We start from the raw sequence: 43253 nt of genomic DNA on the forward strand, positions 1-43253 counted from the left end.
CTGAGCCAAGGCACCAGCACCGACCCGATCAAGGCCGGCGACGTCATCCGGATCCTCCCCGGGTTCAAGGGCAACGCCCAACCCCTCACCGCCTGCGGGAAGGACGGCCCCTGCGAAGCCGGGAACACCAACTTCGTCCCGCTGCACACCAAACCGTCCACCAGCTCCGAACTCGTCCGCGACCCCGGGCTCCGCCCCAAAGGCGACCCCACCACCACCCAGGTCTCCGACATCGGCGCACGCGCCATCGCCGGAACCGAATTCGTCGTCGCCAAGGTCGAGAAGGACTGGACCGCCATCTGGTACCTGGGCACCCTCGGCTGGTTCCACAACCCGCCGTCCGCCCCCAAGGCCCGCAAGGTCACCGAGAAACGCACCATCGCGACCACCACCGCCAAGACCAAGATCTACGGACGAGCCGTCCCCGAGAAAGCCGCCTACAAGGACGCCTCCCGGTACCAGGAGATCAACTCCCTGGTCTACAAGGTCGAAGCCGGTCAGAAATATGTCGTCGGCGACCTGAACCCGCCCACCGCGTACTACTGGTCGAAGTCCTTCTCGATGGACACCCCGAACGACCACGTCCTGATCACCGGGAAGGACCGCTACGCCCTGGTCTCCTTCGGGCACCGGCTGGCCTTCATGAAACACACCGAGGTCACCCTGGGCTGACCACTCCCCCTTGACGTCCGGGCCGGCTCCTCCCGGGCGTCAAGGGCCTGGGCCGTCAGGCACCCCAGAACCCGACGGCCCAGGCATCCGACGATCAACCGTGACCCAGCACGCTGCGCGTCGTCCTGTGCTGTTCACCGAGCACCCCGCCGATGCTGCGCTGGACGTCGTTGATCCGCGCCACCGTCTCCGAAACCCGGTGCAAGGCCTGGACCACGCTGCTCGCATCCGCCTGGATCGCCTGCACCTTCTCCTCGACCTCCTCGGTCGCCTTCGCGGTCTCCTGGGCCAGGTCCTTCACCTCCCCGGCGACCACGGCGAACCCCTTGCCCGTATCCCCCGCCCGCGCGGCCTCGATCGTCGCGTTCAACGCCAACAGATTCGTCTGCTCGGCGATCCCCGTGATCACCTTCACGACGTCACCGATCTCCCGGCTGGAGGACGCCAGCCGCTCCACGACCGCCGACGCCTCGTGCGTGATCCGCGCCGCCTCCGCGGCCACCCGAGCCGCCTCCGCGACATGCCGCTCCACCTCGGTGATCGACGCCAACAGATCCTCGCCCGCCTTCCGGATCCGCATCGACGAACGCTGCCTGCCCAACGAATCCGACACCAGGAAAGCCGTATTGCGCAGCGCCTCCACCCGGTCCTCGCTGAGCGTCATCGCTTTCGTGCTGAAGAAGTCCATGGTGCCGACGATCTGGCCGTCGATCCGCAAGGGCAGACAGACCCCGGCCCGCACCCCCGCCCGGCCGGCAGCCGGCGCCCGCACACAGTCGGTGACCTGAGCCATGTCCGGCTCGAACACCAGGTCGCCGGTACTCCACGTCCGTCCGGCCAGCCCCACCCCCTTCGCGAAGGTCGACGTCCGCGTCACCTCACGGAACTCCGCACCCGCATCCCCCGACTCCACGTCGAAAGCCAGCACGCCCCGCTCGTCGACCCGCCACACCGACCCGTACGCCCACCCGAACTCCGTCCGGATGGTGTCCAACGCGGCCCGCATCGCAGCACGTTCGTCCTCAGCGGTGTTCACGTTGTGCAGCACCGCACTCGTCGCCTTCAGGTCGACCCTCGACGCCTCGATCCGCTCCACCGCGTGCAACCGGGTCAACGTCTGGCCCAAGGTGCACCCCACGATGCTCATCACCGGGACGATGCTCGGATCCTGCGGGCTGTCCCCGACGAACTCCAACACCCCGACCACCCGGTCGTCCTCCACCAACGGCAGAGCCAAGGCACAGACGACCCCCGCCGCCACCGCAGCCCGCGCCGCCACCCCCTCCGCCCGGGACGCATCAGGGACGAAGACGACATCCTTCGTCGCCCACGCCCGACCGGCCGCCCCCTCACCGAAGCGGTACTCGAAATCCGCGCTCCGCCCCCGCAACAACGCAGGCACCGAACCCACCGAGCGATACCAGGTCAGCTGCTTCTCACCCGGTGCGATATGCCAGACCAACCCGAAGGTCCACCCCGTGTCACGGACCACCGCCCCGAAACCACGATCGACGACATCGTCATAGGTATCCGCCCGGGTACAGGTCCGGACCAGCTCGGCCAGGATCTGCAGATCCGGCAGATCGACCGTCGACGCATCGACGATCGGCGCCCGTCGGCGGGGAAAAAGTGGCATCTGTGAGACTCCCGGGTCCATCCACCTGCTCATCGCAGTCGGTTCAGCCACCAGATCGGCGCTGCGACAGGGTTACCAAGGCGAAGAGAGACGGCAATCACCGGACGCCCCGGAGAACACCCAACCGGAGGCACCACCCTTCGCCCGCGCACTCACGAAAAAGACCCCACCCCGGGCCGAACACCTGACCGAATAATGAGTTCTCCTCTTTACCTAGCGAGTTCATGGACCTAATGTCACGCCATGACCGCCCGGAAGACCGTACGACGTCGCACCGCGACCACCCTCAGCAGCACCGTGATCCTCGCGCTGGCCCTACCCGCCACCGCCACCGCGTCCGTCCCCATCAACACGACACCGCACGCCGACCCCCGCACCGCCGCGCACACCCGCCCCGGCCCCGTCGTCGAACGCACCCCCAAGGTCGCCACCATGACCGGCAGCGGCGGCGCCGTGACCAGCGTCGACCCCGTCGCCAGCCAGGTCGGCATCGACGTCCTCGCCCGTGGCGGCAATGCCGCCGACGCCGCCGTGGCCACCGCAGCCGCACTGGGCGTCGTCGAACCGTACGCCAACGGGATCGGCGGCGGCGGATACTTCGTCTACTACGACGCCGCCCGCAAACAGGTCTCCACCGTCGACGGCCGGGAAAGCGCACCCCGCAGCATCACCGCCACCTCCTTCCTGGAGAAGGGCGCCCCGATGAACTTCGCCAAGGCCGTGAACTCCGGCCTGTCCGTCGGCGTACCAGGCACCCCCGCCACCTGGAAACGCGTCCTCGACACCTGGGGAACCCGCAGCTTCGCAGACATGCTCGCCCCCGCCGAGGAGATCGCCCACCGAGGATTCCTCGTCGACGCGGACTTCGCGAAAGCCACCGCGGAGAACGCCCCCCGCTTCGCCCGATTCCCCGACACCGCGAAGATCTTCCTGCCCGGCGGGAAACCCCTCCACGTCGGCGCCGTGCTGCGCCAACCCGACCTGGCCAAGGCCTACGGCGAGCTGCGCCGCCACGGACCGGCCGCCATGTACCACGGCCAGATCGGCAAAGCCATCGTCGACACCGTCAACCGCCCCCGCACCGCACCGGGAGTGCAGGTACCCGCCGGGGGCATGACCATGGCCGACCTGGCCGCCTATCGCACGAAGACCCCCACCCCCGTGAAGAGCACGTACAAGGGGCACGACTACTACGGGATGGGCGGATCCTCCTCCGGCGGAGTGGCCGTCGCCGAGACCCTGAACCTGCTGGAGGCCTACGAGAAGAAGACCGGGACACCGCTCTCCGCCGTCGACGAGGCCCAGTACTACCACCGGTTCGCCGAAGCCACCGCCACCGCCTTCGCCGACCGCAACCGATGGGTCGGCGACCTCCCCGGCGTGCCCCGCGGCGAACTCGTCTCCCCAGGCTTCGCCGCCGAACGCGCCTGCGGATTCACCCCCGGCAAAGCCCAGGCCCGGCCGATCGCCTTCGGCAACCCCGACGGGAAATACGGCGACTGCACACCCCCCGCCAAAGGCAAACCCGGCAAGGTCAACGACGGACAGGCCACCACCCACCTGACCGTCGCCGACAAATGGGGCAATGTCGCCTCCTACACCCTGACCATCGAACAGTTCGGCGGCAACGGCATGGTCGTCCCCGGCTACGGCTTCCTGCTGAACAACGAACTCACCGACTTCAACTTCGCCCCGATGACCCCGGGCGTCCCCGACCCGAACCTGCCCGCACCGGGCAAACGTCCGCGATCCTCCATCAGCCCGTCGATCCTGTTCAAGGACGGACGACCCGTGATCGCCGCAGGCGCCGCCGGTGGCGCGACCATCATCACCACGACCGCACAGACCATCACCGGGATCATCGACCGGAACAAGAATGCGGCCAACGCCCTGGGCGCCCCCCGGATCTCCTCACGCAACACCGGGGCCACCGCCGAACCCTCCCTCATCAACAGCCCGGTCGGCCGCGCGCTCGCCGCAGCGGGCCAGCCGATGAAACCGGTCACCCACATCGGCCGGGGCACCGCGATCCGCATCCTGGGCAACGGCCGCTTCGACGCCGGAGCCGAACCGGCGCGGGGCGGCGGCGGGTCGGCGATGGTCGTCCGCCCGGACGGGGTGAAGGGCACCCGCTGACCCGACGACGACCGATCAAGGCCGGGGTCTGACGTCGCGAACCCACCGGTGCGCACACGTCAGGATCTCGACCAGTCGGGCGTCGGCGGCGACCCGGCCGTTCCCGCTGTGACCGGCCGGGGTCGCCCGCAGGGTGGCCTCGACGCCACGCCGGGCCGACTCGCGGACCCACCGGACGGCGTCACCAGGATCGACCCGGGCGTCCGCCTGCGGGGAGAAGACCAGACAAGGCGGCGGGGCCACATCGTCCGGAGCGGCCTCGAGGACCCGCACCGGCGACAGGGCAACCAGGTCGACACCGGGCTCGCCCACCCCGAACTCCGCCTCCCAATGCCGCCCGTACGGGTGCCTGTCCCGCAGATCGACGACATCCAACAGGGGCGCGGTCAGGACCAGCCCGGCCAGACCGGGACGGCGTAAGGCCGCCGAAGCGGCCAGCCAACCACCGTGCGACGCCCCGACCAGCACGATCGGAGCGCCTCCTGCGCCGAGGGCGTCGATGACGTCGACCAGGTCGTCGACGGCGCGCCCCTTGGCCGTTCCCGATCCGGCGCGATGCCAGGCCGGGCCACGTTCGCCGCCGCCGCGCACCTGAGCGGCCGCGGTCGTCCCGCCGAGGGCGGCCCAGGCGAGCGCGGTCGGGGCCGTCTCCAGCTGGTGGGTGACCCCGAAGCCGCCGTAGCAGGTGAGCAGGATCGGAGAGATCGCGGTGCTCCCGGTCGTGGCGGTGTCGGACGTCGTGGGCTGTTCGGCGGCTGCGGTGTGCTGTCCGGGCGTCGGGGTGGGTGGTCCGCTTGTCGGGGTGGGTGGTCCGCTTGTCGGGGTGGGTGGTCCGCTGGTCGGGGTGGGCGGACCGCTTGTCGGGGGAGCCGGCCTGGCGCGGGGGACGGTGATCGCGACCCCGTCGCCGGCGACGACCCGGAACATGTCGAGCACCAGAGAATCCCCTGAATTTTGTTGCCCAAGAACGGTTTCCGAACCGTCGAGGAGTGCCGTCCGCGCCCTGCAGGGCGACAGCGGAGAACCGACCGACCACCACAGCCGGTCGTCGACGAGCGCCCATTCGGCCAGCCGCTCCCCGGGTGCGAGGCGGACGATCTCCTGCCATCGGTCGGCTCGGGCGGGCGGGTCCGGGTCCGAGTAGTCAGGGCCGGGTCGTTCCGCGACGTAGAGGACGGTCGCCGGGTCGAGGTTGCCGGTGCCACCGGTGGTGTCGACCGCGCCGGTGGTGTCGGTGACGGGACGGTCGACGGCCAGGGCCCAGTGGGTGTCGCTCCCGGTGATCGCGCGGACGTCGGCGCCGATGCTCCCGGCGGGCAGCCGCAGACGGCGGGCGGGGGCGCCGCCGGTCTCGGGGAGCAGGGTCACCTCCTGGCCGAGGAGGAGATATCCGGCCGGGCAGTTGAGGAGACGTCCGGTGCCGGGAGGCAGGTCGAGGGGGCGGGACGCCCAATGGGCGTCCGCTGTCGAGCTGCCGGGGTGGAGCCGCCACAGGGTGGGGCGTCCGCCGGTGGCGTTGACCAGGGTGACGCCGGACGGCCCGCTGGTCACGCGGGTTCCTGTGCCGGTGGTTCCGTCGGGCAGGGGCAGTTCGGTGTGGCTGCCGTCGGGCCGGTGGAGGAGTGCGCTGCGCGCGGTGAGGGTGACGGCGGTTCCGGTGGTGGGGTCGAGGGCCAGTTGGGCCGGGCGGATCGGGGGCCCGTCGAGGACGGTGACGGCGGGTTCGCCGACGCGGATGCGGGCGAGACGTCCGTGGTCGGCGCCGGGCCCGGCGAGGGTGACATAGCCGGTTCCGTCGTGGTGCAGGGCGATCCGCAGCGGGCGTTGTCCGTCGGGGAGTCGAAGGGCGTGGTCGGGCAGGCTCGCCCGCCAGGCGGTGCAGGGCAGGTCGGGTTTCCTCCCGTACAGGAGGAGGAATCGGTCGGCGCCGGGGGGACGGACGCATTGGACGATCCGGCCGCCTGCGCCGACGGGGGCGCCGAAGGCCGGGGTGGCGGCCCATCGGGTGATGATCTCCGCGCAGGCGGTGGGGAGGGGGTCGGGGGTCGTCGACGGCGCGGGGGTCGTCCTCCGCGTCGGGGGCCGGGTCGGCATGTCAGCGTCCGACGCCGTCGACCTGCGGGTGGGGTCGGTTGTCGCACCAGGCGAGGAGTCCGCCGAGGTCGAGTGGGGTGGGCCAGCCCACCTGACGGTGTCCGCCCTGAGGTGCTGCGGTGTCGACGAGGTGGAGGATCCCGTCGCCGCCGGAGGTGACGGCGACCAGGGTGCCGTGCGGGTCGGCGGTGACGGAACGTCGTTGGGCGTTCTCCCAGGGGGAGTGCCCGGGGCGGGGTGGGGTGTTCATGGCGGGCAGGGGGATGCGCCGTCCGAGGCGGGGCGGGGTGTCGTCGTCCGGGACGGTGACCACGATGATCTCGTCGCCGTCGGGGTGGACGCGGGTGAGGGCGACGCCGCCGGCGAGGGGTGCGCAGCGGAAGATCAGGCCGGGGCCGAGGTCGACGGCGTGGGTGTTTTCGCGTCGGGGGTCGTGGATCCACAGGGCATTGCCCCAGGTCTGCCAGGAAAGGGGGTCGCCGCCGCCGGAGCGGACCACGCTGAGGGCTCGCTGCAGGGTGTGTGACCAGCGGAGGAACCATCCGCGTCCGGGTGCCTGCCAGGGCAGGGTGCCCTCGGGTCCAGGGGTGTCGCCGGTGAGTGTCCAGCGGCGGACGCCGGTGGTCTCGGCGACGAGGAGGTGGTCGGTCCCGGGGAGGAGGAGGTCGCCGTGGGCGCTGTCGTCGGAGCCGGGGTGGTCGGTGCCGCGGAGTCGGGGGTTGCCTTTGGGCGCGGCCAGGACGTCGGTCAGTCGGATGATCTCGAGGGATCCGGGTTCGCGGTGGCGCAGGACGATCCGGGCGTTGTCACCGGTTCCGTGGATGACGACGCCGGGTTCGCCGGTGCGGCAGCGGATGCGGCGGGCGTCGGGTTGGTGGGGGTCGGTGAGGTCGATGACGGTGAGCAGGTCGCTCCAGGGTTCGGGGTTGGCGCCGAGGCCGGTGGTGACGACGAGGTGGCGGCCGGTGGGGTCGGCGGCGAAATGTTCTGCGGGGGTGGCGACGGGGATGGCGGCGGTGATCGCCCGGGGTGCGGGTCGTCGGGGGTCGATCAGGATCGTCCGACCGATGAGATCGTCGACGAAGGCGAGGGTGCCATCGGGGAGTTGGAGGACGCCGGCATGCTCGGAGAGACCGAATTTTCCTGATAGGCGTGTACTTTCGTCTGCGGCCGGATGAGCTGGGTCGATGAGGTGGATGGTGCCCGCGCAGTGGTCGGCGACGAGGAGCCGGGGGCCGGGCAGGTCGGCATTCCGCATGAAATCACCTTATTGCATACGAGATTCATTCTCATTAGAGTGGCGGCCTCGGCTCCCGGGACCGCAGGCCCTCAACCCTGAGGCCGACCGGGAATCGGGCAACCAGAAGGAGTACGTCATGCAGAACGAAGTCATTCAGGTCATGACCGAGATCGAGGAGACCGAGCAGCTGGCCCACGAATCCGCCAGCCACTCGAACGCCCTCGTGGAGAACCCCTTCGACTGATCGGGGCACGAGCCGGCCACCGGCCGGAACCGATCGGACCCCCGGGAAACGTCCTGTGTCTCCCGGGGGTCCACCCCTCAGCCCACCCCACGAGAGGCCAGAGCATGCAGGCGACCCCGGCACCCGACCTCGTCCGCACCCCCGAGGGCACCGCCGTCCGCACCGGCGACGGCCGCTGGTTCAGACTCAACGGCGAACCCGCCCCCGAACAGATCACCGCCCAGATCCACCACCTCCACGACCGCCGCGCAACCTGGGCCGACTGCGGACCCCGCCACCTCCACCTGCACACCCCGGGACACGCCACCCACCCCCTGCTCGACCGCATCGCCGACACCCTCCGCCGACACCAGATCGACATCACCCTCGGCGAACCACCCACCCGACCCGCCGACGCCCTCGTTGTCCTCGACCACGACCACACCCGCCGCGCCACCCGCCCCCTGACCGCCGCCCACGCCAACACCCACATCTACCGCGAAGGCGACCTCTGGTTCGTCGACCCCCTGCACGTCGCCCCCGACGACCCCACCGCAAGCCAAGTCACTCGACGCAGACTCGCCGCCAGCCAAGCCCCCCGCGAACAACTCACCTGGTGGCAACAACACGACCCCGGCGACGACCTCGACCACCTCGACGAATCCACCACCTGGCGCATCGTCCACCGCATCGTCGACATCCTCCACGCCGAATGGACCGGCCCCGGCACCCGCCCGGCCCACCGACGCACCCTGTGGCGACACGACCACATCACCGGCACCACCAGTACCCACCCCGTACTGGGATTCCCCGAACCCGCGCCCCTGCCCCCACGCGCCCCCTCCACGTGACCCCCGCGAGCGCCACCGGACACGCCACGGCCGCCGCCCGGCCGCCCGTCGCCGACGGACCTGCCAGGAACACCCGGTTCGCCGAGATCGCCGGGCTCGCCACCGACCGGCACCGCGTACCGCACGCCCCCGCGCACATCCTGCTGCGCACCCCCTACGGTCGGCGATCCCCCGCCGCCCGCTCCTGGGCCGGCCACGGACTCGACCTGACCGCCCAGGACGTCCGCGGACGGTACGACTCCCCCGGCCGATGGGAACCCTACGGCGGCCACGAAGCCCGCGACGGACTGGCCACCCTCGACCGACTCGACCAGCTCGACGACTCCCCCGGACAGAACCGCGCGCGCCACCGGCGCCCCGTCGTCCTCGCCGGCGCCTCATACGAAGCCTTCACCGCCCTGGAATGCGAACGCGCCGCCCTCGACGCCGACCGCGCCGACCGCGCCGACCGCGCCGACCGCGCCGACCGCGCCGACCGCATCGTCGCCGTCGTGCTCATGGTGCCCGCCCTCGGCCTGTGGGAGACCGCCCACGACGCCGACGGCACCCCCCGCTGGCGTGAACGCATCGGCTGGTGGCACGAACACGGCCTCTCCCGCACCCCCCGGACCCCCCTGCCCGCCGACGAACTCGACCGACGGACCGCCGTCGCCCACACCGACGGCCCCGACGCCCTCTTCCCCGACGAGGACTACGGCCCGGGAGCACATCAGGCATGGATGCGGCTGTGGTCGGCACCCCGCACCGACCTGACCCGGTGGGCCCTCCCCGGCAGCGCCCCCGTCCTCGTCGTCACCGGTGCACACTGCCCCCTCCGCGAGGACGCCCACCGGCTCGTCCAGGAATTCCACACCGCCGGAAGACCGGTCAGCGTCCTCGACGGCCCCTGGGGGCACCGTCTGCTCGCCGACCTGCCCGCCGAGCACCCCGTCGGAGCAGCGATCCGCACCCGAGGAGGACTCCGGGCCCCGCTGCGCGCCTGGCTGAACCACAGACTCGCCGCCGGCGGACACCCGCAGCTGCCCGCCCCCGTCCACCACCCCGAGCACGTGTCCGTCGGGGGTGAGGACGGCAGGGCCACCGTCGTCACCCCCGACGGGCACGCCCACACCCTGCCCCTGAACGACTACCTGGACGTCGCCGCTCGCGCCGCCGTCCGGCCCCGGGAAGAAAGGTCCCAGCGATGAGCGCCCTCCCGATCGAGACCCTCGTCGACCCACTGACCGGTGTGATCCGCTCGGTGAAAGACGTCCTGACCCCCGAACACGCCCCGGCGGCCTACACCTCCATGACGGCCTCGGTGGCCGACGCCCGCCACCTGGGCGACTGGCCGGCCGACCGGGTCTCCCTGGGCACGACCTTCGGCGACCCCGCCGGGGCCCGGATCGCCGCGATCGGGGAGGCCGTCGAACGGTACTGCGGGAACTACCTGCCCGAAACCCTCGACCCCGATCTGCTGCGGGTCGCCACCCGGCGGGAACTGCGCGCCGACGGCCTGGACGTCATCGCACTGTCCGACCTGCCGTCCTGGGCGGACTGGCAGACCGCCCGTCCCGGGTTCGAATACACGCCGTTGACCGAGGGCACCCCGACCCTGTGGGCCCGGTGCCGACGGGAGGACGCGACCGCGTGCTGGTGGCCCAGCGCGATGGTGCACCTGAACTGGCGGCAGCGGCGCTTCCGCCACCTGCCCAGAGTCCTGCACCTGAACTACGCCGGGATCGCCACCGGGCAGGGCGTCCAGGACGCCACCGACCGCGCCGTCCTGGAGATCCTCGAACGTGACGCCCTGGAGGTGTGGTGGCATCTGGGCGGGCCGACCGTCGGGGTCGACCCGGACAGTGTGCCCGGGCTGGCCGAGGCGATGGCCGGCTGCCCGCTCACCTACTGGATCGTGGACATGCCCTCCGAGTACGCGCCGTGCATGGGCGCCCTCGTGCACGACCGGCGGACGGGGATCTACGCGGCCGGTTTCTCCTGCAAGCTCGACCCGGCCGAGGCGGCCCGCAAGGCCGTGCTGGAGGCGGTGCACACCTGGATCTACACGCAGGGCACCACCGCGGGCGACGGGTGGGTCTTCCGCGCGATCGACCAGGGGTTGATGGCGCGGGGCCTGCACCTGGAGCATCGGGCGGACGGCCTCTACCTGGATGCGGCCGGGCCGACGATGCAGCATGTCCGCGACCTGGGCGCCCATGTCCAGGTGTGGCAGGATCCGCGCACCCATCACCTGGCCCGCCGATTCACCGACCCTGCCCGCGGAGTGCTGCCCATCGAGGAGTTCGCGCCGGTCACCACAGCTGAGGTGTACGAGCGGCTGCGGGCGGACGGGCGGGAGGTGCACACCTGCGATCTGACGACCTCCGACGTGGCCCAGACCTCTCTTCGGGTGGTGCGGGCGTTGATCCCCGGGCTGGTGCCCAATGCTCCGGCAGCCTTCACCTACCTGGGATGTCCCCGGTTCGCCGAGGCGGCCCGCGCCCGCGGGTGGGGCGACGGGGACACCTCCTCCCCGGAGAAGGTCACCCGGATCCCGGCGCCGCACATGTGAGGACGGCCCGTCGTCCGTCCTGTTCCTCCGTCGAGCCCTGAGAGGTCCGTGTCATGACTGGCGTTCCTGCGTCCCGTGCCCTGTCCGTGGACGGGGTGGTCGGCGGCCTGTTGGCCGGGGCCTTCGACGCCCGCGACCCGGGAGGACCGCGGCCGCCTGGTCCTCGGGCGACGCGCTGGTCCGGGCCGGGGCTGTCGCCGTCGGGGCAGGCGCGCATCCCGGTGGGACGCTGGCTTCGGGAACTGTTGTACAGCTCGGAGTTCCACCGGGATGCGCAGGGTCGGCCGATGTCGACGCCGCTGCGGGCCGTCCCGTCGGCGGGCGGCTGCCAGCCGGTGACGGCGCACGTGATCTGCGGGGCCGGGTGTGATCTTCCCCCGGGGGTGTACGCCTTCCAGTGCGACACCGGTGATTTCGTGGCCCGTTACGGGGGGCGGCCGCCGGTCGGCGTGCAGGGTGCGGGTCCGCCGGTGGGTGCCGAGGTGGTCTTCTCGGTGCTGCCGCAGCGGCCGTGGGGACGTTATGTGCATCGGTATCCGCCCTTGCTCGTCGCGGACACGGCCTTCGCGGTGTGCTGGTTGGGGGTGCTCGCCGAGCAGGCGGGGGTGTCGGCCCGCTGGTTGCCCGATGCGTCCGGCGCGGCGGCGGCCCTGGGTTTGCCCGGGTATCGGCGGTGGGTGGAGCGGTGGCCGGGCAGCGCCCCCGAGTTGATGACCGCCCGGGTGGTCCTGGGGGGTGGGGTCGACGGTGTCCGGCCGGATCCGCTGTGTGCTTCGGTGGTTCCGGTGCCGGACGAGGAGCGTCGTCCTCATCTGCTGCCGGGGTTGTCCGAGGAGGTGCTGTTGCCGTCGTGGCGGGAGCCGGTGTGCGTGGCCGGTGACGGGTGGCTCCCGGCGTTGGCGGCGGCCCGGTTGGTTTCTCGGCGCAGCGCCGATCCGTGGGGGTCTTCCGGTGGCGTCGACGGTGGGGGCCGCGCCGGTGTGCCGTCGTGGGTGGGCGGGCTCGTCGACCGGGTCGCCGGGGTCTTCGCTTCGTCGCCCTGTCGTCCTCGGGTGACGGCGGCCGGTGATCCGTTCCGGGCGGGTCTGTCGGCGCGGTGTTCGGGGCAGCGGTGGGTCGAGGACGCCCCGGTCCTGGTGGATTGGACGGTGTCCGGGTCGTCGGATGTCCCGGCGGAGGTTCTGCTGGGTCGGGCGGAGGTGCATTGGGTGGCGGCCATGGAGGCTGCGGCGTTGACCGTGCACGTCCACGCCGGCCGGGCGGAAGGTGCCGGGTCGTCGGGAAGCGAGGGCCGGGCGGAAGGTGCCGGGCCGTCGGCGAGGGCGTCGTCCAGGGTCGTCGCCGGGTGGACGTCCGACGGGTCGGTGCCGCCGGTGCTGGCCTTGGCGATCTGGCCGTGACCACACAGAGCGGAGCACTTCGATGATCGACCGGCGTCTCTGGCTCGCCGTCCGCCCTCACCGGGCGCGCCTCGCCCTGACCACCGGGCTGTTGTGCCTGATCACCGTGTCGTGGTGGATACAGGCGGTGGCCCTGTCGGTGGCTCTGGCCGCCGTGGTCGCCGGTGACCACGACCGGGTCGTGGTCGGCGCGATCGGGGTGGTCACCTGTCTGTCGGTTCGGGCGGTGCTGCGGGAGTGGCAGGTCCGCTCGGCCTTACGGCTGGGCGAGGCCGTCCGCACGGACCTGAGGCGAGGAGTGCTGCGGGCCTGTCTGGTGCCCGAGCGTCTGCACGACGCACAGGACCGGATGGGTGCGCGGGTGCTGGCGGCCACCGACGGGGTCGACGGGGTCGACAAGTACGTCTCCTTGTACATCCCGCACGTGGTGCAGGTGTGGGTGATGCCGCCGCTGTTGATCCTGGCGGTCGGCGCGGCCTATCCGGTGGTCGGGCTGGTCGCGGCGGCGGGGGTGCTCATCGCGGTGGCCGGTCCACGCTGGTGGGACAGGTTGATGACCCGGCGCGGCGGTGAGCACAGCGACACCTACGAGAGTCTGTCCGCGGACCTGTTGGAGAGTCTGCGCAGTATGCGGCTCCTGCGGGCGGTGGGCGCGGTGGAGCGGCGTCGGGCGTTGTTGGAGGGGCGTTCGGAGGCTCTGCACCGGGCGACGGTCCGGGCGATGCGGGTGTCCTTGGCCAGTACGGCGGTCATCGACGGCGGGGTGCAGGTCGGGGTGGTGGTGTCGGGGCTGTGCGCGGCGGTGGTCGCGGCCGGGGGCGTCCTGCCCGGCGGGGTGGGGTGGTGGTCGCAGATGACGCCGTTCATGGTGTTGATGTTGGCCTCGGAGATCTTCCGTCCGGTGCGTGACCTGGCTCGTCAGTGGCATGCAGGATATGTGGGTCTGTCGTTCATGAGTCAGGTGGGCAAGGCGCTGCCGGACGGGGTGTCGGGGGTGCTCGCCCGCACCGGGGAACCGGGGGGCGCGCCGCGGCCGGTCCGTGCCGAGGACGTCCGGGCGGTCCGGATCGAGGAGGTCTCCTTCTCCTGGCCGGACGGGACTCCGGTGTTGACCGGGGTGTCGGCCCACTGGCCGTTGCAGGGGCAGGTGGTGGGGGTGGCCGGTCCGTCGGGGGTGGGCAAGTCGACCCTGTTGGACATCGTGAGCGGGTTGTTGTCGCCGACGGGAGGCCGTGTCGTGCTGGAGTGTTCCCGCGGGGAGCGGGCTCCTCGTCCGGAGGATGTGGCGGTGGTCTCGCAGCATCCGGTCTTCCTGGCCGGGTCAATCCGGGAGAACCTGCTGGTGGCTGCGCCGCCGGAGACTTCCGACGAGGTGCTGGTGGCGGCATTGCGGGCGGCGGCGGCGCCGGAGCTGGCCGAGCGCGGCCTGGATCATGTGCTGGCCGAGGGCGGTCGTTCGCTGTCCGGGGGGCAGCGGCAGCGGTTGGCGATCGCTCGGGCCCTGGTCTCGGACCGTCCGGTGATGGTCCTGGACGAGCCGACGAGCGCCTTGGACGGCGACCGGTCGGCGACGGTGATGCAGACCCTCGTCCGGGAGTCGGCGCGACGGGTGGTGGTGGTGACGGCGCACCGGGCTGAGGCCCTGGCGGCCTGCGATGTGGTGCTCGATCTGGAGGGTGTGCGGCGATGACCTCTTCGTCCCCGGTGTCGCCGGTGGTGTCCGAGGCGGTCGGTGTCCGCCGTGATCCGTTGTGGGCTCTGTTGCCGTGGTTGCATCCGGAGCGTCGCGCCCTGGGGTGGACCTTGGCGGTGGATGTGCTGGCCAGGCTGCTGCTGGTGGGTCAGTCGGTGGTGTTGACCTGGGCGGTGGCCGAGGCGGTGGTGCACCGGGTGTTGCCGCCGTGGTGGCTGTGGCTGGTCGGTGCCGCGTTGATCGTCTCGCGGATGGTGTTGACCTGGCACGAGATGGACATTTCCCATGACGTGGCCTACCGGGTGTTGGCGCATCTGCGGGCGGCGCTCTTCGGGGGTTTCTCCCGGGGGGTGCCGCGGCGGGCGCCGGGTCAGCACACGGGCCGGTTGGCGTCGACGGCGATGGGCGATGTGGAGACCTTGGAGTTCTTCTACGCCCATACGGTGCCGCAGTTGGCGTCGGCGGGTCTGTTGTTGGTGGGTGGGACGGTGGTCGCGGCGGTGGTGTCGCCGTCGTTGTCCGTGGTGTTGCCGTCGGCGGCGGTGGCCCTGGTGGTGGCGGGGTTGGTCGGTGCCCGTCGGGCTCGGGTGTTGGGTGAGCGTGCCTTGGTGGCGAAGGAGTCCTTGGCTGCGGTGACGGTGGATGTCTTCGGTGCGGCTCGGGAGGTGATCGCCCATCAGGTGGTGGGTCGGTGTGTCGAGGACGTGGTGGCGGCCGGTCGTCGGGCCGATCGGGCCCGGGCCAGGGTGGAGGTGCATCAGCAGCGGCAGGATCAGGTGCGTGAGGTGGTGGTCCTGGCCGCGGTGTTGGTGGTCCTGGTGGTGTCGAGTCGGTCTGCTCTGTCGGGGCCGGTGGCGTCGGCGGTGACGGTGGGGGCGTTGGCCTTGTTGGGGCCGGTCGCGGAGGCGGCGACGACGGTGACCCGTCTGCAGCCGCTGCGGGCGGCTGCGGGCCGGGTGGTGGAGGGGATCTCCTTGCCGGTGGAGGGTTTGTCGGAGCCGGTGTCGCCGGTGGCGGTCGGGGAGGGTCCGTGGGGGTTGTCGGTGGAGGGGGTGCGGGTGGACTTCCCGCAGGAGACGGTGAGTGTGCCGACGGTGGTGGTGCGGCCGGGTGAGCGGGTGGCCTTGGTGGGGCCGTCGGGTTGTGGGAAGAGCACGGTGGTGAATGTGTTGTCGGGGGTGTGGGTGCCGGACGCGGGGTCGGTGTCCTTGTGGACGGTCGGGGGTGGCCGGGTGGCTCTGGGGGAGCTTCCTTCCGAGGTGCGTTGTCGGCGGATCGCGGTGGTCGATCAGGAGTCGACGGTGGTGCACGGCACGGTTCGGGACAATGTGCGTCTGGGGCGGCCGGGGGCGTCGGAGGAGTTGGTCCTGGCGTCCTTGGAGCGGGCCGGTCTGGTGTTGGAGGGTCCGCGGTGGGTTGCGGGTCTGGACACGGTGGTCGGTGAGGGGGGTCTGTCGTTGTCGGGTGGTCAGCGGGCCCGGTTGGCTTTGGCGCGGGCGTGGGCGCAGGAGCCGTCGGTGTTGGTGTTGGACGAGACGACGTCGGGTCTGGATGCGCGGACGGAGGCCGATGTGTTGTCCCGGTTGTGTTCGTCGGGGCGGGGGACGACGGTGGTGGTGGTGTCGCATCGGGAGTCGACGGTGGCGGCGATGGATCGGGTGATCCGGCTGGGGTGAGTCGGGGTGGCTTCGGCCTGGTGCGTTGTGCGGGGGGTGGGGCCGTCCGGGGTGGGTCGGTGCCCTGTTCTGTGCCGATATGTACTGGCCAGCGGCTCGACGGCGGTCTCTGGCCTCCAGCGGGGACGCAGCTGGGAAGCAGTGTTATATCAGCTCATCCACGCAGCATATATGACATGACCATGCCTGTCGGGGGCCATCCTGCTGCCGAGCCCTCACCATTACCCGTCCGCAAACTCGTCGCGATCACCGTCGGCCTCAGCTTGATCTGGCCCGCGGTCTCCCTGATGTTCAGCCCGATCACACCCGGCTCCTACTCCGACTTCTTCCACGACCCGCTCCGCTTGTTCCTCCGGGCCGGCGTCCCGATGATGTGCACCGCTGTGGTGATCACCCTTTTCCTGAAGCGACACGGCACCTTCGACCGGCTCTGGCGCGAACCGCCCTCGATGCCGCAGCCGACCTGGTGGATGTTCGCGATCGCTTTCATTCCGGCGGCAGCCGGCGCTCACGGGGTCGTCCTGCAGACGATCAACCTCTTCCAGGACAAGGCCGCCTTCGTCCTGGCGACGGTGCCGACCATGTTGGCGGTCGGTTACGCCGAGGAGATCTTCTTCCGCGGATTCCTCATCGACGAGATGCGCCGCGCCAATGTCGACGAGGTGAAGGTCGCCGTCATCAGCTCAGCGCTCTTCGGGTTGTGGCATGCCCCCAACTTCCTCGTCGGGACCGAGCTGGTCCAGCTCATCACCCAGCTGATCACGACGTCCATCGCGGGCTTGGCTTTCTACTTCATCCGCCGCGCAACCGGTCTGCTCTGGCCGGGCATGCTCGTCCACGCCTGCTTCGACATGCAGGCAGCGGCCAGATTCCTCGCCATGGGCAACGGTTGATCCTCGCCTTCGGCCTGATCGCGCCGGCGACCTACGCCGAGGCGTCCGGCGAGGATGCCCGGCTCCGTGGTCCACGCCTGCCGGGACATGACGGCGGCGTCCCGGCACCACTGATTCTCGTGGGTGACGGCGGTGGGGGAGGAGCGTTCCGGTCCTCCCCCACCGCCGTGTCCTCCTGGGGTCACAGGGCGTCCGGGTAGAGCCCTTTCGCGACGGCTTTGACGGCGTCGACATTGCCCAGCACGCCGGGCATCACGTCGGTGGACTTCAGGTTGATCAGCCGGTTCTCCTTGACCGCGGTCACCTGGGGGAAGGTGGCGGTCAGGTAGGCGCGGGCCTTCTCGCCGAGTTCGGGGGTCTGTGTCGCGAAGACGATCGCGTCGGGGTTCTTCGCCAGCAGGGTCTCCGGGGAGATCGCGGCGGCGAAGAATTTCTTGAACTCCTCGTCGGTCGGTTTGAACAGGTTGTCCCCACCGGCCCGTTTGATGATGTCGTACTCGACTCCGGCACCGATCGCGCTGATCTTGCCTTCGTCGACGAAGAGTTGCACGACGGTGGGTTTCTTCTTGCCGGCGACGGCTTTGTCGACGGCGTCCAGGTCGGCGGTCGTCCGGTCGGCCAGTTCCTGGGCTTCCTTCTGTCTGCCGAGCAGGGTGCCCAGGTTCTTGATGTCCTCGACGGTGTCGGTGACCGTCGCCGAGGCGCGCCGGGTCGTGCATCCGCCGGTGGAGATGTACGAGCTGGCGCCGGCCTGGGAGAGCTGGTCCTGGGAGGCGAAGCCCTGTTCGGCGTTGAACTCGTACGAGGTGGGGGCGAGGACCAGCTCGGGGTTGACCGTCATCAGTTTCTCCCGGGCGGGGGGTTTGGTGTCGCTGAGCAGTTGGGCCTTGTCGTGGGTGATGCTCTCGCTGATCTTGCCGGTGCGGTTCTGTGCCTCGCCGACGATCTTGTCGGCTGCGCCCAGTTTCACAACGAGGTCGGTCAGGCCTGGGGTCATGGTGACGATCCGGGCGGGCGTCTTCCCCGGGTTCACCGTCTTGCCGCAGTTCTGCACGGAGGCTGCGGAATTCGCGGATGATTTTGCGCCGGCGTTGTCGACGCCCTGCCCGCAGCCGGCGAGGAGGAGGACGAGGACGGCCGGTGCGGCCAGCAGGCCGGGACGGGGTCGGGCGAGGGCCATGACGGTCCTTTCGGAGGTGGTGGAAGGGGTGCTCAGCGTGGGCCGACGCAGGATGCGGCGGCCGTGGCGGTCCGCTCGGGCCGATCGACGGCGATGACCGTCCGGCCGGTCCGAGGGTGGACGACGTGGTGGGTGGTGACCCGGAAGACCGGGTCGAGGGTGTCCGGGGTGAGGACGTCCTCGGGGTGGCCCTGCGCGACGACCGAGCCGTCGACCAGGAGGGCGAGTTCGTCGCAGTACTGCGCGGCGAGGTTCATGTCGTGCAGGGCGGCGAGCACGGTCACCCCGCGGGCGGCGACCCGTTCGAGCAGGTCGATCTGGTAGCCGACGTCGAGGTGGTTGGTGGGTTCGTCGAGGATCAGCAGGGGGGTCTGTTGGGCGAAGGCGCGGGCGAGGAGGACGCGTTGTTTCTCACCGCCGGAGAGCGAGCTGAAGATCCGGTCGGTCAGGTGGGTCGCTTCCACGTCGGCCAGGGCTTGGGCGACGATCTCCCGGTCCTGGTCGGAGTCGGCGCCGAAGCCCGACTGGTGGGGGGTCCGGCCGAGCATGACGACTTCTTCGACGTGCATGGAGAAGTCGCTGGTGTGTTCCTGGATCATGACGGCGACGAGCCGGGCGAGTTGGCGGGGGCGCAGGGTGGCGATGTCGGTGCCGTCGATGGTGATGTGGCCGGCGGCGGGTCTGGTCATCCCGCTGGCGGCGCGGATGAGGGTGGATTTGCCTGATCCGTTCGGGCCGAGCAGGCCCAGGCAGCGTCCGGCGGGGAGGTCCAGGGTGACGCCGTGGACGATGCGGCGGCCGCCGAGGTCGACGCTGACGTCGTGGAGGTGCATGGCGGCCGGGGCCGTCGGCGGTGTCAGGGGGGTCTTCATCGGTGCATTCCTCCTCGGACGGCTCCGGCGGTGCGCATGATCCACAGGAAGAAGGGCGCACCGAGGACGGCGGTGACGATCCCGATGGGGACCTCGACGGGGTCGGCGATGGTGCGGGCGAGCAGGTCGCAGACCATCAGGAGGACAGCTCCGGCCAGCACGGTGACCGGCAGGGTGCGTCGGTGGTCGGAGCCGACGAGGATCCGGGTGACGTGGGGGACGACCAGTCCGACGAAGCCGATGCCGCCGGCGACGGCGACGGAGGTGCCGGTGAGCAGTGCGGCTGCGGCGAGGGTGAGTCGTCGGGTGCGTTGGACGTCGACGCCCAGGGAGGTGGCGGATTCGTCGCCGACGAGCATGGCGTTGAGGACGCGGCTGCGGCTGATGGCGACGAGGGCGACGACGACGAGGGCGAGCAGGGGCCAGACGATCTTCCCGAAGTCCGCTCCGGAGACCGATCCGAGGGTGAAGTAGAGGACGCTGTAGACGTTCTGGGCTTCGGTGCTGATGGTGAGGTAGTTCGTCAGGGCGGCGAGCAGGGTGCCCAGGGCGACGCCGGCGAGGATGAGCCGTTGGGGGCTGATGATGCCGTCCTGGCTGGCCAGGAGGTGCACGAGGACGGTGGCGAGGAGTGCTCCGGCGAAGGCGGCGGCGCTGAGGGAGAGTCCGGCGACGGCGGTGCTGCCGAGGACGATGACGAGGACGGCACCGAGTCCGGCACCGGAGGAGACGCCCAGCACGTAGGGCTCGGCGAGGGGGTTGCGGACGACGGCCTGGAGGAGTGCTCCGGCGAGGGCGAGGCAGGATCCGACGACTCCGGCGAGCAGGGTGCGGGGCAGTCGGAAGTTCCAGACGGCTTGGTCCTGGGCGGGGCTGAGGGTGCCGTCGGTCATCCAGCTCATGCCGGGGACGAGGTGTCCGACGACGAGTTGGGCGGCTTCGGTGAAGGTGGTCCTCAGTGGTCCGGTGGCGCCGGAGACGACGATCAGGACGGGGATGGTGAGGGCGAAGGCCAGGGACAGCAGGTGGGCTCGGCGGGTGAGGTGGCGGGTCGAGGACACCGCCTCATCATAGAGTGAGAATCATTATTAATATCAGGTGACGATCAGCCGCTCCCCGACGACACCCCCTCACCCCCGCAACCGGGCCAAGGCCGCAGCGAAACGCTCATGCACCGCCGCATCACGCACCGCCACCCGGATCCACGACGCCCCCAGACCAGGAAAAGTCTCCCCCCGACGCACCGCGAAACCCTCCCCCGCCAGAGCCTCCCGCAACGAACCCGCACCCCACGCCGACGTATCCACCAGGACGAACGGCCCCCGCGCCGGCAGGACCACCCCGGCCCCGACCGCCTGCAACCGCGCCACCAGATCGTCCCGCTCCCCCGGAAGGCGCCCCGCATCCTCGACCGCCACCCGCTGCGCAGCCCCCGTCAACGCCGCCAAGGACGCCCGGACCGCCGGCGTCGACACCGACCACGGCGGCTGCTGCGCGGCCAGATCCGCCACCAACCCCGGATCACCCACCACGTACCCGGCCCGCAACCCCGCGATCCCCCACGTCTTCGTCAACGAGCGCAACACCAGCACCCCCGACAGATCACCCGGCCGGATCAACGACTCCGACTCCCCCGGAACCGCATCCATGAACGCCTCGTCCACCACCAACACCCGCCCCGGACGACGCAACTCGTCCAACACCGCCGCCGGATGCAACACCGACGTCGGATTCGTCGGATTACCCACCACCACCAGATCGGCATCCTCCGCCAGCGCCGAGGGCACCAACCGGAAGCCGTTGTCCGCCGTCAACAGATGACGCCGCACCCGACGACCCGCCGCCACCAGAGCCGCCTCCGGTTCGGTGAACTGCGGATGCACGACCACCGGCGTCGACGCCGTCGTCGCCCGCGCCAACAAGGTGAAAGCCTCCGCCCCACCCGCCGTGGGCAGCACCGACTCCACCGGCACCCCGTGATGTGCCGCCAAGGCCTCCCGCAGCGGACGCGCATCCGGATAGGCCGCCCAATCGGCCTGCTCGGTCACCGCCCGCACCAACAACTCCGGAGTCCGCGCCGGACGGACATTCACCGCCAGGTCGACCAGACCCGGCGCCAGATCGGCATCCCCGTGATGGTGCAGATCCACCGGCCCGGAGGACACCGCCGACGCAACCCCCGCCGTACGCACCCCGCCACCCGTGGACGCGCCCACCGCCACCGGCCCCGACACCGCGGCACCCCCACCCGACCGACCGCCCACACCCCGGGCACCGTCCACCCCCGGGACACCGTCCACACCCGGGACGAAAGCCCGCACCGCCGCCACGAAATTCCGCACCGAACGCGGACACCCCGCCCAATGAGTGTGCAGATACCCGGCATGGACCGTCGGACGCCCCGTCCCCGCCGGATCGGCCGACACCCCGTCCGCCCGCCCGTCCAACACCCACGCCGCCGACGACACCCCGGCACCACCGTCGACACCGCCCTCGGGCAGACACACCTGCGTGCGATGGAACTCGTGCCCGGTGACCTCCTCCCCCCGCGCGGCGACCAACAGATCCGCCGGAGCCACCGCCCGCCGATAGCCCATCGTCAACCGAGAAGCCATCGCCGCCTCCACCGGCAAAGCACCCGTCATCGGCACCCCGTCGACCGTCCGACACAGATAGAGCAGACCGGCACACTCGGCGACCGTCGGCATCCCCCCAGCGACCGCGCCCGCGATCCGCGCGCGCAAGGCCTCGTTGGCGGTGAGTTCGGCGGCATGCACCTCCGGGAAACCCCCGCCCAGGTAGAGACCGCGGGTGCCCGCCGGCAGATCCTGGTCGCGCAACGGGTCGAAGACGACCGGCTCGCACCCCGCGGCGGCGAGCAGCTCGGTCGTCTCGGGATAGCGGAAGGTGAAGGCGCGGCCACCGGCGACGGCGACCACCGGACGATCGGCCGGGTCACCGGCCACCGCGGACGCCCCCGCCACCGCCGGAGCCGACCCCGCCGGGCCGTCCTGCTCGGCGAGGGCCACGACCGGGTCCCAGGCCGGCCCGGGCAGCGGCGGCGCGGTCCGCGCCAAGGCGAGCAGCGCGTCCAGGTCGACCCGGTCGACGACATGGTCCGCCAAGGCCTCCAGGACCGCGGAAGACTCCGGACGTTCCTCGGCAGGCACCAACCCCAGATGCCGGGAAGGCGACTCGATCCGCTTGTCCCGAGGCAGCGCCCCCACCACCGGCATCCCGATCTCGGCGAGGACCCGGCGGATCTCCTCCTCGTGACGCGGCGAACCGACCTGGTTCAGGATCACCCCGCCCACCCGGACCGACGGGTCGAAGGAAGCCAACCCCTGGACGACCGCGCCCACGGTGCGCGACACATGACGGACGTCCACCACGAGGACGACCGGGCTGTCAGTCAACGCGGCGACATGCGCGGTGGACGCGAAACCAGACGTGCCCAGGCGGCCGTCGTACAAACCCATGACCCCTTCGATCACGGCGATGTCACCGGGCCGGGGAGTGCGCGCGCCGTGCAACAGCAACGGCACGATCAGGTCCTCACCGACCAGGAAGGGGTCGAGGTTACGGCCGGGACGGCCGGCGGCCAAGGTGTGATAGCCCGGGTCGATGTAGTCGGGTCCGATCTTCGCCGGTGCGACCTCCAGGCCGCGACGACGCAGGGCCGCCATGATGCCGATGGTGACCGTGGTCTTGCCGTGCCCCGACGCCGGGGCCGCGATCACCAGTCGGGGAAGGGATACGGCTTCGGTCATCGTCTCTCCTGTACGGTCCAGGCCTGCGCCACGGCCTCCAAGGTGCGTGGACGCCCCGGCAGGCCCACCCGTCGGGCCAGTTCCAACGTCCACGGCCGCGTCAAACCGGCGCGTCCCAACAATGCCGTATCGTCCAGCAGCTCGCCGACCGGCCCCGCGGTGACCGTGCCCGCGCAGACCACGGCGGCCTCGTCGGCCCAGGCGAGGGCGAGATCCACGTCGTGGGTGGACAGGGCGACCGTCGTGCCGTGCTCCTCGAGACGGGACAGCGCGGCGAGCATCGCGGCGGTCCCGGCCGGGTCCAGTCCGGCGGTGGGTTCGTCCAGGAGGAGCACCCGAGGTCGCATCGCCACGGCCCCGGCGGTGGCGACCCGTTTGCGTTCCCCGTAGGACAGCCGGTGGGTCGGCCGTTCCGCCAGCTGGGCCGCGTCGACCAGGTCGAGGGCCTCCTCGACGCGGGCGGCGACCTCCGCGGGAGGCAGGCCGAGGTTCATCGGGCCGAAGGAGACGTCCTGGGCGACATCCGCGGAGAAGAGCTGGTCGTCCGGGTCCTGGAGGACCAGTTGGACGCGGGTGCGATGGGTCCGTAACCCGGCCCGGTCGTACCGCAGGGGCGTCCCCTCGACGGCGACCCGGCCGGAGAGCGGACGGTGCGCCCCGGACAGGCAACGCAGCAGAGTGGTCTTGCCCGAACCGTTCGCGCCGAGCAGGACGAGCCGTCGGCCCGCCGTGATCCGGAGGGTCGCCCCGCGGAGGACGGCCCCACCGCCGGGATGCCCGGCGACCAGGTCTTCGGCGGACAGCTCGCTCATCGGACCGTCCCCGACCACCACAGGCCGTCGCCGATCCCGTTCCACGCCCACAGGGCCACCACCGTCCAGATCGCCAGGGTCAACACCGCCGAAGCAGCCACGAATGTCGTCGAATGTTCTCGGCGCCGCGGAAGAGTCAGCAGGTCACCGTCGTATCCCCGTCCGGCGAGTCCCGCGGAGAGCCGTGACGCCCGCGACCAGGAACGCACCAGGACCGTCCCGGTCAGGGCCCCGGCCGTCTCCCAGCGGGCCCGCGTCGCCGACCGTCCCGGACGGCCCACCGGCGTCCCGCCCAGGCGCCCGTTCTGGGCTTCGTGGACGGTGACCGCCGTGTCGAGCAGCACGAAACACCACCGGTAGATGAGTGCGGCCACGTCCAGGCAGGCCTCCGGGACCCGGAGTCGGCGACCCGCCGTGATCAGGTCGACCATCGGGGTCGTCGTCGCCAGGACCATCACCGCGGCCGTCCCGGCCACCCCGTGCACGGCCAGACCCACCGCCCGGGCCGCCCCGGCCGGCCCGGCCGAGAACGGCCCCCACACCCACCAGGCGTGCTCCGCCGGTGAGCCCACGGTGACCGCCACCGGCAGCGCGCCGATCAGCACGAAGAACACCGGCACCGCCATCGCTTCGGCCACCAGCCGCGCCGGCACCCTGGCCGGGCCGACCATCACCCCCACCGAGACCACCGCGACCGTCACGCCGCCGGGCAGCACCGGCGCGAACAAGGCCGTCGCCACCAGCGCCATGCTGAGGAAAGCTTTGTCCCGGACAGCCCGACGACGCCACGGTCCGGTCCACGCGGCGTCGTCGAGTGAGGTCAGGTGCAGGGCCACCGGTCAGGAACCGGCCGAGGCCATCGAGTCGGACGGGACGTCGCGTCGACGGCCCTGCAGACGTCCGACCGCGTACCCGAAGAGCACTCCGCCCAGGGCTGCCTGTGCGGCGAACAGGCCCGATTCGACCTCGCCGCTGCCTGGTTCGAAGAGCGGCTCGAACCATCGTTCCACGCCGTCCTTCTCCAACATGCTGCTCACGGCGGCGTCGGTCCCGCCGAAGGCCTCCTCGCCCTCGCCCTTCGGCCGGGGTGCCAAGGACCAGGACAGGACGACCAACAGGACGACCGCCAGGGCGCAGCAGACGTTCACCCACGGGAACCGGCGGTGTACAGGACGCTCAGACATGGGAGACCTCCTGGGTCTGTGCCGAGGAGACGGTCAACCCGCGACGGGCCAGTTCCGGCGCGGCCACCCGGCTGAGGAAACGGACGACCAGCACTCCGAGGAAACCTTCGACCAGGGCGAGCGGCACCTGTGTCAGCGCGAAGATCCCCAGGAATTTTCCTGCGGCACCGACGAATCCGGTGCCCGCGTCCGGGTAGGCCAGAGCCAGTTGGAGGCTGGTCGTCACATAGGTGGACAGATTCGCCACCGCCATCGCCAGGAAGATCCCCACCTCCACGGGCAGCCTCATCCGACGCGCCGCGACGAAACAGGCGTAACCGCACCAGGGTCCGACCACCGCCATCGAGAAGGCGTTCGCCTCCAACGTGGTCAACCCGCCGTGGGCCAGCAGCAGGGCCTGGAAGAGCAGCACCACGCTGCCCAGGAAGGCCATCACCGGCGGACGGAAGAGCACCGCACCCAGACCCGTCCCGGTCGGATGGGACGAACTGCCCGTCACCGAGGGCACCTTGATCGCCGAGAGCACCAGGGTGAAGGCGCCTGCCGCGGCGAGCAGCAGCCGGTTCTCCGGGTTCTCCCTGGATTCGGCCACCACCGCCCGGGCGCCGTGCACCACGAAGGGCGCGGAGGCCAACGTCCACAGCGCGCAGTGGAGGGGAGGGAGGAAACCCTCGGCGATGTGCATGGCAGATCGTCCTCTCTCGGGATAGCGCGTCCCGATCGTCGAAAGTTCGTCCTCCCCGCAGTTCCTGACTCCCACCGCCTACAGGCGGTGTCCACAGTGGCGCGACCGTGCCGGCTCCGTCCGGCTTCCTCCGGGATGAACGAGGTAATACAGGCATCGTGGCACAAAAGGGGATTTCCGACCGGGGTCCTCGGTCCTCCTCCCCCGGGACCGGCCGATCGTCGTACGCTTCCCAGGCAGCAGTGCCGCACACGGAGAGCCAGGTGACCGAGGACATGTGCTTCCACAGTCATGTCGATCGACTCACCGACGCCGCGGTCGCCCTGGTGAACGCGCTCACCCCCGGGCACGCCGGTGGGCACCCTTTCGAGGCGCCCAGCGGGATGGCGTTGGCCGATGCGATCGTGGAGGCCTTGCGCCGCCCCGACTATGCGACCCGCCCGTCCTTGCAGGACGCCCGGCTGATCGCGGTCTGTGCCGCCCAGGCCCGGACGGTCTTCGAGGCCCTGGAGGCCGGGGACACGGAGACCGCGGTGGGGACGGTCAACCGGATGTTGGTCGACAGCGACGTCCGACCGTGCCTGTATCCCGCCTCCGGTGGCGGCCACGGTTTGTACTTCCGGGGGCCGGACGGTTCGTTCGGGCGGAGCTGGGCCGCGGGCATCGCGGCGGGGCTGGCCATGGCGGTCGACGGTGACCTCGGCGGACGGCTCGGGGTGTGTTCGGCGCCATTGTGCGACCGGGTCTACCTGGATGCATCGCGCAGCGCGCACCGCAGGTTCTGTTCGACGCGTTGCCAGAGCCGGGTGAACTCGGCCGCCCGTCGGCGTCGTCGAGCCGAGTTCGCACGCCGTCCCGGCTGATCGGAGACTTCGACCTGCTGTTTCTCCGGCAGGGCCCCGTCGACACCACCCCGGCCGGATCCCGGGCCGATGTGCCCGCCCGGCTCACCTGCTGCGCTGGCAGACTGGGCAGGGAGCACATCACCCCCGGCCCAGGAGACCCGTCATCATGCAGCCGTCGCACCAGGCACCCCGTTACGACTACCGCCACCTGGGCGCCGACATCTACGACGAGTCCTTCCGGATCATCCGCGCCGAAGCGGACCTGGCGCGTTTCCCCGCCGATGTGGAACCCCTGGTGGTGCGGATGTGTCATGCCGCCGGTGACCCGTCGATCGCCGACGAGGTCGCCTTCTCCCCGGGGGTGGCGGCCGCCGCCCGGACGGCTTTGCTGGCCGGGGCGCCGATCCTGTGCGATTCGACGATGGTCGCCACGGGGATCATCCGTTCCCGACTGCCTCGGGACAATGACGTCGTCTGCCTGTTGGGCGAGCCCGGGTTGGCGGAGGAGGCCCGCGAACGCGGCACCACGAAAACGGCACGGGCCGTGGAGTGGTGGGTGGAGCGCGGCCTGGTCGACGGGGCCCTGGTGGCCATCGGGAATGCGCCGACGGCGCTCTTCCACCTGTTGGAGGTCCTGCACGAGACCCAGGTCCGGCCGGCCGCGGTCTTCGGGATCCCGGTGGGTTTCGTGGGCGCGGCCGAGTCCAAGGAGGCCCTGGTGGACAGCGACCTGGGGTTGGAACACCTGGTGGTGCAGGGCCGTCGGGGCGGGTCTGCGGTGACGGTCGCGGCGGTGAACGCCGCGGCCTCCGATTCCGAACGGTGAGCTGAAGGCCGGCGACGCCCTGACGGGGCGGGTCGGTCCGTGACGCGGATGAGGTGCCCGGCCGGGTCCTGTCCGGCCGGGCACCTCCTCATCACATCAGATCATTCGTGGAGTGCCCGCAGCAGTGCGTCCCGGACCTGCGCGGAACGGCGCGGGTCACGGTCACCGACGACGGCGACGGCGAGCCCACCGGCGCGTTCCACGGCGGGCGTCCAGGCGGTCCCGCAGCGGGCGGCGTCGGCGCGCACGCAGAAGGTCGTGGTCCGTCCGGCGACGTCGACGACATGTTCGTTGACGGTGGGATCGTCGGTGCAGGCCAGGGCGTACCACGCCCCGTCGAGATCGTCGTCGACGAAGGTCCTTTCCTGCCAGTCGATGGCGGCGCCGTCGCGGTGGAGCCGCGCGAGCCGGGGGGTCAGTTCCGGGGAGACGATCCGCACCCGGGCGCCGGCTTCCAACAGGCGGGGCACCCGTCGTTCGGCGACATGTCCGCCGCCGACGACGAGCACGGTGCGTCCGTGCAGGCGCAGCCCGGCCAGGTAGACGGGGGCGTCGCCGGTGGCGGTGGTGCCGCACTCGTGGGCGACCTCGTGATAACGCTCGGCGACGACTTCGGCGAGTTCGTCGCAGTCGCCGATGACCTCGCCGACCCGGACCTCGACGCCGGGGTGGTCCTGCATCCAGGCCGCGGACTGTTGGTGCGTCCAGGTGCGCAACATCCCGGGGAAGAGGAAGTTGGGGACGACGACGATGCGTCGGTGCCCCAGCGTGGCCAGCTGGTCGAGGGCTGCGGGCAGGGACGGGCTGGTCACCTGGATGTAGGCGGGCAGCACGGTGGCGACGCCGGAGTCCTCCAGGAGGAGACGGGCCAGCGCGGCGTGGTCGGCGTTGGCCTGGGGGACTTTCGTGCCGCGGCCCAACAGGACCACGGCGGTCTCCGCCAGCGGCCAGTCGGCCGCGGTTTCGACGAGGCGGCGGCGCAGCACTCCGAGCAGGCGGGGGTCGTGGCCGAGGGGTCGCCCGTAGGCGGCGTGGCCGCCGGGAACCCGGGCGGTGCCTTCGGCGATGGCTTCGGGGATGTCCTGTTGCACATGGCAGCCGGTGCCGACCATCAGGGGGACGACGACGGCCCGGGGGTCTTCGGCGTCTCGTTTCCGGGCGGCGAGGACGTCGGCGAGGGCGTCGGCGATGGGCGGTTCGACCAGTTCGACGTAGCCTTCTTCGACCTGGACGCCGGGCAGGTGGCGGCGGACCCGGTCGACGAAGGCCCGGCAGGTGGCGACGCCCTCGGGGTCGCGGGTGCCGTGGGCGGCGAGCACCAGTGGCAGGTGTCCGGTGGCGGGTTCATTCATGGCGGTGTTCCTCGGCGGGTGGTTCGCTCACGGGTGCGGCCGGCGTGGTGGGGTCGGTCGTATCCGGGGTGCCCGTGGGCGGGTTCTGCTGGGTCGTGGTCTCCGGCATCCACGAGTAGTCGCGGGGGGTCACGATGCGTTTCTCTCCCCCTCCCGAGGTCACATAGGTGGTGGTGCTGGATCCGATGATGACCAGGGAGTTCATGTCGACGTCGTCGGGGGTGAAGTCGGCGAGGGTGCTCATGATGACCCGTTGGCGGGAGCGTTCGGCCTGCATGACGACGGCGACGGGGGTGTGGGCGGGCCGGTGCCCGGCCATGATCTCCAGGACGCGGGGCAGCTGCCAGGTGCGGGTGCGGCTGCGCGGGTTGTACAGGGCGACGATGAGGTCGCCTTCGGCGGCGGCGACGACGCGTCGTTCGATGGCGGCCCAGGTGGTGTGCAGGTCGGACAGGGAGATGACGGCGTGGTCGTGGCCCAGGGGTGCGCCGAGGATCGCCGAGGCGGCGAGTCCGGCGGTGACGCCGGGGACGATCCGGACGTCGATGCCGTCGGTGCCTTGTTCGAGGACGGGGCTGGCCATGGCGTAGACGGCGGGGTCGCCGCCGCAGACCAGGGCGACGGATTCTCCGGCGCGGGCCCGTTCGATGGCGGCGCTGGTGCGGGCTTGTTCGGTGCCCATCTTGCTGGCGTAGATCTCGACGCCGGGGCGGACGAGGTCGCGGATCTGACGCACGTAGGGCGCGTAGCCGACGACGAAGGTGGATTCGCGGATGGCGGCGACGGCGCGGGGGGTGAGCAGGTCGCGTACGCCGGGGCCGAGGCCGACGACCCAGAGTCGTCCGCGGGCGGGGAGTCGTCCGATCGCGCAGGTGGCGTCGCCGGTCTTCTGTTTGGGTACGACGAGGGCCGCGCCGTGGGCCAGGACGGAGGCTTCGCTGACGCTGGGGCTGCCGACGTGGCCGTCGACGACGGCGCTGGGGGTGGGGACGTCCTGGGCGGCGAGGCGTTCCGCGGGGTGGTGTTCGAGGGACAGGCCGAGTCGCGCCGCCAGTTGGACGAGGCCGAGTTCTCCGGCTTTGAGGTCGATGGTGGTCAGCGCGGCGACGGATTCGCGGGCGAGTCCGGCTTCGTCGAGGGTGGCGGTCAGCAGGGCGTCGAGGTGGTCGACGTCGGTGCCGGAGTTGCAGCCCATGCCGACGACGAGGGTGCGGGGGTGCAGGACGACGGTGGGCAGTGCGGTTTCGCCGAGGACGAGGTCGGCGGCCCGGTCGGTGACGACGATCCGGGCGGCGGGGGTGGCGGGTTCCTCGTCGGGGGTGTCGGTGCGCCGGTCGACGTCGACGACGTTGCCGGGCAGGGGTGGCAGCGGGCAGCGGTGTTCGCGGACGAGGTCGACGGTTTTCCCGTCGAGGAGGGCTCGGGTCGTTCCGGCGACGTCGCCGCGGTAGGCCCAGCCGAGGGTGTCGAGGGCGGGGACGCCCAGGGAGTCGGTGGCGGTGGTGACGACGGGGGTGCCGTCGAGGGCGCGGGCGATACGGGTGGCGAGTTCGTTGGCGCCACCGGCGTGTCCGCCGACGAGGGGCACGGCGAATCGTCCGGCTTCGTCGACGACGACGACTCCGGGGTCGGTTTTCTTGTCGCGCAGGAGGGGCGCGATGATGCGGGTGGTCGCGCCCAGGGCGAGGTGGCTGATGATCAGGTCGCATTCGGCCCAGGCCTGGGGCAGGCCTTCGCTGGCGGGGCCGTCGTACCGGGTGGTGCCGCCGAGGGCCTGGTCGAGTTCGGTGGCGCGGGCGTGGGCGGCCGGGGAGCTGCCCACGATCTGTCCGATGCGGGGGGTGTGTCCGGGCGCGTCCTGCGCATCGGGGTGGTTCACTGCTGCTCCTGCTCCAGGTCGAGGGTGATCAGGTAGTCGTGGCGGGTCTGTCCGGTCTCGCCGGTGACGGTCAGGTGTTCGACGGTGGGTTCACCGGGGAGTTCTGCGTCGTCGAGGGCGTGGGCGCAGGCCTGCGCGGTGTGTTCGTCGGCGAGGAGGGCGAGCCGTCGGGGTGGTCGTCCGGTGAGCAGGGCGAGGTGGCGGGGGTCGTCGGTGACGACGAGGTCGGCGTTGCCGACGGCGGGTTCGGGCGGGGTGTCCTTCCCGGCGGGCAGTTCGAGGACGGCGGCGCCGGTGCGGGCGGCCAGTGGGCGGATCTGGTCGAGCAGTCCGGTGGAACACCAGACGGTTTCGCCGAGGACGGGAAGGTGCCGCCCCCAGATCAGGGCTATTCCGTCGCGGGGGGTGGCGGCGGTCGGCATCACGGTGGTGCCGGCGCGTTCGGGGTGCCCGTCGAGGGCGGTGGAGGCGGGGCGGGGTCCGCCGACGTAGGCGGTGGGTTTCCCGAGGGCGGCGGTGGTGTCCGGTGGGCTGTCGAGGACGAGCAGGACGTTGGGCTGGGCGACGTCGGCGGCGGTCAGTGCGCGGGCGGCGTCGCCGTCGAGGATGCGGACGTGTTCGTCGGTTTCGCCGAGTCGTTCGGCGAGGACGTACCAGCGGGGGAGGTCGGCGAGTCCGGCGGAGATCTCGCAGATGCCATGGCCGGGCGCGGTCAGCAGGGCGACTTTGGGCAGGGCGCGGCAGGCGGCGAGGGCGGGGCCGATGCCGTGGCCGTGGGCGCTGACGACCTGGGCGTCGTCCCAGGGCAGTCCGACGGCGGCGAAGGCGTGGGCGATCGAGGACGCGGCGGGGTGGACCCGGCAGTGCAGTCCGGCGGCGCGGAAGCGGCGGACGACGCCGTAGAAGAGGGGGTCGCCGCTGGCGAGGACGACGGCCGGCCCGGCGTCGGGGTCGGCTTCGTGGGCGAGGAGTTTCTCGATGGCGGGCATGACCCGGCCGAGGACGACGCGGCGTTCTTCGGGGACGCCCAGTCCGTCGAGCGCTCGTGCGCCGGCGACGACGAGGGCTGCTTCGGCGCAGGCACGGCGGACGTCCTCGGGGGGTGTTCCGAGGTAGCCGTAGACCTCGATCATCGGTTTTCCTCCGGTTCGTTCTGCTGTTCGGTGGCGATGCCGAGGGCGCCGTGGCGGCGTAGTTCGTCCTGGGCGGCGGGTTCGGCGGCGCGGTATTCGTGGCGGAAGCCGGGGTGGTAGAGGTGGCTGCGCGCGGAGATGGGGCCTTCGGCGAGCGCTGGTCCGACGAGCACGATGGTGTGTTTCCACAGGTGGTGTTCGTGCATGGTGGTGGAGAGTTCGTCGAGTCGGCAGCGCATGATCAGTTCGTCTTCCCAGGTCACCCGGTATCCGATGATGCAGGGGGTGTCGGGGGCGTATCCGCCGGCGAGGAGTTCGTCCTGGAGTTGTCGGTGGCGGGCCGCGGAGAGGTAGAGCGCCATGGTGGTGCCGTGGGTGGCGAATCCGCGGACGGTTTCGCGGGGCGGCATCGGGGTGCGTCCGCCTTCGAGCCGGGTGAGGACGAAGGACTGGCTGACTTCGGGGACGGTGATCTCGCTGTCGGTGCGGGCGGCGGTCGCGGAGTAGGCGGAGATCCCGGGGACGGTTTCGTGGGCGAGGCCGAGCAGGTTGCACTGGTCGCGTTGTTCGGCGGTGGCGCCGTAGATGGAGGGGTCGCCGGTGTGGACGCGGGCGACGAGGAGTCCTTCGTCGCGGGCGCGGATCAGCAGCGGTTCGAGGTCTTCCAGGGAGGCGGAGGCGGAGTCGACGACGAGGGCGTCGGGGCGGGCTCCGGCGACGATGCCGGGGTGGACGAGGCTGGAGGCCCAGATGACGATGTCGGCTTCGGCGATGATGCGGGCGCCGCGGACGGTGATCAGGTCGGCGGCGCCGGGGCCTGCGCCGACGAAGACGACTTTGCCGGTGCGGGGGTGTTCGTCCGGGGTGGCCGGTGGGGTGGGTTCGCCGGTGGTCACAGTCGTCCTCCGATCTCGGTGCGGGTGGGGGTGGTGAGCGCGGTCGAGAAGTAGGGGGCGGTGTTCTCGGTGAGTTCGGTGGCGGGGGTGATTTTTTCGCGGTCGAGGCCGATGTTCTCCCCGAGGACGGTCTGGTCGGTGCGTCCGGTTTCGGTGAGGTGGTGGAGCATCAGCGGCAGTTGGCGTCCGCCTTTGTAGGCGACGACGGTGTCGGCGAATTCGAGGGCTTCCCGGTAGCGTTCGGCGCCGGCGGTGACCGGGACGAGGGCGAGGACCTCGGTGCCTTCGACGAGGGGGGTTCCGGCGCTGGCGGCGAGGGCTTGCATGGCGGTGATCCCGGGGACGATCTCGGCGTGGACGTCGTCGCGGGCGGCGGTGACATGTCCGGCGAGATAGGAGAAGGTCGAGTAGACGCTGGGGTCGCCGACGGTGGCGAAGACGACGGTGGTGGCGCCGTCGGCGAAGGCGTCCAGGGCGGCTTGGGCGGAGGTTTCCCAGGCTTCTCGGCGTCGGCTGGTGACTCCGCTGCGGTCGGCCATGGAGAAGGGGATGCGTCGGATGGCGGGTGCTGCCTGGGGGCAGCAGGCCAGGACGATCTGTTCGGCGCGTCCGGCTCCGCCGCGGGAGGCTTCGGTGGCGGGGACCAGGATGGCCTGGGCGTCGTGGAGTGCGCGTACGGCTTTGAGGGTGACGAGTTCGGGGTCGCCGGGTCCGACGCCGATCCCGATGAGTCGTCGGGGTGGGGTCGTTGCTGTCTGCGGCGTCGCGCCGTCCACCTGGCCTCCTCAGGTCTACCGCCCGATTGACGTGCCGCGTCCGGTGGAGTTTCTGGCTTCCGGCTGAGGTCGGTGGTCGTCGTCAGTCGGTCACAGTGGCGGGACCGCCCCGGAGTGGCGCCCGAGCCGGTCGGCCGGGTGCTGCACCGGTGTTCCTCCGCTCCGCACGCTGGGGCTATTTTCGCATGTCATCCGGGTGTCCGTACCGGGCCGAAGGTCCTCGCAGGTGCGTTTTCCGGTGGTGTTGTGGGCGCCTCGGCCTTGTGGGCCCGGTCAGGGGCCGGCTTGGGTGTCCGCCACGACCCTGTCGATGTTCTGGGCGTCGGTGATCTCCGCGGTCATCTGGCCAGGGCGAATATCCCGTCCAGGTCGAGGTGTTCTTCGACGGCGTCGGCGAGGGCGTCGATCATCTGTTCGCGGCGTTCCCCGAAGCCGGGGTGCCCGGGGCGCGGCCGCCAGGGGTTTCCGGTGGTCTCGGCGATGCCGGTCAGCCACGCCCGGCGGAAGTCGTCGTTCTCCAGGGCCCCGTGCCAGAGGGTGCCCCAGGCGGCGCCGCGACGGCAGCCGTCGAGGAAGACCTCGGTGTGTCGATCGGCGTCGACCTCGCAGACGCCGTGGTGGATCTCGTAACCCTCGACGAGGTGTCCGGCCCAGCTTCCGCGGGGCCGGGCGAGGGTCTTCTCGGCGTGGAAGCGCACGGTCGCCGGGAGCAGGCCCAGCCCGGGCTCGGATCTTCTCTCACCGCGGGATTCGACGCCTTCCGGGTCGTCGACAGTCTCGGCGAGCATCTGGTAGCCGCCGCAGATGCCCAGCACGGGGCGTCCTCGACGGCACCGGTCGACGATCACGTCGGCGATCCCTCGGCGGCGCAGCCAGTCCAGGTCGGAGAGGGTCGAGCGGGATCCGGGGAGGACGACGAGGTCGGCATCGCGCAGTCGGCCCAGGTCGCGGGTGACGACGACCTCCACTCCGGCTTCGTGGGCGAGGGCGTCGACATCGGTGGCATTGGAGGTGCGCGGAAAAGCGACGACGGCGACGCGGAGCAGGTCGTCGTCACGGTCGGCGGCACCGCCGTGGGCCCGCCAGGCGCCCAGGTCCAGGGCGTCCTCGCCGTCGAGCCAGACCCCGTCGACCCAGGGCAGGACGCCCAGCCCGGGCATCCCGGTGCGGCGGGTGATCTCGTCCAGCCCGGGTTGGAGGACGCCGGGGTCGCCGCGAAATTTGTTGATGATGTAGCCGGCCAGGCAGGCCCGGTCGTCGTCGTCGAGGATGGCCCAGTGGCCATAGAGCGCGGCGAGTTGTCCGCCGCGGTCGATGTCGCCGACGAGCAGCATCGGCAGGTCGAACCGGCGGGCGAGTCCGAGGTTGACGTAGTCGCCGGCGCGCAGGTTGATCTCGGCGGGTGAGCCGGCGCCTTCGCAGATGATCAGGTCGTGGGTGGCGGCGAGTTCTTCGTAGGCGGCGAAGGCTGCTTCGGCGAGATGTCTGCGCCCGGTGGCATATTCTCCCGCTTCGAGGCGTCCGGCCGGTTGTCCGCGCAGGACGACGAAGGAGCGTCGGTCGGTGCCGGGTTTGAGCAGGACGGGGTTCATCGCCGAGTGGGCTTCGACCTGCGCGGCGAGCGCTTGGAGGTATTGGGCGCGGCCGATCTCGGTGCCGTCGGTGCAGACCATCGAGTTGTTCGACATGTTCTGCGCCTTGTAGGGGGCGATGTCGAGGCCGCGGCGGCGGGCGGCTCGGCACAGGCCGGTGACGACGAGGGATTTCCCGGCGTCGGAGGAGGTGCCGGCGATGACGATTCCGGTCATGAGCTTTTCTCCTGGGTGAGGGCGGCGATGCCCAGGGCGGCGACGGCGGTGGCTGTTCCTGCGGTGGTGACGGCGCGGACGAGGCGGGCTGCCCGGTGGATGTCTGTCCCGCCGGGTCGTCGTCCGTCGCCGAGCAGGGGTCTTTCCTCGACTTTCGAGTGGTAGACATTGCGTCCGCCGAGTTGGATGTGTAGCGCTCCGGCCCAGGCTGATTCGCACCATCCGCCGTTGGGGCTGGGGTGGGCGGCGTGGTCGCGGACCATGGTCGTCCAGGCGGCGGTCCGGTCGCCTCCGGCGAGGGGGGCGACGGCGCAGGCCAGCAGCCCGGTGGCGCGGGCGGGCAGCAGGGCCATCAGGTCGTCGAGGCGGGCCGAGGCGGTGCCGAAGCGGGCGTAGCGGGGGTTGCGGTGGCCGACCATGGCGTCGAGGGTGTTGACGGCGCGGTGGACGAGCAGGCCGGGGATGCCCAGGCAGGCGCCCCACATCAGGGGGCAGGTGACGGCGTCGGAGGTATTTTCGGCGAGGGATTCGATGGTGGCGCGGGCGAGTTCGTGTTCGTCGAGGCCGGATGGTTCTCGTCCGCACAGGTGGGGCAGCCGTTGTCGGGCTGCGTCGAGGTCGTCGGCGGCGAGGGCGTCGGCGAGGGTTTCCCCTTCGTGGGCGAGGGTGCGCGCGCCGACGACGGCCCAGGTGGCGGCGGCGGTGGTGAGGATGTGGGCGATCGGGTGGCGGCGGCTCGTCCGTTCGGCGGTGAGGCCGATCGCCAGGACGGGCAGGGTGGCGGCGGCGAGGTGGATGGTGCCTGCGGTGCGGCTGTCCCGGTAGGTGGCCTGTTCCAGCCGGGCGGCCCAGCTGCCGAAGAGGGCGACGGGGTGTCCGCGGCGCGGGTCGCCGAGGGCGGCGTCGATCAGGAGTCCGAGTGCCAGCCCGGCGGCGCGGGTGGCGTGGGGGGAAGCCATGCGCTGGACGCTAGCAGAGCGGTTCCGGGCGGCGATGTGCTGTCGACCGTTGCGGCGGGGGGGCTCGGGCGGGGTGCTCACGTCGGTGGTGTGCCGGTCGATCTGGTGGGGGTCGGTCCGGTCCGTGGCGTCGGTGTGCTGTCGTCGTTCTGCCGCGGGCGGGTTCTTCGTCCGGGGTGGGGGTGTGTGGCGTGTCGGTGTCGCGGGATCGGGTCCATGTCGATCCGGAGGGTCTGGTGTTGACGGATTCGGATCTGGCGTTGTTGAGCAGGGTGTCCGGTCAGGTGGTGATGTGGCCGTCGTTGCGGTCGGTTCCTCCGCCGCAGGCGAGGCATATGGCGCGGATCCGTACCTCGGTGTTCGGGGGTGTCCCGGGTGGGGAGATGGTTCCGGCGATGCAGGAGTACGACCGGAGGTTGCGGGCTGCGGGTGAGCCGGAGGCCTTCGGGGCTTATTTCATCGCGATGTGTCAGTTGTCGGTGACGAAGGACAAGCGGCGGGACGGTCGTCCGCCGGAGAAGGCGCAGGCGGATGCGGATGTCCTGCGGTTGTGGTTGGGCGGTTGAGTTCAGGCCAGGTGGGGGAAGAGTTCGCTGCCGACCTGTTTGACGAAGTGGAGCGCATTGGTCACGGCGCGGTCCGGTCCGCCGAGGACGAGGACGAGTTGCCAGATGACGGCGATGTTGAGCACGACGGCGATGCGTCGTTCGGTTTTCTTCCCGGTTTCGAACAGGGGGATGGCGAAGCGTTTGCGCCGCCAGATCCACAGCACGGGGACGGGGAGGCCTCGTTCGGTGACGAGGTCGCCGGCGCAGTGGACGAGTACGCCGAGGGCGACGACGAGGGCGAGTTGGTCGAGGTGGGCGGCGACGTGCGGGGCGAGTTGGATGCCGATGAGTGCGGAGAGTCCGAGGTTGAGCAGGGGGCCGATCTTGGTGACTCCGGACAGGCCGAGCGCTTTGAGGGAGAGTCCGACGACGACGGCCAGGAGGATGGCCGAGCCGAGGGTGCTGCGGGTGGCCCAGCTGGCGATGAAGGCGTAGGCCAGGGGCGAGAGGATGATGTCGTGGGTGCCCCATCTGTGGCCGCGGGCGATGATGCGGACGACGCTGGCGACGGATTGGGAGATCGGGCCCCACATGGAGCCGATGGATGATTTCGGTTCGTCGAGGTCGGGCAGGAGTGCGCATCCGGCGCAGGTGATCACCCAGGCTGCGCATTCGGCGAAGCCGCTGACGGGTGCGACGGGGAGGGTGAGCAGTCCTGCGAGCCATCCACAGGTGGCGTGGGTGCTGCCCATCATGTGCGGTCGCCCTCCTCGGGGTGAACAGTGGAGGGGACGTCGGTCCGTTTTCCGGGGTGCCGTCGGTGGGGCCCCCGGCCACCCTCGGCACTGTGTTGTCAGGACAAGTAAACAGGACATTCGTCCTGATGTCCTCTTGCCCGGTGGGGCGGATCGGTGTCGACGGTGGACGGTCGCATGCCGGTGGTCCCGTTCCGAGGGGAAGTATCTTTGCCGAACTGTCTTGGACGCGTGTCTCTGTGGACTCTTCCCGTTCACTTATGTCAACCTGCTGTGACCCCTCCTGCTCACCCACCACTCATTCACGAGGGGTACGACACGAGGTGATCGACATGATGCTCGAAGAAGGCCTTGCCCCCATTGACGAGCAGGAACGGCTCCGTCTCCAGGCGAAAGTCGATTCGGCACGTCAACAGGAACGGCGCGTCCACGCCCGCCGGGCCACCCATCAGGAACGCACCGGGGTGCGCAGCTCGCGCCCCAGCGTCCCCACTCACAGTTGAGTTCTGCGCGCGGAGGCCCCGGCCCGACCTCGGGGTGCCTCCTGCCGGCGCATCCGATATGCCGACGGCGTCGGACATCCTCACCTACAGGTGAGATGTCCGACGCCGTCGGTGTCTGCCCGGGGTCGGTGACGCCCGGGCGGAGCGTTCTCAGTCGCGTGCGGTCAGTTCGGCACACACCAGTTCGGCGATCTGCGCGGTGTTCAACGCAGCGCCCTTGCGCAGGTTGTCCCCGCAGATGAACAGTTCCAGGGTGTTCGGGAAGTCCAGAGCCTGACGCATCCGGCCCACCCAGGTCGGGTCGCTGCCGACCACGTCGGCCGGGGTCGGCCATTCCTGGTGCTCCGGGTCGTCGAGGACGACCACGCTGGGGGCCTGCACGAGGGCCTCGCGGGCCTCGTCGACGGTGATCTCCTTGTTGAAGGTGGCGTGCACCACCAGGGAGTGGGTGGTGACGACCGGGACCCGCACGCAGGTCGCGGAGACCTTCAGCTCGGGGATGCCCAGGATCTTGCGGGACTCGTTACGGACCTTGAGTTCCTCGCTGCTCCAGCCGTCGTCCTTCAACGATCCGGCCCACGGGACGACGTTGAGCGCCAGCGGTGCCGGGAAGGGCGAGTCGGAACCGAGCTGCCCTTCCACGAGGCGACGCACGTCACCGGTCTGGGTGCCGACATTCTGCCCGGAGACCGCCGCCAGCTCGGCGTACAACCGGTCGACGCCGGGCTGTCCTGCGCCGGAGGCCGCCTGGTAGGAGCAGACGACCAGTTCGGTCAGTTCCCATCCGGCGTGCAGCGCGCCCAGGGCGTCCATCATGGTCAGGGTGGTGCAGTTCGGGTTGGCGATGATGCCCTTCGGCCGGTTCTTGACCTGCGCCGGGTTGACCTCCGGCACCACGAGGGGGATCTGCGGGTCCATCCGGAAAGCACCGGAGTTGTCGACGACCACGGCGCCGCGCTCGACGGCGATCGGCGCCCACTGTGCCGACACCTCGTCGGGGACGTCGAACATGGCGACGTCGACGCCGTCGAAGACCTCCGGGGTCAGTTCCTGGACGACGACGTCCTCGCCACGCACCTGGAGGACCTTGCCCGCGGACCGCGCGGAGGCCACCAGTTTGATCTCGCCCCAGACGTCCTCACGGGAGGACAGGATCGACAGCATCACGCTGCCCACCGCACCGGTCGCCCCCACCACGGCGAGGGTCGGCTTGCTGCGTTCGGTCAGTGTGCTCATCGTCCGGTTCCTCCATAAACGACCGCTTCACCTTCGGAGGAGTCCAGGTCGAAGGCGGTGTGCACGGCGCGCACCGCATCGTCGAGTTCCTCGTCGCTGGTGATGACGGAGATACGGATCTCCGAGGTGGAGATCATCTCGATATTGATATTGGCGTCCGACAACGCTTTGAAGAGCTTGGCGCTGACTCCGGAGTTGGTCCGCATGCCTGCTCCGACGAGCGACAGCTTGCCGATGTGGTCGTCGAACTGCAGCCCGGTGTAGCCGAGTTCGGCCTTGGTCTTGTCCAGGGCCTTGACGACCTGGTCGACCTCGACGCGGGGCAGGGTGAAGGAGATGTCGGTACGGCCGGTGTCCACCGAGGACACGTTCTGCACGATCATGTCGACATTGGCCTCGGCCGTGGCCACCGTGGCGAAGATCTTCGCCGCGTACCCGGGCTGGTCGGGCACTCCGACGATGGTGACCTTCGCTTCGGTGCGGTCGTGTGCCACACCGGAGATGAGGGGAGCCTCCATGGCCACTCCTTGCTGTTCGGGCTGCTCGATCGTGTGGTTGGTGATCATCGTCCCTTCCTTCGCGGAGAAGGATGAGCGGACGTGGATCGGGATGTGGTACCGGCGGGCGTATTCCACGCACCGCAGGTGCAGGATCTTCGACCCGCAGGCGGCCAGTTCCAGCATCTCCTCGGTGGTGAGTCGGCTGATCTGGCGGGCGGCCGGGACGACCCGGGGGTCGGCGGTGAAGACGCCGTCGACGTCGGTGTAGATCTCGCAGACGTCGGCGTCCATCGCCGCGGCCAGGGCGACAGCGGTCGTGTCCGATCCGCCACGGCCCAGCGTGGTGATGTTCTTCGTCGTCTGGCTGACGCCCTGGAAACCGGCGACGATCGCGATGTGCCCCTCTTCGAGGGCCTTGGTGATCCGCCCCGGGGTGATGTCGATGATCCGGGCCTTGCCGTGTGATTCGTCGGTGATGACTCCGGCCTGGCTTCCGGTGAACGACTGGGCCGTGTAGCCCAGGTTCGCGATCGCCATGGCCAGCACCGCCATGGAGATGCGTTCCCCGGCGGTCAGGAGCATGTCGAGTTCACGGGCCGGTGGCAGGGGGCTGACCTCTTCGGCGAGATCCAAGAGATCATCCGTCGTATCGCCCATGGCCGAGACCACGACGACCACGTCGTGCCCGGCCCGTTTGGTCTCCACGATGCGTCGGGCGACGCGTTTGACGCATTCCGCGTCGGCGACGGAGGAACCGCCGTATTTCTGGACGACAAGACTCACGCTTTTCGCTCCCTGCATTCTCGAGCGACGGTTGACGAGGGGAAGTCTATCGGTGTGCCCGAAAGCCACTCGAGGTGACCGTCTTGAACAGTGACATCGGCATCTCGACGATCGGGCGATTCAGGCCCGCGATATCCGACTTCCCCACCCCGGTCGCCTGCGGATTCGACCGCAACCACCCACCCGAATTCCGGGCGGACGACTCACCGGTGCAGGGCGTCGAATTCCGCTTCGGCGACTGTGTCCTCGTCCGCGTCGAGCCTGATATGGCTCAGGATCGACTGCAAGGCCCGCAGAGCGCCCGACGCTCGCGCCCCCCAGTCGGAGAGATAGCTGAACTGCCACCACCACAGGGCTTCGCTGACCCGACCGTCCGCATAATGCCGCAGCCCGTGCACCAGCGCGGACGCCACCTCGGCCAGTTCACCGGACAGGGTCGCCGTGGACAGCTCCGTCGTGGTCAGCGGGTCGACGACCTCGGCATAGTCGTCGAGCCCGGTGAACAGGGCGGCCAAGGAGTCCCGCAGTTTCTCCACATCGAAGTCGACACCCAGGTCGGGTTCGAAACGTTCGAGGGGGACGACGTCGTTGATCGCGCCCAGCCGCGCCCCGGTCACCAGGATCTGGGAGACCGCCAGCAGCAGCAGCGGGATCGCCTGCTCCGGGGCCTCCCCCGCTCCCACCTGACGCACCACGGCGAGGAACTGGCGGGCTTCCTGGGCCGTCTCCTCGCCCAGCACGGCCAGGTCGGCGTCCAGCTCCTCGACCACCTGCCGTTCCTCGACCGGACCGACGGACTCGATCACCTCAGAACGCGATTCCTCGGATGTCGAAGAAGAATCAGACATTGAGCAGACGCCTCCCTTCGAAAGCTCGACCGAGAGTCACCTCGTCGGCATATTCCAGGTCGCCGCCGACCGGAAGGCCGGAGGCCAAACGGGTGACCCGCACATTCAGCGGGGACAACAGCCGCGCGAGATAGGCGGCGGTGGCTTCGCCTTCCAGGTTCGGGTCGGTCGCGATGATGACTTCCTCGACCTGCCCGTCCGACAATCGCGCGAACAATTCGGAGAAACGCAACTGGTCGGGTCCGATGCCGTCCATCGGATTGATGGCTCCGCCCAAGACGTGGTACCGCCCCCGGAATTCCCGGGTGCGTTCGATCGCGAGGACGTCCTTCGGCTCCTCGACCACGCAGATCGCGCTGCCGTCACGCCGTTCGTCGGAGCAGATGCGGCATTTCTCGCCCTCGGCGACATTTCCGCAGACCGTGCAGAAACGCACCTGTTTCTTCACACGCACCAGGGAGTCCACCAACCGACGGACATCCTCCTCGTCGGCCTGTAACAGGTGGAAAGCGATCCTCTGGGCGCTCTTCGGGCCGACCCCGGGCAGCCGCCCGAGCTCGTCGATCAGATCCTGAACCGCACCCTCGTACACATCGTCCAGCCTACGACGCCGCACCGACAAGGTTGAGCGTCCAGTCGACGACGCGCTGACCGGACTTCTCCCCTCGCCTGTGACCTGGTCAGTCGTTCTGCGTCGCCGGCCGGGTGTTGTGCTCCCCGGCCCATTCCTGTCCGCTCAGGGCGTGGATCGCCCGCATCACCTCGTCCGCGATCTCCCGGCGGGCCGTCCCCCTGGGCTTGCCGGAGTACTTCTCCCGCAGGTAAAGGGGCCGACCGAAGTGCACCTCGACCTTCGCCGGACGCGGGAAGGAGGCCCCGACCGGTTGGATCCGTTCGGTCCCCCGCAGACCCACCGGAACCACCGGAGCCCCCGATTCCAACACGAGATGGCCGATGCCCGAGTGGCCCCGGTAGAGACGCCCGTCCCGTGATCGGGTGCCCTCCGGGTAGATCCCGAAGACCCGCTGGTCCGCGAGGACGCCCAAGGCCAGGTCGAGGGATTTCTGGGCCGCCCGGGCCTCTTCCCGGTCCACGGGGATCGCTCCGACGGCGGTGAAGAAGAACCGGTTCCACGCCCCGGACAGGCCGGTTCCGGTGAAGTACTCCGCTTTCGCCAGGAAGGTGATCGGACGGGGCGAGGTGATCGGCAGGATGATGCTGTCGAAGAAGGACAGGTGGTTGGCGGCGATGATCACCGGACCTGTCGTCGGGACGTTCTCCTGCCCGTCCACCTGCGCGCGCAGCACGGCGCGCAGCACCGGCCCGGCGATCCTGCGGCCTGTCTCGTAGAACCTGGTTCCTTCCACGAGAAGCGAGCCTACGGGCAGGAACGTGTGCGATGCACCGCCGTGAGCGGCCGGGGCCGGTGCGCTGTGCGCGGGCGGTCAGCCCTCGTACTCGTCGATGACGACGCCACCGAGGATCCGGGCGATGACCGGTTGACCGATCGACACCATGTCCTCCACGGTCTCGTCGTCCTCGCTGATGCCCGGGTCCTCGTTCTCCACCGGCGCGGGGACGTTCTGCGCGGTGCCGCTTCTCGTCAGTTGCGCGGCGCGGCTGTCTCCGGCCTGGTGGAGTGCTGCCTTGGCGCGTTGGTATCCGCTCATCCGCCCGCCGGTGGGTGCGGCACCGGAGGAGGTCCGGGCACCGGCGGGCGCGGCGCCGGCGGCGGGTGTCGGCCGGGGCGCGGGCGCCGTCTTCGTCGGAGCCGCTTCCGCAGGTGCGGGCCGGGGTGCTGGTCGCGGGTCCGGCGCGGATGCGGTCGGACGTTCGACGGCCGGAGCCGCCGCCGGGGCAGCGGCCGGGGCAGGCTGTGGCCTGGGTGCCGAGGTCCGCATGTCCGGCCCGGGGCGGGCGGGTGGCCTGGGGGCCGGCTCGTCAGCGGGGTCTTCCCAGGGGTCCGGTGGGACGTCCTCGTCCGGTGGGATGTCCCGGTCGTCCGGCCAGCCGTAGTCCGGTGGGGGTGGGACGGACA

At 70.7% G+C, this 43253-nt stretch carries 38 protein-coding genes and 1 pseudogene (1 of these 39 running past the window's edge); 14 read left to right on the plus strand and 25 right to left on the minus strand.

Features of this window, described 5'->3' with window-relative positions:
* Nucleotides 1-672, plus strand: the end of a protein-coding gene (locus AUCHE_RS03095) for an N-acetylmuramoyl-L-alanine amidase (protein ID WP_040321373.1). The gene continues 1203 nt to the left of window position 1, outside the view; only the last 672 of its 1875 coding nucleotides appear in the window; its start codon lies off the left edge, out of view; it ends in the stop codon at nt 670-672.
* Nucleotides 673-766: 94 nt separating this feature from the next.
* On the opposite strand, the gene AUCHE_RS17680 is transcribed toward AUCHE_RS03095, so the two are convergent.
* A complete protein-coding gene (locus AUCHE_RS17680) occupies nt 767-2308 on the minus strand; it encodes a methyl-accepting chemotaxis protein (RefSeq protein WP_074788521.1) in 1542 nt (513 codons plus the stop codon).
* 243 nt (nt 2309-2551) lie between these two features.
* Between AUCHE_RS17680 and ggt the strand changes: the two genes are divergently transcribed.
* Nucleotides 2552-4444 (plus strand): gamma-glutamyltransferase, encoded by a 1893-nt coding sequence (gene ggt, locus AUCHE_RS03105; protein ID WP_006501812.1) that lies wholly within the window; start codon nt 2552-2554, stop codon nt 4442-4444.
* Between the two features lie 15 nt (nt 4445-4459).
* Here the strand turns inward: ggt and AUCHE_RS15465 are convergent, their stop codons facing one another.
* Entirely contained in the window at nt 4460-6538 is a 2079-nt protein-coding gene (locus AUCHE_RS15465) for a prolyl oligopeptidase family serine peptidase (RefSeq protein WP_006501813.1), read from the minus strand.
* Between the two features lies 1 nt (nt 6539).
* Nucleotides 6540-7796: a YncE family protein gene (locus AUCHE_RS03115; RefSeq protein ID WP_006501814.1), complete on the minus strand. Its 1257-nt coding sequence runs from the start codon at nt 7794-7796 to the stop codon at nt 6540-6542.
* 118 nt (nt 7797-7914) lie between these two features.
* Between AUCHE_RS03115 and amiA the strand changes: the two genes are divergently transcribed.
* The 8 genes from amiA to AUCHE_RS15475 all read left to right on the plus strand — a co-directional run bounded on the left by amiA (nt 7915) and on the right by AUCHE_RS15475 (nt 17065).
* The gene (amiA, locus tag AUCHE_RS17395; RefSeq protein ID WP_245706851.1) at nt 7915-8022 is read left to right on the plus strand and encodes a streptamidine family RiPP; all 108 of its coding nucleotides are present in this window, start codon (nt 7915-7917) and stop codon (nt 8020-8022) included.
* Nucleotides 8023-8126: 104 nt separating this feature from the next.
* Entirely contained in the window at nt 8127-8852 is a 726-nt protein-coding gene (locus tag AUCHE_RS16895) for a hypothetical protein (protein ID WP_006501816.1), read from the plus strand.
* The gene (locus AUCHE_RS03125; protein ID WP_006501817.1) at nt 8849-10039 is read left to right on the plus strand and encodes a CocE/NonD family hydrolase; all 1191 of its coding nucleotides are present in this window, start codon (nt 8849-8851) and stop codon (nt 10037-10039) included. Before AUCHE_RS16895 ends, AUCHE_RS03125 begins: the two co-directional genes overlap by 4 nt.
* Nucleotides 10036-11403, plus strand: a complete 1368-nt coding sequence (locus tag AUCHE_RS03130) for a YcaO-like family protein (RefSeq protein WP_006501818.1) — start codon at nt 10036-10038, stop codon at nt 11401-11403. Before AUCHE_RS03125 ends, AUCHE_RS03130 begins: the two co-directional genes overlap by 4 nt.
* A 53-nt stretch (nt 11404-11456) precedes the next feature.
* Nucleotides 11457-12803: a hypothetical protein gene (locus tag AUCHE_RS03135; protein ID WP_006501819.1), complete on the plus strand. Its 1347-nt coding sequence runs from the start codon at nt 11457-11459 to the stop codon at nt 12801-12803.
* A gap of 22 nt (nt 12804-12825) precedes the next feature.
* Entirely contained in the window at nt 12826-14493 is a 1668-nt protein-coding gene (locus tag AUCHE_RS03140; protein ID WP_006501820.1) for an ATP-binding cassette domain-containing protein, read from the plus strand.
* Complete coding sequence (locus AUCHE_RS17685) at nt 14490-16172, plus strand: ATP-binding cassette domain-containing protein (RefSeq protein WP_006501821.1); 1683 nt, start codon at nt 14490-14492, stop codon at nt 16170-16172. The genes AUCHE_RS03140 and AUCHE_RS17685 overlap by 4 nt, the downstream gene beginning before the upstream one ends.
* A 176-nt stretch (nt 16173-16348) precedes the next feature.
* Nucleotides 16349-17065: a CPBP family intramembrane glutamic endopeptidase gene (locus AUCHE_RS15475; protein WP_074788495.1), complete on the plus strand. Its 717-nt coding sequence runs from the start codon at nt 16349-16351 to the stop codon at nt 17063-17065.
* A gap of 181 nt (nt 17066-17246) precedes the next feature.
* Here AUCHE_RS15475 and AUCHE_RS03155 read toward each other — a convergent pair whose 3' ends face one another.
* From AUCHE_RS03155 to AUCHE_RS03190, 8 genes are all read right to left on the minus strand, one after another.
* On the minus strand, nt 17247-18245 hold the full coding sequence (locus AUCHE_RS03155; protein ID WP_006501823.1) for an ABC transporter substrate-binding protein: 999 nt from the start codon (nt 18243-18245) through the stop codon (nt 17247-17249).
* A gap of 32 nt (nt 18246-18277) precedes the next feature.
* Entirely contained in the window at nt 18278-19117 is an 840-nt protein-coding gene (locus AUCHE_RS03160) for an ABC transporter ATP-binding protein (protein WP_006501824.1), read from the minus strand.
* Nucleotides 19114-20178 carry a FecCD family ABC transporter permease gene (locus AUCHE_RS03165; RefSeq protein ID WP_006501825.1) on the minus strand — a complete coding sequence of 355 codons (1065 nt, stop codon included), beginning with the start codon at nt 20176-20178 and terminating at the stop codon, nt 19114-19116. Before AUCHE_RS03165 ends, AUCHE_RS03160 begins: the two co-directional genes overlap by 4 nt.
* A gap of 69 nt (nt 20179-20247) precedes the next feature.
* The gene (locus AUCHE_RS17690) at nt 20248-22887 is read right to left on the minus strand and encodes a cobyrinate a,c-diamide synthase (protein WP_006501826.1); all 2640 of its coding nucleotides are present in this window, start codon (nt 22885-22887) and stop codon (nt 20248-20250) included.
* Complete coding sequence (locus AUCHE_RS03175) at nt 22884-23699, minus strand: energy-coupling factor ABC transporter ATP-binding protein (protein ID WP_006501827.1); 816 nt, start codon at nt 23697-23699, stop codon at nt 22884-22886. Before AUCHE_RS03175 ends, AUCHE_RS17690 begins: the two co-directional genes overlap by 4 nt.
* Complete coding sequence (cbiQ, locus tag AUCHE_RS03180; RefSeq protein WP_006501828.1) at nt 23696-24535, minus strand: cobalt ECF transporter T component CbiQ; 840 nt, start codon at nt 24533-24535, stop codon at nt 23696-23698. The genes AUCHE_RS03175 and cbiQ overlap by 4 nt, the downstream gene beginning before the upstream one ends.
* Nucleotides 24536-24538: 3 nt before the next feature.
* Nucleotides 24539-24883 carry an energy-coupling factor ABC transporter substrate-binding protein gene (locus tag AUCHE_RS03185; RefSeq protein ID WP_006501829.1) on the minus strand — a complete coding sequence of 115 codons (345 nt, stop codon included), beginning with the start codon at nt 24881-24883 and terminating at the stop codon, nt 24539-24541.
* Complete coding sequence (locus AUCHE_RS03190; RefSeq protein ID WP_006501830.1) at nt 24876-25568, minus strand: energy-coupling factor ABC transporter permease; 693 nt, start codon at nt 25566-25568, stop codon at nt 24876-24878. Before AUCHE_RS03190 ends, AUCHE_RS03185 begins: the two co-directional genes overlap by 8 nt.
* Before the next feature lie 263 nt (nt 25569-25831).
* Between AUCHE_RS03190 and AUCHE_RS03195 the strand changes: the two genes are divergently transcribed.
* Entirely contained in the window at nt 25832-26431 is a 600-nt protein-coding gene (locus tag AUCHE_RS03195) for a CGNR zinc finger domain-containing protein (protein WP_006501831.1), read from the plus strand.
* 148 nt (nt 26432-26579) lie between these two features.
* Entirely contained in the window at nt 26580-27239 is a 660-nt protein-coding gene (locus tag AUCHE_RS03200; RefSeq protein ID WP_006501832.1) for a precorrin-8X methylmutase, read from the plus strand.
* 101 nt (nt 27240-27340) lie between these two features.
* On the opposite strand, the gene AUCHE_RS03205 is transcribed toward AUCHE_RS03200, so the two are convergent.
* The 7 genes from AUCHE_RS03205 to AUCHE_RS03235 form a co-directional block, all read right to left on the minus strand.
* Nucleotides 27341-28591: a CbiX/SirB N-terminal domain-containing protein gene (locus tag AUCHE_RS03205; protein ID WP_006501833.1), complete on the minus strand. Its 1251-nt coding sequence runs from the start codon at nt 28589-28591 to the stop codon at nt 27341-27343.
* Nucleotides 28584-30470, minus strand: a complete 1887-nt coding sequence (cobJ, locus tag AUCHE_RS03210; RefSeq protein WP_006501834.1) for a precorrin-3B C(17)-methyltransferase — start codon at nt 30468-30470, stop codon at nt 28584-28586. Before cobJ ends, AUCHE_RS03205 begins: the two co-directional genes overlap by 8 nt.
* Nucleotides 30467-31603 (minus strand): precorrin-6y C5,15-methyltransferase (decarboxylating) subunit CbiE, encoded by a 1137-nt coding sequence (cbiE, locus tag AUCHE_RS17695; RefSeq protein WP_006501835.1) that lies wholly within the window; start codon nt 31601-31603, stop codon nt 30467-30469. The genes cobJ and cbiE overlap by 4 nt, the downstream gene beginning before the upstream one ends.
* The gene (gene cobM, locus AUCHE_RS03220; RefSeq protein WP_006501836.1) at nt 31600-32499 is read right to left on the minus strand and encodes a precorrin-4 C(11)-methyltransferase; all 900 of its coding nucleotides are present in this window, start codon (nt 32497-32499) and stop codon (nt 31600-31602) included. Before cobM ends, cbiE begins: the two co-directional genes overlap by 4 nt.
* Nucleotides 32496-33275 carry a precorrin-2 C(20)-methyltransferase gene (cobI, locus tag AUCHE_RS03225; protein ID WP_006501837.1) on the minus strand — a complete coding sequence of 260 codons (780 nt, stop codon included), beginning with the start codon at nt 33273-33275 and terminating at the stop codon, nt 32496-32498. Before cobI ends, cobM begins: the two co-directional genes overlap by 4 nt.
* Before the next feature lie 338 nt (nt 33276-33613).
* Complete coding sequence (locus AUCHE_RS03230) at nt 33614-35083, minus strand: cobyric acid synthase (protein ID WP_006501838.1); 1470 nt, start codon at nt 35081-35083, stop codon at nt 33614-33616.
* Nucleotides 35080-36042 carry a cobalamin biosynthesis protein gene (locus AUCHE_RS03235; protein ID WP_006501839.1) on the minus strand — a complete coding sequence of 321 codons (963 nt, stop codon included), beginning with the start codon at nt 36040-36042 and terminating at the stop codon, nt 35080-35082. Before AUCHE_RS03235 ends, AUCHE_RS03230 begins: the two co-directional genes overlap by 4 nt.
* A 191-nt stretch (nt 36043-36233) precedes the next feature.
* Between AUCHE_RS03235 and AUCHE_RS03240 the strand changes: the two genes are divergently transcribed.
* Nucleotides 36234-36608, plus strand: coding sequence for a hypothetical protein (locus AUCHE_RS03240; protein WP_006501840.1), 375 nt, complete (start codon nt 36234-36236; stop codon nt 36606-36608).
* 2 nt (nt 36609-36610) lie between these two features.
* On the opposite strand, the gene AUCHE_RS03245 is transcribed toward AUCHE_RS03240, so the two are convergent.
* Nucleotides 36611-37345, minus strand: a complete 735-nt coding sequence (locus AUCHE_RS03245; protein ID WP_006501841.1) for a metal-dependent hydrolase — start codon at nt 37343-37345, stop codon at nt 36611-36613.
* 332 nt (nt 37346-37677) lie between these two features.
* On the opposite strand from AUCHE_RS03245, the gene AUCHE_RS16475 reads away from it, so the two are divergent.
* On the plus strand, nt 37678-37848 hold the full coding sequence (locus tag AUCHE_RS16475) for a hypothetical protein (RefSeq protein ID WP_155889032.1): 171 nt from the start codon (nt 37678-37680) through the stop codon (nt 37846-37848).
* A gap of 150 nt (nt 37849-37998) precedes the next feature.
* On the opposite strand, the gene AUCHE_RS03255 is transcribed toward AUCHE_RS16475, so the two are convergent.
* The 6 genes and pseudogenes from AUCHE_RS03255 to AUCHE_RS16900 form a co-directional block, all read right to left on the minus strand.
* A complete protein-coding gene (locus tag AUCHE_RS03255) occupies nt 37999-39084 on the minus strand; it encodes an aspartate-semialdehyde dehydrogenase (protein WP_006501843.1) in 1086 nt (361 codons plus the stop codon).
* Nucleotides 39081-40367, minus strand: coding sequence for an aspartate kinase (locus tag AUCHE_RS03260; protein ID WP_006501844.1), 1287 nt, complete (start codon nt 40365-40367; stop codon nt 39081-39083). Before AUCHE_RS03260 ends, AUCHE_RS03255 begins: the two co-directional genes overlap by 4 nt.
* Before the next feature lie 203 nt (nt 40368-40570).
* The gene (locus AUCHE_RS03265) at nt 40571-41215 is read right to left on the minus strand and encodes a DUF5063 domain-containing protein (RefSeq protein ID WP_143115140.1); all 645 of its coding nucleotides are present in this window, start codon (nt 41213-41215) and stop codon (nt 40571-40573) included.
* A complete protein-coding gene (gene recR / locus AUCHE_RS03270) occupies nt 41208-41807 on the minus strand; it encodes a recombination mediator RecR (protein WP_006501846.1) in 600 nt (199 codons plus the stop codon). The genes AUCHE_RS03265 and recR overlap by 8 nt, the downstream gene beginning before the upstream one ends.
* An 88-nt stretch (nt 41808-41895) precedes the next feature.
* Entirely contained in the window at nt 41896-42582 is a 687-nt protein-coding gene (locus AUCHE_RS03275) for a lysophospholipid acyltransferase family protein (RefSeq protein WP_006501847.1), read from the minus strand.
* Between the two features lie 78 nt (nt 42583-42660).
* Nucleotides 42661-43253 (minus strand): annotated as a pseudogene (locus AUCHE_RS16900) (hypothetical protein); the annotation flags it as partial.

It is taken from the genome of Austwickia chelonae NBRC 105200 (assembly GCF_000298175.1).
Taxonomy (GTDB): domain Bacteria; phylum Actinomycetota; class Actinomycetes; order Actinomycetales; family Dermatophilaceae; genus Austwickia; species Austwickia chelonae.

Bases quoted from the DNA above. Each gene is read 5' to 3' on its own strand.
- AUCHE_RS17680 (WP_074788521.1), bottom strand. From the start codon at position 2,308: ATGCCACTTTTTCCCCGCCGACGGGCGCCGATCGTCGATGCGTCGACG.
- ggt (WP_006501812.1), top strand. From the start codon at position 2,552: ATGACCGCCCGGAAGACCGTACGACGTCGCACCGCGACCACCCTCAGC.
- AUCHE_RS15465 (WP_006501813.1), bottom strand. From the start codon at position 6,538: ATGCCGACCCGGCCCCCGACGCGGAGGACGACCCCCGCGCCGTCGACG.
- AUCHE_RS03115 (WP_006501814.1), bottom strand. From the start codon at position 7,796: ATGCGGAATGCCGACCTGCCCGGCCCCCGGCTCCTCGTCGCCGACCAC.
- amiA (WP_245706851.1), top strand. From the start codon at position 7,915: ATGCAGAACGAAGTCATTCAGGTCATGACCGAGATCGAGGAGACCGAG.
- AUCHE_RS16895 (WP_006501816.1), top strand. From the start codon at position 8,127: ATGCAGGCGACCCCGGCACCCGACCTCGTCCGCACCCCCGAGGGCACC.
- AUCHE_RS03130 (WP_006501818.1), top strand. From the start codon at position 10,036: ATGAGCGCCCTCCCGATCGAGACCCTCGTCGACCCACTGACCGGTGTG.
- AUCHE_RS03135 (WP_006501819.1), top strand. From the start codon at position 11,457: ATGACTGGCGTTCCTGCGTCCCGTGCCCTGTCCGTGGACGGGGTGGTC.
- AUCHE_RS03140 (WP_006501820.1), top strand. From the start codon at position 12,826: ATGATCGACCGGCGTCTCTGGCTCGCCGTCCGCCCTCACCGGGCGCGC.
- AUCHE_RS17685 (WP_006501821.1), top strand. From the start codon at position 14,490: ATGACCTCTTCGTCCCCGGTGTCGCCGGTGGTGTCCGAGGCGGTCGGT.
- AUCHE_RS15475 (WP_074788495.1), top strand. From the start codon at position 16,349: ATGACCATGCCTGTCGGGGGCCATCCTGCTGCCGAGCCCTCACCATTA.
- AUCHE_RS03155 (WP_006501823.1), bottom strand. From the start codon at position 18,245: ATGGCCCTCGCCCGACCCCGTCCCGGCCTGCTGGCCGCACCGGCCGTC.
- AUCHE_RS03160 (WP_006501824.1), bottom strand. From the start codon at position 19,117: ATGAAGACCCCCCTGACACCGCCGACGGCCCCGGCCGCCATGCACCTC.
- AUCHE_RS17690 (WP_006501826.1), bottom strand. From the start codon at position 22,887: ATGACCGAAGCCGTATCCCTTCCCCGACTGGTGATCGCGGCCCCGGCG.
- AUCHE_RS03175 (WP_006501827.1), bottom strand. From the start codon at position 23,699: ATGAGCGAGCTGTCCGCCGAAGACCTGGTCGCCGGGCATCCCGGCGGT.
- AUCHE_RS03185 (WP_006501829.1), bottom strand. From the start codon at position 24,883: ATGTCTGAGCGTCCTGTACACCGCCGGTTCCCGTGGGTGAACGTCTGC.
- AUCHE_RS03190 (WP_006501830.1), bottom strand. From the start codon at position 25,568: ATGCACATCGCCGAGGGTTTCCTCCCTCCCCTCCACTGCGCGCTGTGG.
- AUCHE_RS03200 (WP_006501832.1), top strand. From the start codon at position 26,580: ATGCAGCCGTCGCACCAGGCACCCCGTTACGACTACCGCCACCTGGGC.
- AUCHE_RS03205 (WP_006501833.1), bottom strand. From the start codon at position 28,591: ATGAATGAACCCGCCACCGGACACCTGCCACTGGTGCTCGCCGCCCAC.
- cbiE (WP_006501835.1), bottom strand. From the start codon at position 31,603: ATGATCGAGGTCTACGGCTACCTCGGAACACCCCCCGAGGACGTCCGC.
- AUCHE_RS03230 (WP_006501838.1), bottom strand. From the start codon at position 35,083: ATGACCGGAATCGTCATCGCCGGCACCTCCTCCGACGCCGGGAAATCC.
- AUCHE_RS03235 (WP_006501839.1), bottom strand. From the start codon at position 36,042: ATGGCTTCCCCCCACGCCACCCGCGCCGCCGGGCTGGCACTCGGACTC.
- AUCHE_RS03245 (WP_006501841.1), bottom strand. From the start codon at position 37,345: ATGATGGGCAGCACCCACGCCACCTGTGGATGGCTCGCAGGACTGCTC.
- AUCHE_RS16475 (WP_155889032.1), top strand. From the start codon at position 37,678: ATGATGCTCGAAGAAGGCCTTGCCCCCATTGACGAGCAGGAACGGCTC.
- AUCHE_RS03255 (WP_006501843.1), bottom strand. From the start codon at position 39,084: ATGAGCACACTGACCGAACGCAGCAAGCCGACCCTCGCCGTGGTGGGG.
- AUCHE_RS03265 (WP_143115140.1), bottom strand. From the start codon at position 41,215: ATGTCTGATTCTTCTTCGACATCCGAGGAATCGCGTTCTGAGGTGATC.